This is a genomic window from Williamsoniiplasma somnilux (assembly GCF_002804005.1).
In the GTDB taxonomy this organism is placed as follows: Bacteria; Bacillota_I; Bacilli_A; order Mycoplasmatales; family Mycoplasmataceae; genus Williamsoniiplasma; species Williamsoniiplasma somnilux.
In genome coordinates this window covers 749,729-807,399 of record NZ_CP024965.1, presented here as the reverse complement: position 1 = coordinate 807,399, position 57,671 = coordinate 749,729, and the positions used below count along the sequence as shown (strand labels likewise).

Genomic DNA, 57,671 nt, shown 5'->3' with positions numbered 1-57,671 from the left:
TCGCTGATATCTATAGAATTATTTTCAATATATTCATGCTTTAAAACTAACGAGCCAGCATAACCATTATTTCCATCAGCACTAAACATTATTAATTGTTCGAAGTTATTTCAAGTTTTTTCTTCATTAATAACTTCAGTTAATTTAATTTTTTCGTCAGGAAATTTTTTGTCAATTTCCTTTTGTAAATCAACGATATTCAAAGAAACACTTTTTCCTTCAGTTTCTTTAATAATTTTTACAATCTCATTTTTTATGTTAATTATTGGTTTGATAATTTTCTTTTCATTTTTTCACTCAAATTCAAAAGACACAGTTCCTATAAAATTTTTTGTATAATCCGAAGAATTGTTTAATCCACTGAAAGTAATATTTTGTAAACCATGTAATTCAGATACTTCTTTTTCATTAACTTTTAAATTATTGACTAGATTTTTTTTGTCAACAATTTTAACTTTTAATGAATTTGATCAACCTAATGACTTAATCAAATCATTTAGTTCTGACTCCTTAAGCGGTTTTGTTTTATCGTTTGATTCTGTAATAGTTTTTAATATTTTGTAAACTTCAGTTTTTTGATCGTCAATTCTAATTGGACTAGTATCTATAATAACTATCTTTTTTGAACATGAAACAACAGTAAGACCGGCACTTATACCCACACCCAGACCACCTGTTCAAGTCAATATTTTCAATGCTCTTTTCATTGTCTTCTTTCCTTTCTCTTAGTGATTAAAATATTTTAATCCTAAGAGATAATATATAAATAACACTTATATAAGTAAAATCAAACGTTTTGTTAATTTTTTTTAAAAAAATCATAAAAAGTTACTAAATATTCAAATATAAACAAATTATGAATATTTTTATTGATAAATTTCAATAATAAATGATATTAAATTAAACCAAATATTAACCCTAATTTATGTTATTTCAAAAGATATAGCCACAGCTATTATTAAAATTTAGCAATTATTTAAATAGCGCTCCTGCAAATACATTTTTTGACTAAAAACAAAAAAATTGCTGTTTTTAGTTCTTAAGAATAAATAAAAAGCCAAACAAATTATTGTTTGGCTCTAAGTTTATAAAAAATTTTTTATGCTTGTAAAAAGCATATTTTCTGTTGTTCATGCAAATTTTTTATATTCCTATGTAGGCTACAATTATTTGACTATAACCTATAAAAGAGTTTATTCCAATAACATGCCAATATTGAACTAAACCAGGAGTACCATTGCGCGTGTCGTTATCTTTAAGTAGCGCAAATGTTGTTCCAAACACCAACCCTTGACTTTTATATCTTTCCTCGATATGTTTGGCTACATTAAAAATGTCCAAAACATCCCCAACATATTTAAACCTCTCATATTTAGTGATCATTTTAGATATATCTTTTGACATTTGATAAGTAACCCTTATTTTACCTGTGTATTCACCCAAACCGGTTATTAAAGCTGAATCATTTGTAATTTCAGAAACTTCATATTGAAAATTTTTAGATTTAGGATTTTTCGCTAAAATTCCATCTCTAATTTGTTCTTCATCAGCTTTTATTAATGTTCCTAAATTTGTTAAAAGTATATAACCTTGAATATTTAGTTTAGAAGTGGTAAATGTTAATTCAATTTCTCCAACAAAATTTCCAACACCTTTGATTTTGACTGTTTTATCATTAATATCCAATATTTCGAAACTGGCAGCAGCAGCATTGGGATTTAATTCAATAATTTTATTCTTTATTGTTGAAGGCGAATTATCTTCGATTTCGCCCAAATCCAATTCAGTTATATAATTTGAAATATCTTTAAAAATAGATCACTTATGTTCAAAACTTATCTTTTCTTTGAATTTTTTGTTTGTATTTTCAGCACTTCATAAACCTATAAACTCTAAAGTTTGCAACCCTGTTGTTGCTGTTTCATCAACACCTAAATTATCAATTACATTAACATCAATTTCACCAGAACCATAAATATTATCTAACATTTGTTGAAGATTTTTTTCTGATGCCTTTTGAGTTTTGTCTAACGTATCTTTTATAGATTTGATAGTGTTGTAAACTTCGGTTTTATCATCGCTAATATCAACAGTTGTGTCAACATTATAACTGTGTATTAAAACAATTGATCCAAAATAAGATTTATCCTTATCGGCCTCAAAAAGAAACACTTGTTGTTCATTGCTTATTGTGCGAGTGTTATTATTTTTAATTTCCTTAACTGTAATATTTTGGTTTTTTAATTCAACTTCTTGCTCAATTTCAGCCTTTAAAGCTTCTTGAGTTCAAGCATTGTTATTTTTATTCAAAATACTTTGTAATAAATCCTTTTTCTCCGAAATCATTTTGGGGTTATTTCAATACCTAGATATTTGAAATGTTCCTGAGTATTTCTTGTCTATATTTACATCACTGTGTAAACCTGTAAATTTAATTGTTTGGTTTCCTGAATTTTCTTGACTGCTATCTTCAATCTCGACTTTTATTTCATTTATTCCATACAAATTATTAATTAATGTTTGCAATTTGTTTTGGTCAACTTTTTGAGTTTTACTAATTCCATCCACCAAAGTGTTGATAGAATTTTTAATATTGTTTTTTTCATCACTAATATCAATAGAATTCTTTTCAACATATTTATGTCTTAGCGAAATTGACCCAACATATAATTTTTCTCCATCAGCGCTAAACATTAAAACTTGTTCAAAACTATTTCAACCATTAGTTTCAACCGCTAACTCTTGAGCAACGATATTTTGATTTTTTAAATTTTCATCACTTTCAATTTTTTCCTTCAATTCTTCAAGATTTCACTTGGAATTCCCATTACTTTTTAAAATTGTTTCTAATTTAGTTCTAATGTTTTCAATTGGTTCAGAAACTTTGTTATTTGTTTTTCATTCGTGATTAAAACTTATGTTACCTTTAAATTTATTAGAATTGTCTTCTTTTTTGACCGCGCTAAATTTAATAGTTTGTGAGCCATCAATTACTTCTTCGCTTTTTAATCCATTCTTAATTACTTCAATTTCTAATTCATTTGAACCATAAATTTCTTCTACCGTTTTTTTAATTTCTTCTTTAGTGGTTGGTTTTTCAGAATCAAGTGATTCTACAATTAAATTTAAAGTTTTATAAATTTCAGAATCTTTGTTCTCAATATCAATAGTCGAATCCACATTGTAATTATGTTTCAAAACAATTGTTCCAATATAATTTTTCGAACCATCAGCTTTAAATGTAAAAGTTTGATCATTAGTTACAAAAGAACGCTCAAAAACAGGCAACACAATTTCTTCTACTTCGATATTTTGTTCTTTGAATTTCTCTGTTTTATTTAATTCAATTTTTAATTCGCTAACTTCCCATTTTTTATCTTTTCTTGATTCCAAAATCTCTTTAATATCGTTTCGAACTTCTTTTAATGATTTAGGATCATTTCAATTATGTGAAATCTGTAATTCACCTGAATATTTTTTGTTTAGGTATTCACTACTATGCATCCCTTTAAAATGTACTATTTGACTACCCATATTTTTTGTCATATCGTCTTTGATTTCAACAATAATTTCTTCTTTGCCATATAGATTATCAATTAATGATTGCAAATCTGTTTGATTAATAGGTTTCTTACTATTTTGAGTTTTTACAAGTGTTTCTAAAGCATTTTTTATTTCAACGCTTGTTTGAATATCTATGCTTTTGTCTTCTTTATATTTGTGCTTAACAACTAATGAACCACTATATTCATTTTCCTCAGAAACACTTACTAAAATTATTTGCTCAAAATTATTTCAAGAATTATTTTCTAATCCTATTTCTTTCACTTCAATATTTTCTTCAAGTAAAGTATTTATCTTTTTGATTTCTTCTTGAAGTTTGTTCATATCTCACTTGTTATCTTTATTTGATTTTAAAATATTCTCAATTTTTGCTCTTTCAGTTTCAAGGAGTATTGTTTCTTTTTTTTCTCAATCGTGAGACAAAATAATTTGTCCTGAATATTTTTTCTCTAAATTTGATTCTGAGTGTAAGCCCTTGAATAAAACATTTTGTTTACCTTTAATTTTTGTTTCGTTATTCATGATGCTAACTTGAATTTCTTCTTTACCATATAAGTTATCTACCAAATCTTGTAGTTTGGTTTCATCAATGGGTTGGTTTTTATCATAATTGTTTATAATTGAAGTTAAACCTTCTTTTATTGTTTCGTTTTTTCCGATATTAATCTCTTCATTTTCTTTGAAATCGTGCTTTATTGAAACGGCTCCAAAGTAATCGCTGTTACCTTTAGTGCTTATCATTAAAATTTGTTGAAAATGATTTCAAATCCCTAATTCAATAGCCACAGTTTCAACTTTAATGTTCTGATTTTTAAATTTTGAATCATTATTTATCATTTTTTCTAATTTTTCAATGTCTCACTTCTTGTCTTTGTGTGTTTCAATAATTTTAGAAATATCATTTTTTACATCTTCGAGGTCTTTCGAAGGCCCATGATTTATATTTCATTCATGATCAAAAGCAACAACCCCACTAAAGTTTCCGTTTTTATTTGAATTATTTCTTAATCCAGTAAAAATTACTTTTTGTTTTCCTTTATCATCAGTTCTTGTTTCGTTAATTGCTACATCAATTTGATTTTCTCCATAAACATCGACAATTAAAGCATCAATTTTTTCTTTGTAAATTTTTTCATTTTCATAACTTTTTACAAAATTTTTTAAAATCTTGTAAACTTGCGAGTTAGGATTGGTAATATCTTTGCTCATCTTTTCTAATAATGCTTTGTTATAATTGTTTACAACTAAAAAAGCACCAAAACTTAATCCTAAAGCTCCAATCAAAAATAATGCTACTAAAAGTTTTTTCATATTATCTATTCCTTTTTAATACCTTTTCAATATTTATTATAAATTAAAATTACACTTATAGTGTTAAAAAGCAACGTATAAGTGTAATATATTTATATCTATGCTCGTTTTTACCGCTATTCACGTTCATGTTAAAAAGTAAAATATAACAGTCAAAAAAGTGCCAATTGTAGTATAATCATAAATACATTGAGTTTAGTTTAGCTTGTTAAGAACTTCTGCTAATCTCGAATCTATTTTTAATCTTAATATTTGGAGGTAGCTGTGGCGAATTTGGATTACTTCTTAAAGAAAAATTGAAATACTAATAAACTTCTTGACGGAAATGAATCAAATCTTTACTTTAGTAAAATACCGAGTTTTTCTGCTTATAAATTTAATTTTAATTTTAAAAATAGAATAAATAATGATCACTTTTTATATGACTATTCATTAGCCTTCAAAATTAATAGTGATTCAAAGACTATTAAAGAAATTCAAATGCTTGAAATTTTATCATTGTTGGAATTGGATGGCAATTTAGAAGAAAAAAATGTTTTAGTAAATATAAAAAGAATAAAAGAAATATATGATGGGCGAAAACCTAGCGGTAAAGATGAAAAAAAGATTTGAAATTTAATTGAAGTACTCAATTTAATTAAAGTTGAAGGTTTCAACATTAATGAAAATAATTTCGAATTAATAATTCATATAATTTTTAGAAACCTTGGTTTTGATTTAGATAGTAAAAATAGTTATTATCGCAATGAAAAAGATAAATCTATTTTTAAAGGTTTGGTTGAAACATCTTTGATAGATAAAGAATTAAATTATTTATTTGAAAATATTCAAACTTTATCAAAAAATGATATTCAGGGATTCACAAGTGCGTATTTATTGTTGGTGAACTTTATTTTTATAAGTCCTTACAAAGAATTTAATATTTTAATTGCCTTTTTACTTTCAAAATGATTTTTAGTAAAAATGGAATTGGAATATGAACACTTAACACCGATCAATCACTTAGGAATTAATTGAAAAAATTTTGTAACTTTATTGAACAAATCATTAACAAGTGATTTTAATCTCGATGAGTTATTTGTATTTTTGGATAGTTCATTAAAATCTAAAGTTAATTATTTATATCGTTTTGATCTTTTAAATAATTTATTTTTAGAAAATAAAAAAATTCCTAAAAGTATATTTCCCAACATTATTTGCAAAGCATTTATCGTTAATGTTTTAAGTTATAAAAACAACAGCTGAAAAATTGAAAAAATTAAATCAAGTTTTAATTATAAAAATCAAGTTATATTTACAGACTTGCAATTAGAAAGCTATTTAAATTTTTTGGTTGAATCCAAAATATTAAAAACTATTAGTAAAAACAACATTAAAAATTATGCTTTTGCCGATAGTGATTTCGAAAAAATCAGAAGATTATTAAAAGATTAAGGAGAAAAAATGAGTTATAAAGTAAAAAAAATTAACCGCGGTGTTGAACGTCGAGATTACACTAAAGTTTCTGGTAATTTACCATTACCTAACTTAGTGGAAATGCAAACAAGAACATTTGATTGATTTTGTCAAAAAGGGATTCAAGAAGTTTTTGATGAAGTTTTCCCAATCGTTTCTAATGATGGCACAGCTGTTTTAACAATGGAAAATTGAGGGTTTAAAGAACCAAGGATTGATGTTGCAAGAGCAAGAGAAGAATCAAAAATTTTTGAAGCACCAATCTATGCTGATTTAAAATTATCGGTTGCAAACAGAGAAGAAATTTCAAAAGAATTATTTAACATTGTTTCAAAAGATGAAAAAAAATTAGTAACAGAATGATTAAAAGAAAAAACCGAAAATAAAGCAGTAACTTTTAAATCATCACAAGATCAATCATACTTTTTTGAAGTAAAAACTAAAGGTTCAGAGATTCCTGACACTATCCAAGTTGATATTGTTGAAAAAACTGAAGATGCAGTTATTGTTAATGCCGCAATCTATAAACAAGGTCAATCATTTTTGGGAGAATTCCCAGTTATGACACCATCTGGAACTTTTATAATTAACGGTTCACAAAAAGTTATTGTTTCACAATTGGTTCGTTCACCTGGTGCTTATTTTAAAAAAGATTTTAACCGTAAAAACGGAGAAAATATTTTTTCAGCTGACATAATTCCATCTCGTGGAACTTGATTAGAATTTGAAACAGAAGCAAAAAAAATTGTTGATACAAAATTAATCAATGCTTTATATGTAAAAATTGATAAATCAAGAAAAACAACAGCAACATCTTTGTTAACTGGTTTAGGATTGGAAAAAAATTCAATTTTAGACTTATTTGATAATCCTAAATTATTAAAAAACACATACGAACAAGACAGTTTGTCGGGTGATTTAACAACAGATTGAGAAAATGCTATTACAGACATTTACAAAAAAATTCGTCAAGGTGAAACAGCAACAGCTGATGGAGCTTCAAAATTTATTTACGGAACATTATTTGATAAACGTAAATATGATTTAACTAAAGCTGGTCGTTTTAAATTACAACAAAAACTTTCAATTAAAAATCGTTTAATCGGAAGAACATTAGCAGAAGATATTGTTAATAAAAAAGGAGTAATTTTAGTTCCGGCAAATACATTAGTAACAAAAACAAATATTAACGAAATAGCTGAAGCATTAAGCGGAAATGTTATGACTGTAAAATTGAATTTCAATGAGCAAATCGAAGGTTCAAAAGAAGTTCAAAAACTAAAAGTTTACAAGGAATTAAACGGTAAAGGTGAAATTATTACTTTAATTGGTATTTCGCCAAATTCAAAAGAAGAATTTGTAACAGTACCTGATATTGTTTCAACGATTTCTTACACAATTTCATTAATTGATAATATTGGTGAAGTTGATGATATTGATCATTTAGGTAATCGTAGAGTTCGTACAGTTGGTGAATTACTACAAAATCAATTTAGAATCGGAATGATGCGTATTGAAAAAAATGTTAAAGAAAGATTGGCAACTTCAAACTTGTACAAACTTAAACCTTCAACAATCATCAATAACAAACCACTAACAGCTATTATTGGTGAATTCTTTAACTTGTCACAATTATCACAATTCATGGATCAAATTAACCCACTTTCTGAATTAACTAATAAACGTCGTTTAACAGCTCTTGGCCCTGGTGGTTTATCACGTGATAGAGCCGGATTAGAAGTTCGTGACGTTCACCCATCACATTATGGAAGAATTTGTCCAATTGAAACTCCTGAAGGTCCAAATATTGGGTTGATTAACAACTTATCAACTTATGCAAAAATTAATGAATATGGATTTATTACAACTCCATACAGAAAAGTTGTTAACGGAATTATTCAAAACGAAGAAGTTCATTATTTAACAGCCGATGAAGAGAAAAACTTTATGATTTCTCAAGCATCAGTTAACCAAGATGCAACAGGTAAAATTACTGATAAAACTGTTATTGCACGTTATCGTGGAGATGACATTGTAACTGATATTTTAGATATCGATTACATTGACGTTTCGCCAAAACAAATTGTTTCAGTTGCAACATCTGCAATTCCATTCTTGGAAAACGATGATGCCAACCGTGCTTTGATGGGGGCAAACATGCAACGTCAAGCCGTGCCTTTAATTAATCCTGAATCCCCAATTGTTGGAACAGGAATTGAATTTGAAGCCGCACGTGATTCGGGAGCTGCAGTTGTTGCAACCGAATCGGGAATCGTTAAATATGTAGATTCAAGACTTATTACTATTGAAGCAAAATCAGGAATAAAAACTTACTCTTTATCAACTTTTGAAAGATCAAACAATGGAACTGCTTTAATTCATTTCCCAATTGTTAAAGCTGGAGATAAAGTTGATAAAGGACAAATTATTGCTGATGGTCCATCAATGGAAAAAGGAGAATTAGCAATCGGTCAAAACGTTGTGGTTGCCTTTACAACTTATAACGGATACAACTTTGAAGATGCTGTTATTATGTCAGAACGTGTAGTAATGGAAGACAGATTCACTTCTGTTCACATTGATGAATATGTAATTGAACGTCGTTCAACTAAACAAGGTAATGAAGATGTAACTCGTGAATTACCAAATGTTAGTGAAGCTGCTAAGAAATATTTAGATAGTGACGGAATTGTTGCTATTGGAACTGAAGTTAAAGTTGGCGACATTTTGGTTGGAAAAGTAACGCCAAAAGGTCAAGCTCAATTATCGCCAGAAGATAAATTGTTACACGCAATTTTTGGTGAAAAATCAAGAAATGTTAAAGACAACTCATTAAGAGTACCAAACGGTGGTGACGGAATTGTTCAAGCAATTAAACGTTTCTCAGCTGCTGATGGTTTTGATTTACCTGCTGATGTTTTAGAAATTATTAAAGTTTATATTGTCCAAAAACGTAAAATCCAAGAAGGGGATAAAATGTCTGGACGTCATGGTAATAAAGGGGTTATTTCTCGTATTTTGCCAATTGAAGACATGCCACATTTAGAAGATGGAACTCCTGTTGATATTATGTTGAATCCACAAGGGATTCCTTCACGTATGAACATTGGTCAAATTCTAGAATTACATTTAGGAATGGCTGCTAAAAAATTAGGAATCAAAGTTGCGACTCCAGTTTTTGAAGGAGTTAATGCTAAAGAATTAGATGAAATCATGAAAGAAGCAGGAATGACTAACTTCGGTAAAGTTAAATTAATCGATGGTCAAACTGGTGAAGCTATGGACAAACCAATCGCTGTTGGGGTTATGTATATGCTAAAACTTTCTCACATGGTTGATGATAAATTACATGCTCGTAACGTTGGTCCATACTCATTGATTACACAACAACCACTTGGAGGAAAAGCTCAAAGTGGGGGTCAAAGATTTGGAGAAATGGAAGTTTGAGCACTTGAAGCTTATGGAGCTGCTCATACACTTCGTGAGATCTTGACTATCAAGTCAGATGATATTAAAGGTCGTGCTAAAACTTATGAAGCAATTGTTAGATCAAAAGCAATTCCTGAACCAGGAATTCCAGAATCATTTAACGTTTTAACAAAAGAAATTATGGGTCTTGGTTTTGATATGTTCATGGAAGATAATCGTGGTCGTAAGTTTGCTATTAATGCTTATGATGATGATCAAATTGATGAAGAATATGCAAATTATGATTCAATGGATTCTCTAGCTGGAGGTAATGAATTATCAACAACAGGATTTAGTGAAGTATCAGAAAGAGAAATCGCAATCGATTTCAACGAAGAATAGGAAAAGGAGAACTAAGATATGGAAAACAGAAATAAAAAATCTATCAAAATTGAATTAGCTTCCCCAGAAACTATTCGTTCATGATCGCATGGAGAAGTAACTAAACCAGAAACAATTAACTACAAAACATTAAAAGCCGAAAAAGAAGGTCTATTTGACGAAAGAATTTTTGGACCAACCAAAAACTATGAATGTGCTTGTGGAAAATATAAAAAAGCAAACCCAATGAACAAAGGAAAAGTTTGTGAAAAATGTGGGGTTGAATTAACTGAATCAATCGTTAGACGTGAGAGAATGGGACATATTGAATTAGAAGAACCTGTTACTCATATTTGAATGTTAAAAGTTGCTCCTTCAAGAATTGCAGCAATTTTAAATTTAAAAACTAAAGAATTAGAAGAAGTTGTTTACTTCGTTTCTCACATTGTTTTAGAAACAGGAGATGCAAAAATTTTAAAAAGCGGTGAAGTTTTAAATTTAGGATCAACTAAAGCTTCAAAAACTCGTGAAAAATTAGCAACTTTAATTAAAGGTGTGCAAGAAAAAGTTGAAGCGGAACCAGAATCAAGAGATTACCGAAAAGCTACAAGATTATTAGCAGAATTAGAAAACACAGCAATTCCTTTTTCAATCGATGAAGCTTGTGCATTAATTGCTAAACATACTGGTGCTAAATTTGGAATTGGTGCTGAAGCAGTTGAATACTTATTAAAAGAAATTAAAATTGAAGAAACAATTGTTGAATTAAAAAATGAGCTACGTGAAAAACGTGGTTCTGTTGATGCAACAAAAATTATGAAACGTTTAGAAGTTTTAGATTCATTAAAAAAATCTGGAGCAAGACCTGAATGAATGATATTGAGAGTGTTACCGGTTATACCTCCAGATATTCGTCCAATTATTCAATTAGATGGTGGGCGTTTCACAACTTCAGAAATTAATGATTTATATAGAAGAATTATTATTAGAAATGAAAGATTAAAAAAAGTTAAAGAAATGGATGCGCCTTCAGTTATTGTTAACAACGAAAAACGTATGTTACAAGAAGCTGTGGATGCTTTATTAGACAACGAACGTAAACCTCGTCCTGTGATGGGAAAAGACAAACGTCCATTAAAGTCTTTAACTTCAACATTAAAAGGAAAACAAGGACGTTTTCGTCAAAATTTATTAGGTAAACGTGTTGATTATTCAGGACGTTCAGTAATTGCTGTTGGTCCAACATTAAAAATGTATCAAGTGGGACTACCTCGTGATATGGCAATTACTTTATTTAAACCATTTGTAATTCAATGATTACAAGAACATGAATTTGCCGAAAACGTTAAAGTGGCTGAAAAAATGTTACAACAAAACGATCCAAAAATTTGAGAAGCTTTAGAACAAGTTATCAAAGATCGTCCAGTGCTTTTAAACCGTGCTCCTACTTTACACCGTTTAGGAATTCAAGCCTTTGAACCTAAATTAGTAAAAGGTAAAGCAATTCGTTTACACCCATTGGTAACAACTGCATTTAATGCCGATTTCGATGGAGACCAAATGGCTGTCCATGTACCAATTACTAAAGAAGCAATCGGAGAAGCTCGTGCTTTAATGCTGGGTTCAAACGCAATTTTAGGACCAAAAGATGGAAAAGCCATTGTTACTCCAACTCAAGATATGATTCTTGGTAACTATTATGTTACTTTAGAAGAAAAAGGTGTTGAGGGAGAAGGAATGATGTTTGCAAACATGGCAGATGCCTTGACTGCTTATGAACAAAAAATTGTTAACCTAAACGCTTTAATAGGAATTGCAATTTCTGCTTTACCAACAGAAAAATTTATTGAAGAAGATCAAGATAAATATTTAGTAACTACAGTTGGTAAAATTTTGTTTAATAATATTTTTACTCAAAAATTTCCATGAATTAACACAGGAAATATCTATGGTGCAGAAGTAGCAATTAAAGATTACATTTTACCTTTCTCAAAAGATATTAATGAGTTTATTAAAGCTTATAAAATTACTCAACCAATTAAGAAAAAAGAATTATCAACTATTATTGAAAGATACTTCGCTGAATACAAAGCACGTTTAACAGCCGAAATGTTGGATAACATGAAAGATTTGGGATACAAATTTTCAACTAAATCAGGGACAACAATTTCTGCTGGTGACGTTGTTGCCTACACTAAAAAATATGAAGAATTCAAAGATGCTGACAAAAAAGTTCAAGAAATTTCTGAATTCTATAATATGGGAATGTTAACAGCAAATGAGAAAAAACGTCGTGTAATTGATGTTTGATCCGCTGTTAAAGATAACATTCAAAAAGAACTTGAAACAATCTTGCGTACTGACATTAAAAACCCAGTATTTGTAATGGCTGATTCAGGTGCTCGTGGAAATGTTTCAAACTTTACCCAACTTGTAGGGATGCGTGGATTGATGAATGATACCAAAGGGGATATTAAAGAAATTCCGATTAAGTCATCATTCCGTGAAGGATTATCAGTTTCTGAGTTCTTCATCTCAACGCACGGTGCTAGAAAAGGAATGGCTGATATTGCCTTAAAAACAGCTGATTCAGGTTACTTAACTCGTCGTTTAGTTGACGTTTCGCAAGAAATTGTTATTACTGGTGAAGACTGTCAACCAATTGGGGGATATTCAGTTTCTGCAATTGTAGAAACAAAACATGATAATGTAATTGTGCCGTTAAAAGACCGATTAATAAACCGTTTTGCTTTTGAAAATATTGAAGATGTTAAAGGTAATATCATTGTTACCAAAGATCAATTGATTACCAAAGCGTTAGCTGAAAAAATTGTTGCAGCCGATATTAAAAAAGTAAATATTAGATCAGTATTAACTTGTGATAATGCTAAAGGTATTTGTCAAAAATGTTACGGAGTTAACTTGGCAACTGGTGAAGTTGTTAAAGTTGGAGAGCCAGTTGGAGTAATTGCTGCGCAATCAATTGGAGAACCAGGAACACAACTTACTATGCGTAACTTCCATACTGGAGGGGTTGCCGGGGATGCTGATATTACCCAAGGATTACCGCGTATTAAAGAATTGTTAGACGTAACTACTCCTAAAGGGTCAGTTGCTATCATTTCTGAAATTGAAGGAGAAGTTACTGAAGTTTCAACAGTTGATGGAGTTTCTACAATTGTTGTAACAAGTGATGGAGATTCAAGAAAATACAGAACCCAATTTCATGCTGTTTTAAGAGTGGAAAAAGGGGAATTGGTAAAACCTGGTCAAAAATTAACCGAAGGAGCAATTGACTTGCGTCAATTGCTAGAAGTTGCTAATATTGAGGATGTACAAAATTACATTTTAAAAGAAGTGCAAAAAGTTTACCGTTTACAAGGAATAGAAATTTCTGATAAATACATTGAAATTATTGTTAAACAAATGTTGAACAAAGTTCGTATTGTTGACGGGATGGATTCAGACTTATTACCAGGAGAAATTATTACATCCCAAGCTTATAAAACTGAAGTTGCTAAAGCAATGGGTGCTGGTCAACAGCCGCCATTAGCTGCTCCAATTATTTTTGGAATTAAAAAAGCTCCATTAGAATCAGATTCGTGATTATCATCTGCATCATTCCAAGATACTGCTAGAGTGTTATCAAAAGCAATTATTCGTGGAAAAGTAGATAAATTAGAAGGATTAAAAGAAAACATTATGCTAGGAAACTTAATTCCTGCCGGAACTGGTTTAACAGGTGCTGAAGAAGTAATGAGAATTGGTGAAGAATACCATAAAAATGAATATTAGAAAGCATTAAAATAAATTTATATTTTAATTATTTATAACGTCGGTATAAACTGACGTTTTTTAATTTAATTTTTTTAGTTTTAAAAAATTATAAGACTTAATTTATTTTACTTGCAATTGTAAATCTGATTATAATTCGTTAATTTCCAAATACTTTATTATTGTTACAATAAAGTCACAAAGTATCAATTTGAGATTTTTTACAATATAATATTATTGAAATATAATTTAAAAAATAATTACAATAGAAGGGTTTTGTTCATATGAAAAATTTTCACATTTTAAAACTAAACTTTATCGATTTAATTATTAATTTTTTTGTTCCTATAATTCGGTGGAACTAATTTACCAAAAAAATTATTTTTTATCAATGATAATTATTTCTTTAAGATATTCCGGATAATATATTTACTTTAATGTTTTTTAGATGAAGGAGTAATTATATGAAAAAATTGTTAAGCATTTTAGCAACGTTATCTTTAATCGCTAGTGCGGGAGCAACTGTTTTGGCGTGTAGTACAGATAATTTAACTCAAGACATCAATGTATTAAAAAATGAATTAGAACAAATTTTGAAACAAAAGTTATATATTAACTGAGAACTTGAAGAATTGCAAGAAAAAATTGATAATGAATTTGGAAACGGAGAAATCACAGTCCAGATTATTAAAGAAAACACATATTCTTGAAGCTATCAAGAAATGAAAGATGTTTTTCGTTTTATTGGAAATGGAAATTCTGAAAATGAATATAATTATGGTGGTTCAATTGATTTAACCCATATTTGAAAACAAAAAGTTGATAATAGTAAACCAATTACTGACGAAGAAATTACAGCACAACTTCAAAATATTTTAGATTCCCAAACAAATGAAGATTGAACAATATCAGATTTACAACTAGCAATTGACAACGATCCGTCAATCAATGATCCCGGAGGAATTGAAGTTATTGAAGTTGAGTCTAATTTGCGATCATCTGAACAAATTACTAGCACAAAACAATGAAAATTTCATGGGCTTGGTGATATTAATAATGACCATAAATACCAAGGTGATTTGGTACTTACTCATAACTGAAGCAATACCCAAGATACCACTAAACCAATTACTGGCGAAGAAATTACAGCACAACTTCAAAGTATTTTAGATTATCAAAAAAATAAAGATTGAGTTATATCAGATTTACAACAAGCAGTTGACAACAATCCTTCAATCAATGATCCCGGAGGAATTGAAGTTACTGAAGTTGTATCTAATTTGCGATCATCTGAACAAATTACTGGTACAAAACAATGAAACTTTCATGGGCTTGGTGATATTAATAATGACCATAAATACCAAGGTGATTTGGTACTTACTCATAAATGAAGCAATAAACAAGACACCACTAAAAATTTAAATGAAAATGCGGATGTTAGAGCAACATTATTAAGAATTTTAAATGCTAAATCAGAAGAAAATAACTGAAGTTGAACTGAAGAGGAATTACAAAAGGCAATTAATAATTCTATAGAAATAGAACACCCAAGTGGAATAACTATAAAAAATTTAGTAACAACTGAAGAAAACAAAACTCAACAAATTACTTTTGCAGCTAATGGATCAATAGAAAATAATGAACACTATAATGGAGAAGTGACATTAAATCATATTTATGTAAGTAATCAAACAACTGTGAAATATGTTAACTCTAAAGGAGAACTAAAAATTCAAGAATGAAGCGGTAAGGGAGAATTGAATTTTTCGAATATTGATGCTAAGGAAATTTTAAAATTTGGTTACAATGATAAGGGAGAAACATTAATTTACTTCAAGGGCGATAAAGTTCCTGATAAATTGCCAAAAGACATAACTGTAATTAAAAATTTATTTAGAGATAATAAAAATGATAATATTACAGGTTTTGAAAATTGAAACACTTCAAATGTAACGAATATGGCTTATATGTTTTCAGGAGCAACAAATTTCAACAGCGATTTATCAACTTGAGACACTTCAAATGTAATTGATATGAACTATATGTTTTCGGAAGCAAGAAATTTCAACGGGAATTTATCAACTTGAAACACTTCAAATGTAACGAATATGGCTTATATGTTTTCAGGAGCAACAAATTTCAACAGCGATTTATCAACTTGAGACACTTCAAATGTAACCGATATGAATTCAATGTTTTCAAAAGCAACAAATTTCAACAGCAACATCTCTGCTTGAAAAACAAAAAATGTAACTAATATGTATTATATGTTTTCAGAAGCAAGAAATTTCAAAAATGATTTATCAAAGTGAGACACTTCAAATGTCGCCAATATTGCTTATATGTTTTCAGGAGCAACAAATTTCAACAGCGATTTATCAACTTGAAACACTTCAAATGTCACTAATATGGCTTATATGTTTTCAAGAGCAACAAATTTCAACAGCGATTTATCAACTTGAGACACCTCAAAAGTAACTAATATGGCCTATATGTTTTCAAGAGCAACAACTTTCAATGGAAACATATCAACTTGAGACACCTCAAAAGTAACTAATATGATCTATATGTTTTCTGATGCAAAAGATTTTGATAGCAACATTTCCGCTTGAAACACTTCAAATGTCACCAATATGACTTCAATGTTTGAAAATGCGCAAGCTTTTAACCAAGATTTAAATGGTTGAGACACTTCAAATGTCATCAATATGACTTCAATGTTTTCAGGAGCAACAAATTTTAATGGCAACATTTCCGCTTGAAACACAGCAAATGTAACTGATATGACGTATATGTTTAGTAGTGCAAACAAATTTAATCAAGACATTTCCGCTTGAGACACCTCAAATGTAACATCAATGTATGGAATGTTTATTAATGCATTTTTATTTAATCAAGACATTTCTGCATGAAATGTTTCAAAAGTTGCATATTATATTCATTTTGACACTAATACAAATCCAAAATGAACTGATGAATTAAAACCCAAATTTAATAAATAAAAAAGTAAATAAAAACTTTTTTGTTGTAACTCTAAATTAATTAAAAAAATAAATTCTGCATTATTAAGTTAAAGTGCAGAATTTTTAATTTTTTAAATAAAATTTAAAAATTATTTTCTAAACCTTCAATTCCGTTTTGTAAAAAATAAGCGTTTTTATATCCTTGATGGCGATAAGTTCGAGCTACAAGACCAGAACGATTTCCTGCATTGCAAAAGAAAATTAATTTACTATCTTTATCAGGAAACAATTTATCCATATTCTTAATGATATCTGGGTAAGGGCAATTAATTGCTTCTTGAATTTTAGTTAAAAAAGAAAGTTCATAAACTGTTCTAACATCAACTGCAATTCATCCATTTTTTATCATTTTTTTAAAATCTTTGTTGCTAACAAAATCTTTCATAAAGTTACCTCAATTTTATTTTATCAATTCAAAGTTTAATAATTTAAAATTATAAATAATTGGTAGAATTAAAAAGAATAAGGGGGTAACTTTATGAAAGAAAAAATTTATATTGCAAATGATCATACAGCCGTTGAAATGAAACAAGTTATAATTAATTTTTTAAAAGAAAAAGGTTACAAAATAATTGACTTAGGAACTGACGAAGGCAATGCTTGCAGCTACAGTGAAAAGGGAATTGAACTTGGCGAAGCCGTTGCTAAAGATGAGGGTTCATTAGGTATTGCTTTATGTGGTACAGGAATTGGAATTTCTATTGCCGCTAACAAAGTTAAGGGAATTAGAGCTGCTTTAATTTATGAAATTCAAACAGCAGAATTAGCAAGACAACATAATAATGCCAATATTTTAGCTACTGGTGCAAGATTAATTGCCAACGATAAAGCAACAAAATTAGTTGATGCATTTTTAAAAACATCATTTGAAGGTGGCAGACACGAAGAAAGGATTAAGAAAATTAATGAGTACACTAAATAAAATAATTCAAGATTCTTTAAACAAAGAATTAAAAAGACAACAAAATCATATTGAATTAATTGCTTCAGAAAACTATGTTAGTGAAGCTGTTCTAATTGCAAACGGTTCAGTTTTTACAAATAAATATGCAGAAGGTTATCCAGGTAAAAGATACTATGGAGGTTGTGAAAACATTGATACTGTTGAACAATTAGGAATTGACATTGCTAAGAAGATTTTTAAAGCAGATCATGCTAATATTCAACCTCATTCAGGATCACAAGCTAACGAAATTGCTTACAAGGCTTTATTGAATCCGGGAGATAAAATCGTAGCAATGAGTTTAGATGCAGGGGGGCACTTAACTCACGGTTTTCATTTAAATTTTTCAGGTGGATTGTATGATTTTAGACATTATTCTGTTAATCGTAAAACAGAAATGTTAGATTTTGAAGAAATAAAAACTATAGTTTTAGAACACAAACCTAAATTAATAGTTGCTGGAGCAAGTGCTTATTCACGTACTATTGATTTTAAAAAATTTAGAGAAATCGCCGACTTAGTAGGTGCTTATTTAATGGTTGACATGGCTCATATAGCAGGCTTAGTAGCTGCCGGACAGCACTCTAATCCAATGGAATATGCTGATATTGTAACTACAACCACACACAAAACTTTAAGGGGTGCTCGTGGCGGCTTAATTTTATGTAAAGCTGAATTTGCTAAAAAAGTTGATTCTGCATGTTTCCCCGGAACACAAGGTGGGCCACTCGAAAATCAAATTGCTGGAAAAACTCAAGCTTTATTAGAGGCTGACACCCCAGAGTTTAAAGAATATGCAAAACAAATTGTTTTAAATTCAAAAGCTTTAGCAAATTCTTTACTTGTTAATGGAGTGCGTTTAATTGCCGGAGGAACTGATAACCATTTAATTAATTTTGAAGTTAAACAAACTTTTGGAATTACTGGAAAAGATGCAGAAAAATTATTACAAAGTATCGGAATTATAACTAATAAAGAATTATTACCTTTTGATACTGAATCACCATTTAAAACTTCGGGAATCAGAGTTGGAACTCCTGCGATGACCACTCGCGGTTTTAAAGAAAATGAATTCAAAGAAATCGGAAATATTATTGCATCAGTTTTAAAAGATCGAAGCGAAAGTAACCTTAAAAATAATCACCAAAAAGTTGTTTCGTTATGTGAAAGATTTCCAATTTATCAAAATATTAAATATTAAGGAAACTCTTTATGTCAGCAAATAATTTAGATATTTATGATCCGATTGAACAATACAAGAATAAATTTAAAGATGAGTTTACAAATTCTGCAACAAAATATTTTGATGAACTTGTTGAAAAATCAAAAGTAGATGTTAGTGCGAATAAACAAATATCTCAAAAAATTACTAAATTAGAAGAGAAATTAGAACAAGAAAATAAATTAATTAAGAAAAAGAAAAATATTAAAATTTTTTTAATTGTCTTGTTAGTTATTTTTTTGGTAGGTATTATTTTAACCTTGTGATATGTTATTTTGAGTTGAAGTCATATTTCTAACACTATAAAAATTCCTGTAATCATTGGAACAATTTTAGTTAGTTTTTTAGAAATTTTTCTTTTATTTTGAATATTCAAAAAAATTAACCCAAAATTAAAAGAATTAAAAATAGCCGTTGAAAAAACGCACAACAAACAAGAAGAACAAATCGAAATTGCTTATCAACAATTAGAAAATTTAAATAATTCTTTTAATTTGAATATTCCTCAAGTTCTTCTTCAAAAATTGTTGCCGATTTTTTCATTAGATTCTTATCTTACAAAAAATAAACAACAAGAATTAAATGTAAAAAATTTATCAAAATTTGAATCGGTTGTTTTTGCTCAAACTGGTGATATTTATGGAAATCCATTTTTGATTTATGAAAAGAAAATCCATGAAATGAGTGAAAAAATTTACACAGGATCATTAACTGTTAGTTGGACAGAAACAGAACGAGATAGTAACGGAAAAACAAGAATGGTTACTAAATATGAGACATTAACTGCATCAGTAATAAAACCATTTCCTAATTATTACAACGATTCTGCTCTAATTTATAAAACCCCAGCAGCTCCAAAATTATCTTTTTCAAGAAGTCCTCAAAATATTGGCGGTCTTAGTGAAAGACAAATTGAAAAGGAAATTTCTAAGTTAGAGAAAAAAAATATAAAAGCAGTTAATAAAAATGAAACTTTTAACATGATATCTTCAAATCCAAAGTTTGAAGTAGCTTTTGGTTCTACAGACAGAAATAATGAAAAAGATTTTAGATTAATTTTTGATAAAACATCTCAAAATCAAATGATTAAACTTTTATCAGACACAGAAGTGGGATTTGGTGACAATTTTCATATGGAAAAAAAGGGTGAAATTGTTAAACTTGTATTTGACAATTTTAATAATGACATCCTAGATGATGATCCATATGTTTATATAACTTATGATATAGAAGAAATGCGCAAAACTTTTATAAATCATTTAAATGAATATTTTCATCATTTTTATTTTCTATTTGCTCCAATCCTTTCAATTAATTTATTTAGAGAATTAAAATCAAATGATTATATTTATGGAAAAATAAAAAATACTGATGAATTATCAAGTTGACAAGTTGAAGAAATTTTAAATAAATTTAACCCAGATCTTTTGAATCATCCTGATTCTATTACTGAAAATATTTTAAAAAGTGAGCTTGTAAATTCTGAAAAAGATTTTGAAATTCATAAAGTTACATCAATAGGTTTTGAAGGAATTAATCAAATTGATTACATTCCAAGAACAGCAAGAAATGGTTCTGTACATATGGTGCCTGTTCCATGAGTCGAGTATTTACCTGTTGAAAAAACATCAAATGTTTATTTGAAAAAATCTGAAAAAATTCAACGTGCTAAACTTTTAGAAAATGGAAAATTAAATGATAACTGAAATGAATTCTTAGAAAAGCAAAATACTGATATTTTTGATTCTATTTTGAAACAAAACATTTTAAGTTTTGTTGAGATTAATCCATTACAAGATGAAGATGAAGCATTTTTAAGAAAAAAAATATAAAATAAAGCAAAAGAGGAGTATTTATATGGCAAATCTACTAGATGAACAAAGCGGTCCAATTAATAACGAAGGACAAGACATAAATGTCATCAATAAAAAAATTAAAATGGAAATTGGAACCGGTTCAAAAGTTTTTGAAATTGTTTTGTGATGTTTATTAATCATCCCGGGTGTAATTTTTTTAATTAAAAAAATTTCGGCAAGAAACTATTTTAATAAATTAGAGCAATCTATTCAAGGTGCTGCAAGTGAAATCGATAACGTGATCGAACAACGTGTTGTTATTTTGCAAAATACATCTTCACTATTAAAAAAATCAATCAACTTAGATAAAGAAGTTATGTTAAAAGTTTCTCAATACAGAAGTGGACAAAACCCAGATGCTGATATTGAAAGAAACGAAATTAATCAAATTTTAGATAAAGCATACTCAAAAATTAATATTTCTGTTGAAAATTATCCAGATTTAAAATCACAAAACACTGTTCGTGATGCAATGCAAAAAAACGATTATTTACAACGCGAAATAACTGCAGCAAGATCAAATTACAATGATTTTGTTACTACTTGAAATCGTCAAATTCAAATTTGACCTACAAACAAAATTGTTGCATCTAAAATGGAGTTAACAACAAGAATTCCTTTCATTGCATCACAAGAAACTAAAATTGAGTCTAAAAAAGACTTCTTTGCAAATTAAGCAACCTATAGTTGCTTTTTTTCTGAGCTAATTTATTATTAAAAAGGGAGAAGAATAATTTATGGCATTTACAGAATTTAAACATCCATTAATATTGGATAAATTAACAAGAATGAGAAGGATAGAAACATCTTCAAAGGATTTCAGAGAGAATCTTAATGAAATTGCATCACTAATGGTTTATGAAGTTTTTAGAGATGTTCCGGTTGCACCAATTAAAATTAAGACACCAGTAACTGACACAATTGGTTATACAATTGAATCTCCTGTAGTTCTTGTCCCAATCTTAAGAGCTGGATTGGGAATGGTTGATGGTATTCAATCAATTATTCCAACAGCAAGAATTGCTCATGTGGGGTTATATAGAGATGAAGTTACTAAACAACCAGTTCAATATTTTGCAAAGAAAACATCAGATATTGAACAATCTTTTATTCTTGTTGTAGATCCAATGTTAGCAACAGGTGGATCAGCGATTAAAGCGATTGATATAGTAAAAGAATGAGGGGCAAAAACTATTAAATTTATTTGTTTAGTTGCTTGTCCTGAAGGTGTTGACGCTCTAAGTAAAGCCCACCCTGATGTCGATATTTTTGCAGCGAGTTTAGATGAAAAATTGGATGCTGATTCATATATCGTTCCAGGCCTTGGAGATGCCGGGGATAGAATTTTTGGAACAAAATAATTATTAAAAAAGTCATTTTCCAAATTTTGAGAAGTGACTTTTTTAAATAGTTTATCTCTTTTATGGCACAAATCTTATGTTTCAAATTTTAGTAATACAAATATTAATTTGATTAACTCATTTTTTTGTGATGCAAGGTTTATAAATTGTAAAATAGGGTTTTTATGTTAAAAATAAATAATTTGCATTACTCAATAACTGGTCCAGAATACTCTTTTTTAACAAGAAAAAAAGTTGTGTTCGATATTTTGTAAAGGAACTAGAAATTAAAGATAAAGAAGTAATTGGTATTTATGGTCAAAACGGAAGTGGCAAATCAACTTTTATTGATTTAATAACTGGAGCTAAAGCATTTCAAAAAGGGCAAATAGAAATTAATGCTAATGAACCACTTTTTTCTGTTGTTTTTCAAGATTCTTTTTTTGATGAAAAAACTGTCATCAATCAGTTAATATTTTTAAATAAAGCCAATAGTTTTGCTTGTGATATCAACAAGGTACTTAATGATTACGAGTTAGAAAATGTGGCTATGTTAAAATTCAAAGAATTAAGTTTTGGTCAAAAACAAAGATTAAGATTTGCAGTCGCCTTGATTAAACCTTTTTCCATTTTAATTTTAGATGAAGTTTTGACAGGAATAGATAAACGTTTTAAAACAATTATCAAAAAAATATTGAAGAAATTATCAATCTAGGTAAAACAGTCATTATGATCACACACGATGAAGAAGAAATGGCAAAATTTTGTAGTAGAGTTATTTATTTTCAAAAAGGGAAAATAATTGATGATTTTAAATTAGATGGTGATTATACAAAACGTAAACAAATTATTAAAAATAAAATTAAAAACTTTGATTTTAAAAAAGGTGATACTTATGAATAAAACTTTGTTAATTGCTCAAAGAACTTTATTAAGTTTCTTTGACAGTATTTCCAAAACATTTTTAACGATATTAATTTATTATTAACAATTTCAATATCTCTTGCGTTATTAATTAATCGGCGAAAATAAGAACGTTGCTAGTGCAACTACAAATATTGCTTTTTCAGTTAGATTGATTTTAGTGTGTGGTGTCGCATGGTATTTAAATAGAACAATTAATGTAAATATTAAAAACGGGTATGTAAAAAATTTATTTGCAAATAGTTTTTTTAAACAAAATTATTTCTTTGGAATTAATTTAGCTTTGTATAGTTTGATATTGTTGCAATCTGTAATTTCTTTGATTCTTTTATGTATTGCATATCAGGATGCTGGTTGACCACAAGATCCGCAAACAACTTTGGTACTATTTTTCATTTTTTATTTATTCTTAGGACCAACATTAGTTTATTTTGCTTGTTCATGAGTTTCTTACCAATCTTTTAAATCGGGTAAAATCCATCCCTTAGCAAATTGCTTAATAATTATTTGCGCTTTATTAATGTTTTTATATTTTATTTTGATTCTTACTGCTCAAGACAATCCAAAATTATATAATCTAAATTATTTTTATATGATTATCCTGTTCTTTAACAATATCTTATCAATTCCTCAGGATGTTGAAAAATATAAAATTGAATATTGATGAATTTACATAATGAATATTTTTTATATTGTTATTATGCTTGGTTGAAATTTTTATAATAAAAATAATAGTAAAAGAATTATTAATAGTAATCCAGACAACCGTTTTTTTAACTAAAATAAAATATTATTTAATTTCTTAATTTAAACAAAACTAAAAACTAAAATTTATAATCAGTATTTCAGTAAAAAAATAAGAGTTTTGTTAAAAGAACGGAAAAAACCACCAAATGGTGGTTTTTTTATAGAAAACTATTATTATAAATTTCTTTAAAAACTATATATTCAAATATGCTTTTAGGTAAAATTATATTAATGGAATTATAAGAAATTCAAAGGAGTCTTTTTGATAAAGTGAATAGGTTAAAAAAACTGAATAAGGCTGAATTGATGGTTTATGCTTTATTGGTTATAACTAATTTAATATCTTTAATAGTTTTGTTGGTCTTGGTTGGCACCAAAACTATTCAATGAAATTGAATTACTGGTTATTTGTTAGGTGCAACAGCGGCAATGTTGGCAATCTTTGTAATGAAGAAAGCTGTTGCCCAGTTAATGAAAACAGAAAACCATTATTTATATTACTTTATGTATGTTGTGCGCGTTGGTATTTATATGATTCCATTACTATTAGCGTTCTTATTTAAAGGAACACCATTTTATATTATGGGAGTTTTAATTGGCCTTGTGCCGGTTATTTTATTTCCGTTTTTTAATGGAATTTTATTAAAACAAAATTCCCTTTATTTAGATAAATAAAATGCTTAATAGTTTAAAGAAAAGGAGGGAGAAAGTTAATGGGTGAGTTATTCGAAGGATGAAATAAAATGTCCCAACAATTTACGTCAATAATTTTGACAACAATTGTTATTTGTACAATTGCGATCACTTACAACGTGAAAATTCGCGGTCATAAAGAAGGCGAACGTATAAGTGGTTTTTTAGTACTAATCGAAATGTTAGTTTCTTCTGTAGAGAATCTAGTGGTTTCGATCATGGGAACAAAATACAGAAAATTAACTCCTTATGCTTTGTATATAATTTTATACATTATTGTTTCATCGCTAATTAGTTTACTTGGTGTAGAATCAGCGACAACTTCATACACAGTAACTCTATCAATGGGGCTTGTGACCTTTTTTGGGATTTATTATTTTGGTTTTAAATATCAAAAAATGGCATACTTCAAAAAGTACATTAATCCAATTGAAATCTTTACACAATTTACTCCTTTAGTTTCAATATCATTCCGTTTATTTGGTAACTTACTAGGTGGTTCAATTATTTTAGGACTTCTATATTCGTTATCAATCGGAATTCAAGCAGGTTTTTCAGGAAATGTTTCAATTCTTGAAGGTCATACTTGATTGAATGTGGATATTTATAATTCAGAAGACAGCTGAGATATAACTTGAAAACAGCAGTATATTTATTTCTGATCAGGATTTAATATTTTCACAACACTTGTTGCACCAATGTTTCATATGTACTTCGATTTATTTGAAGGAAGCATTCAAGCCGTGGTCTTTACAATGCTGACGTTATCTTATTGATCAGAGGCCATGGGTGAAGAAGAATCAGAAGGTCAAATGCATGTGAGACCAGAAGTTGTAGTAGCAAGTTCTGGACAAATTGAAATGAAGCGCATTAAAAAAACAAAAAAACAAAAACAAGTAGTTTTATAAAAAAGGAGAACTTAAATATGTTATTTACAGAATTAATGGCAAACGTTTATGGTAATTTATTTGCAGCCCTTGCAACAATCTTGCCAAACTTTTTAGCAGAAACAGCAGCAACAACTTCAACTGGAGATGGATTAAAATTCTTAGGAGCCGGAGTTGCGGGAATTGGAGTATTCGGAGCAGGAATCGGACAAGGTGCAGTTGGACAAGGTGCATGTATGGCAATCGGAAGAAACCCAGAAATGGCATCAAAAATTACTTCAACAATGATTATTGCAGCAGGGATTGCTGAATCAGGAGCTATCTATGCTTTAGTTATCGCAATTCTTTTGGTATTCGTTGCATAATAAAGGTTTTGTTTATTATTAAATATTAGAAGAAAGAAGGTAATAATATGACATTTGGTATTCCGTTTTTAGCAACTCCTGGTGTTCCAGAAGTTGTTGGACAATTATTTCCAAATTTACCAAATTTTATTGCACACGTCTTAGCAACTATTGTTATTATCATTGTCTTATCCAAATTGGTTTATAAACCATTTAGAAGTTCTATTGATAATCGTAGAGCTAAAATTAATGAATTATTAGATGATGCTGTTGAAAAACAAACATTAGCTAATAAAGATCGACGAGAAGCAGAAATGGTGTTGAGGGACGCTAAAACTGAATCTTTATTAATAATTAAAAATGCTCGTGTTGATGCTGATGTTCAAAAAACGCAAATTCTTGAAACAGCAAATAACGAAGCATCAAATTTACAAAATCACGCGAAGAACTCAATTTTAAGAGAACGAGCAAAAGCTCAAGAAGAAATTCGTGAATCTATTATTAATGTTGCTTTTGCAGCTGCTTCAAAAGTTTTAGAAACAGAAGTTTCTAAAACAAAAAATCAAGAGTTAATTGACCAATTTATTGAAGATTTAGATAAAAATAAAAAGGCTAAATAGTTAAATGATTTTAAAAGAATCAGTTATCGATAATTGAGGTAATGCTCTAAAAAATATTGCAGTTGAACAAAAACAAGTTGATCGATATATTGCTCAAGCGACAGTTTTGATTGATTTATTAAAAAATAGAAATGATTTTGTACAAATTCTTTCCGTAAGAACAAAAGATTTTCGTAATCAACAATTAAAAATTGTTGATGAAACTTTTGCTAAAAACGGAGTTAATGAATATTTAGTTAACGCCATGAAAATGTTGGTTGAAACAGGTTCATTCCCTTATGCGCGTGCAATTTTTAAAAGTATGCGTAAAAAATTAATGGCATTACAAGATCTTGTTTATGGTGTAGTTTGATCTACAACTAAAATTAGTGATAAACAGATTTTGACAATGGAAATTAAAGTATCAAAAAAATTAAAAAAGCAAGTTAAGCTTGTTAATAAAATTGATGAAAAATTAATTGGTGGTGTCCAAATAATTGTTGCTAATAATATTTTTGATGGAACAATCAAAGGTAGATTAGATCAACTGCGTTATGAAGCACTAGCCAAAAAATAAAATTAGAGAGGTTTGGTAATATGGCTTTAAATATTAAAGAAATCTCTGAAGTAATTGAAAAACAAATTAAAAACTATGGAAAAAAAGTTGTTCAAGCAGAACAAGGAACGGTAGCCACGGTTGGAGATGGTGTTGCTTTAATTTACGGATTAGATAAAGCTATGATGGGTGAACTGATAATTTTTCCACAAAATGTTTATGGAATGGTTCTTAATCTTGAAGAAGGTGCGATTGGAGCTGTTATCGTCGGTGATGACACTTTAATTAAAGAAGGAGACATTGTTAAACGTTCAGGAAAAATTGTTGAAACACCTGTTGGTAATGAAATGTTAGGTCGTGTGGTTAGTGCTTTGGGAAATCCCATTGATGACCATGGACCAATCAAAACTAAAAAACACAAACCAGTTGAAAAAATTGCAACAGGAGTTATGGCTCGTAAATCTGTTGATCAACCCTTGGAAACAGGGATCTTGACAATTGACTCAGCAATTCCAATTGGTAAAGGTCAACGTGAATTAATTATTGGAGATCGTCAAACAGGTAAAACTGCAATTGCTATTGATGCAATAATTAATCAAAAAGGTAAAAAAGTAAAATGTGTTTACGTTTCAATTGGACAAAAAGATTCAACAATTGCTCAAGTTGTTGAAAAATTAAAAAAACATGGAGCAATGGATTACACAGTTATTGTTAATGCCGGAGCTTCACAATCAGCACCTTTGCAATATTTAGCACCTTATACAGGGGTTACAATTGCAGAAGAATGAATGGAAAATGGAGAAGATGTTTTAATAGTTTATGATGATCTTTCAAAACATGCTGTAGCATATCGTGAAATGTCACTTCTATTAAAAAGACCACCAGGGCGTGAAGCGTATCCTGGAGATGTTTTCTACTTGCATTCACGTTTATTAGAACGTGCAGCTAGAGTTAATGAAAAATTTGGTGGTGGTTCAATTACTGCGTTACCAATTATTGAAACTCAAGCAGGAGATATTTCGGCTTATATACCTACTAATGTTATTTCAATTACTGATGGACAAATTTTCTTATCATCAGATTTATTTAACTCAGGAGTAAGACCGGCTGTTAATATTGGTCCATCAGTTTCTCGTGTTGGTTCAACTGCTCAAATTAAAGCAGTAAAACAAATGAGTGGAACTTTAAAATTAGAGTTAGCTCAATACTATGAATTGGAATCATTTGCAAAATTTGGTTCTGATTTAGATGAAACTACTAAAGCTACTTTAGAACATGGGGCAAGAATTATTGCTTTACTAAAACAAAGACAATATTCACCAATTAATCAAATTAATCAATCACTATTATTGCTAGCGATTAAATCGCATGCTATTAAATGATTGCCAATTGAATCTATGGAAAGTTTTAAAAATGAAGTAATGACTCATTTTGAAAAAAATGCAACAGCTAAATTGATAAAAATCAAAGTTGAAAAAGCAATAGCATATGACGAAAAAGAAGTTGCTGAAGCAACCAAAGAAATTGAAAAAATTGTTATTAAAATGACTAAAAATATTCATGACTACAAAGCTACAAATTACGGGAAACAAGAAGATTTCAATAAGTTAGGTAAATAATTAAATGCCAAATTTAAGTGGATTAAAAGCGGAAATTCAATCAGTTAAAGACATTGGTAAAATCACCAATGCTATGCAATTGGTTGCTTCTGCAAAATTACGCCGTATTGGTAAAAAGGTAGTTGAAACACATGAATACGTATCAGAAGTATATGGTGTCTTCAACGAAATTATTAAACAAACTGAGGACTCTATTTTTCTCCTAAAACCAGGTAAAGAAATTAAAAAAACTTTATGAGTTGTTGTTAATTCTAATCTTGGCCTTTGTGGTGGATACAATAATAATGTCAATAAATTAGTGATGGCAGGGATTAAAGAAAATGATGAAATTTTTGCAATTGGAAACAAAGCTGTTTCTTTTTATAAAGCAAGAAAAATTGCAATTAGATCACAAATTACCAATTTAGATATTAATTTTTCAAATGAACAAGCTCGTGAAATTGGTCAAGATATCATGTCTTATTACACTAGTAAAGAATTTGATGAAATTAAATTGGTTTACACCAAATTTATTAATAACGTAACATTTGAACCAACAGAGTTAACTTTATTTCCCATCAAAAAAGATGCTGAAGAAGCTAAAAAAGGTCCAAAACAAGAAATTCAATTTGAACCATCTCCAACAGTTATTTTAGAAGCTACAGTTAATTTATATTTAAATACTGTTTTATTTGGAACAATCGTAGAATCGCAAGTTTCTGAACAAGCTTCAAGAAGAACAGCGATGGAAAACGCAACTAATAATGGTGAAGAATTATCTAAATCTTTATCATTGAAATATAATCGCGAACGTCAAGGGGCAATTACACAAGAAATTTCTGAAATTGTTTCTGGGGCCAACGCACAACAAGATAATTAATAACAAAGGAGGAAACAAAATGCCAAAAACAAATGGTAAAATTGTTCAAGTTTTAGGTCCGGTTGTCGATGTCAGATTTAACGATGATGACATTCCAATGATTTATGATGCTTTAGTGGTTGATAATCACGGTGTTAAACTGATTTTAGAAGTTGAACAACATATTGGTGATGAGATGGTCCGTGCTATTGCCATGGGACCAACTGATGGTTTAACTCGTGGATTAGAAGTTATTAATACTAAAGCTCCAATTCAAGCCCCTGTGGGTAAAGATGTATTGGGAAGAATGTTTAATGTAACTGGTGATCCAATTGATGAAAAACCAGAATTTAAAGGTAAAAGAATGCCAATTCACCGTGATGCACCAGCATACGATGAATTGGTAACAAATGCCGAAATTCTTGAAACAGGAATAAAAGTAATTGATTTAATGATTCCTTTTGCTAAAGGAGGAAAAATTGGATTGTTCGGAGGAGCCGGAGTTGGTAAAACCGTTTTAATTCAAGAGTTAATTAACAATATTGCTAAAGCACATAATGGGGTTTCAGTTTTTGCCGGGGTTGGAGAACGTACTCGCGAGGGTAACGATCTCTACCATGAATTTATTGAAGCCGGAGTTTTAGATAAAACTTCACTAGTATTTGGACAAATGAATGAACCTCCAGGAGCACGTATGCGTGTTGCCCTAACAGGTTTAACAATTGCTGAAAACTTTAGAGATGAAAATAATATGGATGTTCTATTATTTATTGATAACATCTTTAGATTTACACAAGCAGGTTCGGAAGTGTCTGCCTTACTAGGGCGCATGCCTTCAGCAGTAGGGTACCAACCAACCCTTTCGACAGAAATGGGAGCATTACAAGAACGTATTACTTCAACTAAAAAGGGATCAATTACTTCAGTTCAAGCAGTTTATGTACCAGCTGATGACCTAACTGATCCTGCACCTGCTACTACATTTGCTCACTTAGACGGACGTATTGTTTTAGATCGTTCAATTGCATCATTAGGAATTTATCCAGCAATTGACCCATTAGCTTCTTCATCACGTATGTTAGATCCTGAAATTGTTGGTGATGAACATTATAACGTAGCATTACAAGTTCAAGGAACATTACAAAAGTATAAAGATTTACAATCAATTATTGCAATTTTAGGAATGGATGAATTATCTGAAGAAGATAAATTAATTGTTTCACGTGCTCGTAAAATTCGTAACTTTTTATCACAAGCATTCTTTGTTGGTGAAAAATTTACTGGTCGTCCAGGTAAATTTGTTAAAGTATCTGAAACTATCAAATCTTTTAGAGCAATTCTAGATGGAGAATGTGATGATATTCCAGAATTAATGTTTATGTATGTTGGAACAATTGATGAAGTTAAAGAAAAATTTAATAAAGAAAAAAGTGGTAAATAAGGAGGAAAACAATTATGAGTATTAAACTAAAAATTGTTACTCCTGATGGAACTTTCATTAACGATAAAGAAGTTGACATCGTTAACGTGCAAACAATTGATGGTGATATTGGTATTATGGGTAATATGATTCCATTAGTATCTTCATTAAAAATTGGAATTTTAAGTTTTCGTGAAAAGGGTAATTTAACTCGCGTTCATGTAAACTTAGGAATAGTTAAGGTTGATGGAATTCAATGTAAAGTAATTACTGAAAGCCTTTATCTTGTTGATGAAGCAGGGAATGAATTACCCACTCCACAAAAATTATTTTAAAAAAAGATGTGTAAGCATCTTTTTTTATATTTAAACAAAAATTATAATGTTCATAACTTTATATCTTACTAATATAAGTGTTTTTTGTATAATATGATTATAAGGATTTAATAATGGTTAAACTAATTTTTAAAGAAGCTATATTTAATCTTAAGAGAAAAAGTTTTTTCTATTTTTCCTTTTTCTTTTTTTTAATTATTGTCATGGGAATTATTATTTCTTTGCTGTCTTTTGGTTTGAATTTATCTAATCAATTAAAACCTGCTTTAAATACAAAAAAAGCTGACACTGTGCTACAACTTTATAATTATGATTCAAGTGAAGAAAGTTTGGTGGTACTTTCAGATCTGGGAATCGAAAACATTAATGAACTAATTGAGCAAAAATCAAAAGAACAGAAGGTAATTAGATTTAATAATAAAGAGAAAGAACGTGATTTTAAAATTAGTTTAGCTTATCGATCGGGATATATTTTTGATACCAATGTATCACCTTTAAATGAAATTTTTATTGCTGCTGATGATTACAATTTTTCATATAGTGCATTACCTCAAATAATTAAAGAAGAGTTAGCTTTTTTTGACAATAATATTTATTATTGATTTATTTTTAATAAATTCATAAATATAAGAAATGTGGTTTTTGATTATCCTTTTGAATTATTGGGTAATCTTTTAAATGAAAATAATGAAGTTATTGATGATGTATCAATATACCTTGGACAAATGGATAATAATTTTTACAGAGTTAATAACGACTCTAAGTTCACAGTTACTTCAGGAATTCAAAATTCTCAATCCGGAATTTATTTGACAGAAAAAACATTAGCTAACTTAAATCTTAAAATTGGTGATTATCTAACAATTTCATACCAAGATTCTGATGATCCAGAAAATTCCTATATTAAAGAGAAAATTGTCGGAACGGCATTCGATTATAAAACAATTTCTAGAACAAACAATAGTATTTTTTTAACACAAGAATCTTGAAATAAAACCAAAAAGATTATCCAAGGTGATTTTGGAAATTTTTATAATGATATTAAATTTTCATTTAAAAACAGTCCAAATATAGAAAATTTAAACTTCAAAATTAACGAAAGCTTATTTTCTTTGCATAATGGTGTGGTTTTGAAAAAATTGCCAATTACCAATTCTTCAGATTCAATTGACATCGCTGTGCTAATTGGCCAAACTTTACCATTGCTTTTGATCATGATTGCTTTTTTCATTGTGATACTCTTATGTTTTGTTAATTGAATGGTGACTTCGCAATCTTCAAAATTAAATATTAAAAACTTGGTGACTTTAAAAAATGAAGGAACTAAAAATTGAATGCTATCGTTGCTCAATACTTTTGAAATTTTTATCCCTTTACTCTTGTCAACTATAGTGGGTACTTTTGTTGGTTTATTTTTTCAAAAAATAATAAGCGAAATAGTCTTTCAAAAAATGTCTTTTCATTGAGAATTTTGACACACAACTTGAATAACTTGGATAATAATTATTATTACATACTTAATCATTTTAGGAAGCTTTGCAATATTGAATTTGTATATCATTAAAACAGTTATGAAATCTTATAAAATTGAAATTGCAACTACATCAGCAAAAATAAATTCCAAAATCTTATATAAAACTAATCCTAAATTTAAAATCAGAGCACACTTAGCGCTTTCTAATTTTGGAAAAAATGTTTCTATGTTTTTATTAACGGGTGTTGCTATCACTACCTTCATTCTTTCAACAAGTTTAACGGTTTCACTAAGAAAAATGAGTTATGATGTCATAGATGTTTATACACCGTATAATTCCATTTCGTATCATGCTCATAAAAACAGACCATTTAATAATGATAGAAGAACGACAGCTTTAACAATTTTAGAAGATGAAAAAAACTTTGATAAACTAAGTGCTGAAGATATTTCCACAGACGATTTTTCTGAAGAAATTATTAAATTACTAGATTTTATAAATAAACACTATACTACCGATTTATCTCTTGACAGAAAAGGTGGTTATTTAACAATTGACTATCTTGATACTTTTGCAAAAAAATTTAGAACCGAACTTGAGCAATATGCACCTGAGTTTTTAGCTTTATTAGATTCAGAAAAAGAATTAAAAAAGAGTTTTCCTGGTTATGAAGGTTCAAATTTATTTCTTGGCAAATTTTTTGCAAACTCCAATAAAACAATAACAGGTTTAAAAAGAACTTTTTACGATGTAAATAGACCGGAACAAAGTTACTCCATTACTGGTATTGACACCAATAAATGAGCTAAACACATTTTGCCTATAGAAAACCCAAATGATGACGGAATTATTAATATATCTGTTTCTGAACGCGGTTTTATTGATGGTAAATATGAAATGAATCAAATTTTAGATCTTAAAGATCCAATCTTTGTTACAAAAAATGAAGAAAATCAAACTTGAGTTCCAATTAAATTTAAAATTAGTAAAGTTATTAAAGGTGATCACTCATTATGGTTTATGTATGTTGATCAAAAATTAGTAGAAAGACATATTATCAATTTTATTCATAATATTGATTCAAATTCTGAGATTTCAAATATTAGCAAAGAATATATTAAAAATTTTGATATTAAAAATTTAACTCAAAACAGAAATTTTGTTATTGATAAAGAATTTGCTCCATTCTTTTTAAGCAACTTAGTTTTAGCTTATGAGCCTGGCAAAACACCAATAGAAGTAATTAGCAAAATACAAAATATTTTTGCAGGCATCAGAGGTTTTTCAACGGAATTAATGGCAAAAGAAATCTATGCTCGTTCAAAATTAATTAGAGACATCCTTCAATTTGTTTCAATTATTGTTTTATTGATTGATGTATTAACAATAATCTTGTTATCATCTATGGTAGTTTATCAAAATAAAAAAACCCTAACAGTCATGAAAACTATGGGTTATAAAAAATTTGAACTAACATCTTATATTGCTATTGGTTATATATTATCCTGTGTTTTGGGAATTGTTTTGGCCATTATAATGAATAAAGTTGCTTTCGACTTTATTTTAAAAAATTTCAATGATGCCTTAGGAGGTTTAGAATTCATTTATGGTATTGAATACTGAAGTTCTTTAGTGACAATAACAATTTCTTATATTTTTATAATCATCACAACAGTTTATTCATACATAGGAATGATTAAACAAACTGCAAATCCTGATTAATTATTAGATTCTTCGCCATATTTTTGATCAAATGCATGCAATTTATTTTTGCAATCTTCACAACTAAAAATTTGAAAAATATATTTATTATTTATTTCCTGTCATTTAATATCATTATAACTAAATTTGATTTTTGTTAATTTTTCATATTTATTAACAATTTTGGATTTAGTTATTTTTTCATGTCGTTCTACATATTTATAAAAATCTAAAATTTCTTCATGAATTGCTGAAATATATTGCACAGCGTCAACATTAACATTTCCTGAATGATCAGTATATCAATTGTAATTTTTATTAAAACAATAAATTTTTTTAATTTTATTAAATCTCATAAAATTTTCAATAATGAAAATTTTAGTACCCATCAAATTTAATAATTCCTCAAATAATTCCGATGGTTTTTTAGACATTTGATTTTCTAAAGTTGAATTAATTTGATAGTCTATTTTGATTAGCCGATCAACAACAATTTGTCCACCTTTAATTATTTTTTCTCTTTGATTTTCATTTTTATTTTTTCTTATTTCTTTTCTATTAATTCGATATAAAACAATTGTTAAAGTGACACTGGTTAAAGAAAAGAAAACAGAAGTGCAAATCGTTGCAATTCTTAATGATGTTGTTAAATCCATAGCATTTTACCTGGCCCTTATATAATAATCATACTAATATTAATTTTAAAAATGTCAAACAAGATATAAGAAGCTATTATTTTTATTTTAAAAATGCTATTTTTTTAAAATTTTTTTAAAATTTAATGTATTATTTATTTTAGAAAATAAGTGGAGATAAAAATTCATGATTTTGAAATTTTATAAAAAGATACAATTTCAAACCCAAAAACAGTCATTTGACATTATTTTTTATACCCACTTATTTTTAATTTTCAGAAACAACCAATTAATTTAATTGGTTGTTTTTTTATATTTAGGAGGTTTATGGAAATTAAAGAAACAGAAACAGAATTTAAAACAAAACCCCCAAGAATGTTATTGCAACCAAGAGAAAAGCCTAAAAGCATTTATCAATGAATAGCTTTATCTTTTCAACATGTGTTCGCAATGTTTGGGGCAAATGTTTTAGTACCAATTGTAATTAATCAAATGGCAGAAACAGAAGTTATTAATATGTCGATGGCACTTTTTTGTTCGGGAATTGGAACACTTGTTTATATTGCTTTAACATCAGCTAAAGTTCCGATTTATTTAGGTAGCAGTTTTGCTTATATGACTGTAATCGGAATGGGTTATGGTGATTGAGGTAATGCAACATTTATTGCTATCTTTTTGGTTGGGTGTGTTTATATATTGACAGGATTATTAATTCACTTTACATCAAACAAATGATTGGTAAAAATTTTTTCTCCAATAGTTGTTGGTCCGATAATCATGATAATTGGATTAAGTGCAATTCCAAGCGCACTAAAAAATATTTGAATCTTACCTCAAGATCCTGCACCAGGATACCCTCAATGACTAGCAATTTTAGTTGCAGTTTTAGTAATTTTAGTTGCAGTTATTTTAATGCTTAAAGCTAAATCATTTATTCGTGTCTTGCCAATTTTATCAGCATTAGTGTTTGGTTATGTTTTGTGTGTAATTATTCAGTTAGCAGATTCCAATATTCAATTAATGGACTTTAACAAAATTACAAACGTAAATAAATGAGAATGACATCCTAACTTTAAAAACATCTTTGATGTTAATAAAGAAAATGTTGCTCCAGCAGTTGTTGCTATTGTTCCAATTGCATTAGTGACAATGGTTGAACATTACGGAGACCATGTAAATTTAGGAAATATGACCAACAAAAACTTTATCAAAGATCCAGGAATTGGTAGAACTTTATTTGCTGACGGTGTTTCGATTTCGCTATCTGGATTAATTGGTGGTCCTGCTAACACTACATATGCTGAAAATACTAGTGTTGTTGGAATTACCAAAGTAGCCAGTGTTTGAGTAACAGGTCTTGCTGCATGTTTTGCGGTTATGATGAGTTTTATTGCTCCAGTAAATCAATTAATTTCGATGATCCCAAATCCTGTTCTTGGAGGAATCAGTTTAATGTTGTTTGGAATTATTGCTACTAACGGAGTTAGAATTATGCTTGATGCAAAAGTTAATTTAGAAAATGGAAAAAATTTAATTATTATTGGAATAACTTTAGGTCTTGGTTTAGGAATTAGTTTATATACTGCTTCAACTAATACTCAAATAAAAATTAACGATTTCGAATTAACCGGTTTATTTATTGCAACCGTTGTTGGCGGAGGATTAAATTTAATTTTACCTGATCAGCATAATCTAGGTTTGTTTAAAATTAAAAAACGTAACAAAAGACAATCGAATTAATTGATTGTTTTTTGTTGAGTAACTCGAGAATCATTTTTTGGTTTTTGAGTTTTTTTAGTTATCTTAATTTCTGGTTTTTTATTCTGCTTGTTTTTAAATTCTTCAATTTTTTTAGTTACATTGCCAGTAAAAGCTCACATGCGATGTTTTTTAAGAAAGTTTAAATAACCATAATAATTTACTTTTAATGGCCTGAAATCAATTCTTCCTAATTGCAGATTGCATTGAATTTTTGTGATTTTTTTGTTCATAAAAATTTGCTCTTGGCAAGCTATTAATTTTTCTTTTAAATTCTGCGGAATTTCGTCTAAATTTTTAAATATATTTTCAATGGTTTCATATTTTTGTAATAAATCCATTGCTTGTTTATAATGCAAACATTTTACACCTTTAATATTATCCGAAGCATCACCTAATAAACTTTTTACATCAGGAACTTGAGAAGGTTTACATCCTAATTTTTCAGAAACTTCATGTGCTTCAATAAAAACAGGTTTTTCTTTCTTATTTGTAGTTGTTATAATTTTGACGTTTTCGTTAACTAATTGAAAAGTATCTTTATCATTGCTTAAAATATGGATATTATAGCCAAGTTTAGTGGCAATTTTTGTAATGGTACCCATTACATCATCACCTTCATATCCTGGCATTTCGTATCAAGGAATATTTGCAGAAGTTAAGAATTCTCTAATAATTTGAAACTGAGGAATTAATTCAGCTGGAGTTTCTTTTCTTTTAGCTTTATACTCTGGATAAATATCTCTACGTCAACAACCTTGGTCAACGTCAAAGGTAACTATAATAGTGTGATAGAGATTTGAATTAATAACTTCATTAATTTTTGCTATGAAAGTATAAATTGCATTAATGTATGTTCCATCACGGTTTACAGCAACAGTTTTACGTTTTAAAGTTCCGTAAAACCCTTTGTGCAATAAATGATAACCATCGATAATTAGTATCGTCTGTTTTTCACTTTTTGTATTCATTTTTTTAATCCTTACTTTATTATCATAACATTAATAAAATAGCAACCAAATGTTTGAGTATCTTTTCTTTCAATAAAACTTCTAATATTTTTAATTATTGACATTTTATTTTATAATTAGTTCAAAGAAAAAAGATATAGACGAGGGAATAATTAATGGCAACAGATAAAAAAATTATTAAGCAATATGGTAAAGTTGCTGACCAAATTATGAATTTAGAATCAGAAATGTCTAAACTTAAAGATGAGGATTTTAAATTAAAAACTGAAGAATTTAAGGACCGCTTAGCCAAAGGCGAAACACTTGAAAATTTATTAGTTGAAGCATATGCTGTTGCAAGAGAGGCTTCAAGAAGAGTTCTGGGTTTAAACGCTTATCGTGTTCAATTAATTGGAAGTATAATTTTGCATTATGGTGATATCGCAGAAATGAAAACAGGAGAGGGTAAAACTTTAGCTGGATTGTTTCCGGCATATTTAAACTCTTTAACTGGCAAAGGTGTTCATATTGTTACTGTTAACGAATATTTATCAAAACGTGATAGTGAAATTAATGGACAAGTTTATGATCTTTTAGGTATTACGGTTGGATTAAATGTTTCACGTTCACCAAAAAATGACAAAAGGATTGCCTATGCACAAGATGTTACTTATACAACCAATGCTGAATTAGGTTTTGATTATTTAAGAGATAATATGGTTCAAGATAAATCTCATAAAGTTCAACGTGGGTTAAATTTTGCAATTATCGATGAAGCTGACTCTGTATTAATTGATGAAGCTAGAACACCTTTAATTATTTCAGGTGGTTCATCAAATAAAAAAAATATGTATATATTAGCGGATTCTTTTGCTAAAAAAGTTGATGAGAAAACTGAAATTCAAATTGATTTAGAATCAAAACAAGTTTTCCTAAACGATTTAGGAATGGCTAAAGCTCATGAATTTTTTTCGGTTCATAATTTATTTGCTGTTGAAAACACTGAGTTATTTCATTTGATTATGAATGCTTTGAAAGCTAACTATACTTTTAAAGAAGGTGTTGAATATGCTGTTAAAGATAACGAAATCCAATTAATTGATCAATTTACTGGTCGTATTATGATTGGACGCTCATATTCAGATGGGTTACAACAAGCAATTCAAGCGAAAGAAAATGTTGAGATTGAAGAAGAAACTACTGCACTGGCAACAATTACTTATCAAAATTTTTACCGTCTTTATGCAAAACTTTCTGGAATGACAGGTACAGCAAAAACTGAAGAAGAAGAATTTTTAAAAATTTACAATACTCGTGTTATTAGCACCCCTACTAATAGACCGATAATTAGAAAAGATGAAGAAGACTTTACTTTTGCAACCAAGAATGCCACTTTGAAAAAATTGATTGCTGACATTAAAGAAATTAATGAAATTGGTAATCCTATTTTAATCGGGACTACGTCAGTTGAATCTTCTGAGCAAATTTCAAGATATTTAACTAATGCAGGTTTAAAGTATGAAATGATTAATGCTAAAAATCATGATCGTGAAGCTGAAATTGTTGCTAATGCAGGAATAAAAGGTGCAATCACACTAGCTACCAACATGGCTGGTCGTGGTACTGATATTAAATTAACAGATGAAGTCAAAAAACTTGGTGGATTAGTTGTGTTTGGTGTGGAAAGAAATGAAGCACGAAGAATTGACAATCAATTACGTGGTCGTTCTGGTCGTCAAGGTGACCCTGGCCGTTCAAGATTTTATATTTCGATGGAAGATGACATGATGGTTAGATTCACATCTCCAAAAATGCGTCAAAACTTTTTGCGTTTAGGTGACGACCACATTAAATCTAAAATGTTTACTCGTTCTGTAACTAATGCCCAAAAAAAATTAGAAGGCATGAACTTTGATCAACGTAAAGACGTTTTGGATTATGATAATATTCTTGCCCAACAACGTGAAGCTATGTATGCACAACGCGATGAAGTGTTATATTCTGAAGATTTAAAAAATGCGCTTTCAAAATTTCAATACACAGTAGCTTATGAATTAATTTTAGAAAATTCTAAAATTGTTTTAGGAGAAAAAACAATTGATGGTGAAGCATTGTTAAAAGCAATTGATGGAATTTTGGTGAAACATAATCAATTCAAACCAAAAGATTTTGAAGGTAAAGAAAGATACGAGTTAGCAAAAGAATTAGCCAATGCTATGATGGACTTTTATAAAATTCGAATTTTAGACATTCCTGAAGATGTGGTGATTTCAATGGAAAGAGCAACGATTTTAGAAGCTTTTGATAAATATTGGACTAAACATATAGACATAGCTTCAAAACTTCGTTCTGGAATTTATTTACAGCAATATGCACAAAACAATCCACTAGCAGAATATGTTGAACAAGCAACCAAACTTTATAATAAAATGAAAATTAATATTTCTATGGATATTTGTGATCGTTTATCAAAAGTTGTTATTAAAACTGTTGATGCTGAAGAAAAACCAAAACAAATCGAAATTACCGACAAAGATATTGATGAAATTTTAATAGCAACTGGGATTGAAAAATCACAATTGAATGCCAAAGAAATTAACACAAGAATTAACGAATTAATTGTTGAAGCAAAAGACAATATTCAGTTAGTTAATAGATTAAATATTCAACGAGACATTTTATTGGGCTTGGTTATTGAAATTCAAAAAAGAATTGGTGAAGTTAATAATAGAAAAATTGAAATGAATCCTGAAGACTTGAAAAATATAGCAAAAAAATTTGATATTTTCAACATTGACGAAATGACTATCGAGCAAATAAATGCAGGTTACACAAAGTTAATGAACGAAGTTCCAACACACGAAGAGTCATTAAAAATGGAAATTGAAATTGGACGTCAAATTTTAACTAGTTTACATCAAGAATTATCAATCTTAAAAAATATCAAGAAATCCGATCAAGAATATATAATTAATGATGAAGATAACAAAGAAATTAAGAAACGCATTCGTCGCAAAAAAGACGGAGACGGAGCTGAAGTTGCTGAATCTTCTGAAGCAGTCAAAAGCAGATCAAAAATAGGTTAATAAAGTAGCTAGAAAAATTTTTCTAGCTTTTTGTATATTAATCAAGTTAGGGGTAAGAATATGAAATTAAAAACCTTCAAAAAATTTGAGTTAGTTTCTAAATTTAAACCTTCAGGGGATCAACCTGAAGCAATTAGGCAATTATCGCAAGGTCTCAAAGAGGGAAAAAGAGATCAAGTTTTATTAGGTGCCACTGGAACCGGGAAAACTTTTACTATGGCCAACATTATTGTAGAACATCAAAAGCAAACTTTGGTATTAGTTCACAATAAAACCTTAGCCATGCAACTTTATTACGAATTAAAGGAATTTTTTCCCAATAATAGAGTTGAATATTTTGTATCAAATTTTGATTTCTTTCAGCCGGAAGCTTACCTGCCAAGCAAAGATTTATACATTGATAAAGATGCTAAGCAAAATATTGAATTAGATATGATGAGATTAAGCGCAATGAATGCTTTAACGACAAGAACCGATACTATTGTAGTTGCTTCTGTTGCTGCAATTTACGCATCGCAAAATCCTGTTGATTATGCTGAATCATTTTTTGAATTCACAGTTGGACAAATTCTTTCTAAGAGAGAACTTTTGCAATTTTTGGTTAAAACTGGTTACATTCGTAACGATATTGAAAATGCTCCAGGAACTTTTAGTGTTAAAGGTGATGTTATTAAAATTGTTCCTGGATGAACAGCTAATATGATGTTTCGTGTTTCCATGTTTGGCAATGAAATTGAAATGATTGATGTTTTGGACACACTAACGGGAGGGATAATTGAAAAAACATCTAAAGTTACAGTTTTTCCAGCACAAGCTTATGTAACTCCTGAAGATAAATTAAAAATTGCTTGTGCAAATATTCGTCAAGAAATGAACGAAAGAATTAAATGATTTCAAGAACAAGGTTTGTTGTTAGAGGCTCAACGCCTAGAACAAAGAACCAAATACGATTTAGAATCATTGGAAGAATTTGGTTTTTGTTCTGGAGTTGAAAACTATTCAGCACAATTAGAAAATCGTAAACCAGGACAAAGACCTTATACACTTTTAGATTATTTTGAAAAAGATTTTTTAATGATTATCGATGAATCACACATGATGATTCCTCAAATTAGGGGAATGTTTAATACCGACAGGTCAAGAAAACAAACACTTGTGCAATATGGTTTTAGATTACCAAGCGCAATGGACAATAGACCTTTAAATTTTGAAGAATTTAGAAGTTTGCAAAATCAAGTAATTTATACTTCAGCAACTCCTGGTGAATATGAATCTGAATTAATTGATAACAAATTTGTTCAGCAAGTAATTAGACCAACCGGTTTGTTAGATCCGATAATAGAAATTAAATCTAAACAAAATCAGATTGAAGATATTATTGACCAAATTAATTTACGCAAAATTAAAAACGAAAAAGTTTTTGTAACAACTTTAACAATTAAAATGAGTGAAGATTTAACTTCTTATTTACAAGAACGCGGAATTAAAGTAGCTTATCTTCATTCAGAATTAAAAACATTTGAAAGAAGCGAGATTTTAAATGATTTAAGAAAAGGTGTTTATGATTGCGTAGTTGGTGTTAACCTATTGCGTGAAGGATTAGATATCCCAGAAGTAAGCCTAGTATGTATTTTAGATGCTGATAAACAAGGTTTTTTAAGAAACACGCGTTCATTGATTCAAACAACAGGACGAGCAGCAAGAAACGCCAATGGATTAGTAATTTTTTATGCTGATACTATTTCAAATGCAATGCAAGAGACCATTGATGAAACATCTCGAAGACGTAAAATTCAAGAAGAATATAATGAAAAACACGGAATTATTCCTCAAACTATTTTAAAAGATATTAGCGAAACTTTATTAACTGAAAATGCTAGAAAAAATATTAGTGAATTAAAAAAAGTTCGTGGACAAAAACAACGCAAAGAAGCGACTCAAAAAGTTATTGATGAATTGAGAAAAGATATGCTTGCAGCAGCTAAAAATTTAGATTTTGAAACAGCAGCAACATTAAGAGATACAATCATTGAATTAGAAGGGCAAAAATATAGTTAGAGGTGCAAAATGGCAAAAGATAAAATAATAATTAAGGGCGCTAGAGAAAACAATTTAAAAAATGTTAACTTAGAAATTCCAAAAGAAAAATTAATTGTTTTCACGGGTTTATCGGGTTCTGGTAAATCTTCTTTAGCATTCAATACAATTTATGCCGAAGGAAGACGTCGATACATCGAATCTCTTTCTGCATATGCTCGACAATTTTTAGGGGGTAATGAAAAACCTGATGTCGATTCAATCGAAGGTTTATCACCTTCAATTTCAATTGATCAAAAAACCACCTCTCATAACCCAAGATCTACAGTTGGAACTGTTACAGAAATTTATGATTACTTAAGATTGCTTTACGCTAGAGTTGGAACTCCTTTTTGTATTAATGGGCATGGGATTATTAATGCTTCTTCAATTAAAGAAATTGTTCTCAATATTGCTAATGATACAGATGAAGAAGAACAAATATACATATTAGCTCCAATCGCTAGACAGCAAAAAGGAACTTACAAGGATAAATTAGAAAAATTGCAAACTGAAGGATTTATTCGTGTAAAAATTAATGGAGAAATACTTTTATTAAATGAAGAAATTGAGTTAGATAAAAATAAAAAGCATGATATTGATATCGTTGTTGATCGTTTGATTTACAAAAATAACGATGAAATCAGATCGAGAATTTATTCTGCTATCGAAGTGGGTTTAAAATATTCAAGCGGTTTAATTAAAACTTTTTATCCGCAATCTAAAAAAGAAGAAAAGTTGTTTTCAACTAATTATTCTTGTAGTGTTTGTGGTTTCACAATTCCTGAAATGGAACCTAGATTGCTATCATTTAATGCTCCTTTAGGAGCTTGTGGTGATTGTTCTGGACTTGGTGTTAAGTTAGAAGCTGATCCAGAATTAATTATCCCTGATAAAAATATGTCAATAAACCAAGGAGGAATTGTTTATTTCAAAAATCTAGTTGGTTCAGATAATTTAGAATGACAAAAATTAAGAACATTATGTGATTACTATTATATTGACTTAGATTTAGCAATAAAAGATTTAACTCCAAAACAAATTAAAGCTATCCTTTGAGGTTCAGACGAACCAATCGAGTTAAAGTTAATTTCTGCTAATGGTCGTAAGTATGAATCTTATGATTATTTGGAAGGAATTGCCACTCTTTTAAATCGTAGATATTTTGAAACAAGCAGCGAAGAAGCTCGTAAATATTATGCTAAATTCATGGCTTCAAATACTTGCGCAAGTTGTAAAGGGGCAAGATTAAATCCTACAGCTTTGTCAATAAAAATTAACAATGCTTCAATTTTTGATTTTACACAAATGTCAATTGCTGAAGAATTAGATTTTTTACTAAATGTAACATTAACTTCAGCCCAAGAAAAAATTGCAAACTTAGTTTTAAAAGAAATTATTTCACGTGTAAGTTTCTTAAATGAAGTAGGTTTAAATTATTTAAACTTATCTCGTAATGCAACAACATTATCTGGAGGAGAAGCACAAAGAATTAGACTAGCCAAACAAATTGGATCCCAACTTTCGGGAATCTTATATGTTCTAGATGAACCAAGTATTGGTTTACACCAAAGAGATAATGATAAATTAATTGGTACTTTGAAACATTTAAGAGATTTAGGTAACACTTTAATCGTTGTTGAACATGATGAGGATACAATGAAAGAATCGGATTGAATAGTTGATGTTGGCCCTGGAGCTGGTGAACATGGAGGAAAAATTGTTTTTTCAGGAACATACGAACAAATAATTAAAGATAAAAATTCCATTACAGGCCGTTATTTAAGTGGTCTTGAAAAAATTGATGTACCAAAAAAACGTCGTGGTGGTAACGGTAAAAAACTAGAAATAGTTGGCGCTACTGAAAACAACTTAAAAAATATAAATGTAACGGTTCCTTTAGGAAAATTTGTCACAATTACAGGAGTTTCAGGATCTGGAAAATCAACATTACTAGAAGATATTATTTATAAGGGTATTCATAAATCTCTTTCAAAAGAACAAGTAATTGCTGGTAAGTATAAAGAAATTAAGGGTTTGGAAAATATTGACAAAGTTATTTATATTTCCCAAGAACCAATTGGTAAAACCCCACGTTCAAATCCAGCTACTTATACAGGGGTTTTTGATGATATTCGTGATCTTTACGCTGAATCACCAGAAGCAAAAATCAGAGGTTACAAAAAAGGTAGATTTTCATTTAATGTTATTGGTGGAAGATGTGAACATTGTCAAGGTGACGGAATTATTACCATTTCAATGCAATTTATGCCAAGTGTTGAAGTTCTTTGTGAGATTTGTGAAGGGCGCCGTTATAACGATGAAACTTTGCAAGTTAAATTCAAAGGTAAGAATATTTCTGATGTTTTAAATATGACTATTGAAGAAGCTTCTCATTTCTTTGAAAATATTCCACAAATCAAAACTAAACTTGATGCCATTTTAGAAGTTGGACTTGGATATATTAGATTAGGTCAATCAGCGACAACTTTATCTGGAGGAGAAGCACAACGTGTTAAATTATCGACATACTTGTTGAAAAAAGCGACTGGTAAAACATTGTTTTTATTGGATGAACCAACAACCGGATTGCATATTGATGATGTTAAGCGATTAATTATGGTTTTAAATCGTTTGGTTGACTTAGGCAATTCAGTAATCACAATTGAACACAATTTAGATTTTATTAAAGTTTCAGATTACATCATTGATTTGGGTCCCGAAGGAGGATCTGGCGGAGGAAAAGTGGTTGTTGCAGGAACACCTGAACAAATAGCTTTAAACGAAATTTCTTATACAGCCAAATATTTGCGAGAGTATTTAAAATAATGATTAAAGTTTCGCAAGACATAATTCCTGTTAACAAAAGATTTGCTCAAGAATACAATCTCGGAAAGGTTTTAAACATTTTAGGAAATCCTGAAAAATTAGTTCCAACAATTAACATTGTTGGAACTAATGGTAAAGGTTCAACGAGTTTTTACTTGTCAAAAGTTCTACTAAAAAAATATTCAAAAGTAGGATTATTTATTTCACCTGCTTTTTTGCATCACAACGAAAGAATTCAAATTAATAACATACCTATCAGTGACGATGATTTAATGAAATATTTAGAACTTGCTAAAAAATATGTTGATGAATATCATTTAACTTTTTTTGAAATTTGGACACTAATTATGATTTTGTATTTTGCAGATCAAAAAGTAGACATAGCAGTTATTGAAGCTGGTATTGGTGGTGTCAAAGACTCTACGAATTTTATGAGTAACCAAATAGCAACTCTATTAACTTCTGTATCAATCGATCATACTGAAGTACTTGGTGAAACTATTGAAGAAATTTTATTTCAAAAAGTGAACATTGTTAAAAATAATAAACCTTTATTTATTAGCAAAGATAACGAAAAATATTTTTCACAAATAAAAAATATGTTACCAAACAACCAAATAATTATTGGATCAAGTGTTTTTGATCGTGTTAGTTATCAAGAAAATAATAAAGGTTTAGTAAAGGTGTTTTTGACTTTTTTAGAAATTGAAGATGAAACAATATTTAAATTAAATCCACCATTAGGTCGTTTTACAATTTTGAATCAAGACCCGTTTTTAATAATTGATGGGGCACACAATTCAGACGGTATTAAAAACTTAATTAAAACTGTCAAATATTATAATGAAGATTTTATAGTTTTGTTTGCTTCGAGTTTTCATAAAGATTTTCAAACTAATTTAAAAATGCTTAATGAAAATTTTAAAGAAGTTTATATTACAAGTTTTGAGCATCTTAAGGCATGAAACATTGAAGAAATTAATTATCCAAATAAAATTATTAATTGAAAAAACTTTTTACAAAATAACAAAACAAAAAATATTTTAATTTGCGGAAGTTTATACTTTGTTCCTGAAGTATTTGAGTGATATAACTTAAATATGTAGAAAGGAGTATAAGTGTTTTACTGAATAACTAATGGATCAGCCATTTTTGTCATTCTTTTATTATTTATCGGTAGTTTAGCTATTGAAAAATTTAGTTTTAAAAGGTTTACAACAAAGAACATCGCATTAATTGGCCTATTATGTGCCGTTGCTGTAGTTCTAACAAACGTAGTTGGTTATAGTAGAATATTTGGTTTTCAAATTATGATTGGAAATTTCGTAATCTTCTTAACAGGAATGGCCTTTGGGCCACTTGTTGGAGTGGTGATCGGAGTAGTTGCTGATGGTGTCGGTGCTTTGATAAATTTATCAGGGACTTTTCATGCCGGATTTATGCTTGAAAAAGTATTATTTGGTGTGCTTGGTTCGTTTGTCTTTTTTTCAAAGTCGAATAAATGATGAATTTTAAAAGTCATTTTATTTATGTCGCTCGCAATAATTATCGGATTATTTGCTATAAACCCCATTTCATTATGGTCAAGTGGATTTGTTGATGGATATATCTACACAACCTTTATTAAACATTTAATAATGTTTCCAATAGAGTTAGTTGTTTATGGTTTGTTAACAATTTCTTGTTTTAGAGTATTATGAATATTCTTAAAAAAAATGCCCAACCGTGAAAAAAGTGCTTGAGTTGCACGCAATGGTGATATTCGCTTTTTAATGAAAAAGCATGAATCAGAATTAACAAAAATCGAAAATAAAAAAATTAAATAATTTTCGATACACAAAAACCCGTTGATTTACTCTCAACGGGTTTTGTTTTGGTAGAATTAAACAAAGGAGAATAACGATGAAAAAATTATTTCTTAAACACTTAACTGAAAAGTTTCCATTTCAAGTTTTAGCAGGAAAAGATAAAATTGATTCTACTCAAATTTTGGTTTATGGGCTAAATCGTGCTGGATTAGAATTAACCGGTTATTTTGTAGAAACTGGCGATAAATCCAAACGAGCAGTTTTAATGTCTTCAAAAGAATATAAATATATTTCTCAATTTAATGAACAACAAAGAGCTGAAAAATATAAGAAATTAATTAATTCTGGTATTCCAACAATTATTTTTACCCAAAAATTTGAAGACAAATTATTGATTGATGTCGCTAGGGAATTAGATTTTCCGTTGTTATCAATCAATACCCCTTCAACTTCAGAATTTACCCAAAGAATTTTAGATTATTTTGATTTATTTTTTGCACCACAAATAGAAGTGCATGGATCACTTGTTAATATTTATGGGAAAGGAATTTTGATTACTGGGGAATCAGGAATTGGTAAATCTGAAGTAACAATTGATTTAATTAAAAAAAATCATTTATTTGTTGGTGATGATCGCATAATTTTAATAAATAAATCAAATAACATTTACGGGAAATCACATCCCATTCTTAGAAATCTAATTGAAGTTAGAGGAATTGGAATTATGGATATTTCTAAGACTAATGGTAATCAAGTTTTAATCGATGAAACTAAAATTGATTTAATTATTGAATTATTTAAATTTGGTGAAAACGGTGTTGATGATGCCGATCGATTGGGAAGAGAATATTTAACAAAATCAGTTTTAGGAATTGATGTTCCTTATATTAGAATTCCGGTTTCATCGGGAAGAAATATTGCTAATCTTATTGAATCGGCTGTTGCACAATTAAAAATAAAACAATCAACAGATAACGAAGATGTTATTGCTTTAATGAACAAACGCTTAAATGAAGAAGTTTAAAATAATTAATTCATAAAATAAAAAAAGGAGGATCTATGCTGCTTAGTACAATCGGAGAATGAATAGTAGCAAATGGTGATCCTGCTGCTGATAGATCATTTGGTGGTGTTGTTCCGGCATATCCTGTTTTTATGTTTGTAGGAATTATTATTGTTATCTTTTTTTCAATTATTAAAATGAAGATAAAAAAAATTCCTTTGCGCGAATTTGAATTAGCAATTATAACAGTTGTACCAATTGGAGTGATTGGTGGATCAATTTTTGGGAAAATTTTTATACCCGGAATTGAATGGTACACGGTGTTCTTCTTTTGACAACCAGGAATGTCTTTATTTGGGGCATTAATATTAGGGACCGTAGCAGGTTTTGTTATTTTTTATGTTCGCTCCAAAAAAACCTTAATTTCAGTATGAGTTTATGCTGATTGCATCATTCCCAATATTTTAATTGGACAAGCCATCGGAAGATGAGGAAACATGTTCAATCATGAAATTCTAGGTAGTGTTGTTTCTTATGATTCACTTTGATGATTAGTAGATTCAATCAAAAACAAACTTTTTTATTTTCCTAATTTAGCAGGCTTTGAGTTAGAAACTAAAGGTGAATGATGGACAAACATAAGCGAATGAAGCAATTGAAAGGCAACTAGTGGCCCATTTCAAGGATTAAGTCTAGAAAATGTTTTGAATTGAAAAATGGGTAGCGAGTGATTAGTTAATGATCTTGGCGATAAATTGGATCCAAATATTTACAATTATGGGACTATTCAGTTCCGTAACCCTTTATTTTTATATGAATCTTTAATGAATATTGGGCTATGATTAATAATAACTTTTGTAATTAATAATTTAGGTCGATGATTTTCTCCGACTAAACCCTGAGATTTAGAACCTAAAGCCTACCCAGGATGGTACAACAAAAAATACAAAAGTTTAAAAGAACAAGAAATTGTTGGTATTAATACTCAACTTCCAATAAAATATAAAAAGGTTCAAATTAAAACTAAAGCTGGTGAAAATATTGAACTTAAACTAGGATTTTATCAAGCATGAAATAAGGCTTTTTATTGATATCAACCAGATGAACAAAAAATTCATGAATTTGAAATGGCATTAAACGAAAAAGAAATTATGCAAACTCAGCAACTAAGTCGTTTAACGAAGATTAAAAAAGAACATAAGCAAAAGATAGTTAAATCAAAAGCTGATTTTCGTAATAAACTTAGCAGAGCAAAAAATAGTAACGATAAACAACAATTATTAAAATCTAAAAAACAAAATTTCGATTTAATTTATCAAAATCATCAAGAAAAGTTAAATGAAATTTACGCATTAATCGGTAACTGAACAAGAATATTTAAAGGTAATCCAGAATTTTCAAAAGGATTAGAAAAATTAAATAATCCCAACAAATATTTTGTTATTAGATGTGGAGTCACTACAGGATTTTATGTTTTTGGATATATGTTAATTCGTGTTATTCTTGAAACTCAACGTAGACCAGAAGAGTTATTTATTCAAAATAGTTTTGTAGCTGATTTTATTGTGTTGACAATCTTATTGCTTTTAGGAATAGTAATTATCATTTTTGCCCAATTCATAGCACCATATAAATACAGAGAGGTAAATTGACTATATGAAAAATCATATTAATAATATTTGAGATGTTTTAATAATCGGTGGTGGTCCTGCGGGAATGACAGCAGCGATCTATGCTGCTCGTGCTGGTTTGAAAACAGTTATTCTTGAAAAAGAAGCACCCGGGGGTAAAATGATTAAAACTGATTTGATCGAAAACTATCCTGGTTTTATTGAACCAATTTTGGGCCCTGATCTTTCAATAAAATTTTATGAGCAAGCAACAACTTTAGGAACAGAATTTATTTTTGATGAAGCAACTCATGTTAAAAAATTAGAAGATCGCAATTTTGAAATTCACTTAGCATCAGGAAATATTCAAATAGCAAAAGCAGTAATTATAGCAACAGGTACAAAAGAAAATTTATTAGGAATTCCTGGTGAAGAAAAACTATACGGAAAAGGTGTTTCTTATTGTGCTGTTTGTGATGGAGCTTTTCATAAAGGTAAAGCAGTTGCTATCGTTGGTGGCGGTTATTCAGCAATTACTGAAGGAACATATTTAACTAAATTTGTTAAAAAATTATATGTAATCGTACGTAAAAATTATTTTAGAGCAGATAAATGAAATGTTGATCACTTAAAAGAAACCCCTGGTGTTGAATACATTATGGAAACTGTTGTAGACAAAATTAACGGTGATGATAAAGTTGAATCAATTACAATTAGAAATTTAAAAACAGGAGAAATTAAAGATTTAGAAGTTACTGCCATTTTCCCATACATTGGAGCAAAACCAATTACTCAATTTGTTTCTAACTTTGATATCACAGATGAAAATGGTTATATTATTGCTGATCCCAAAATGGAAACAAAAACCCCTGGTTTATTTGTGGCAGGAGATGTTAGGGATGTGCCATTGCGTCAAATCGCGATTGCCGCTGGTGATGGAGCAATGGCTGGACAAATGGTTGTTGAATACTTACAAAATTTAAGATAATTCAAAATAAGTAATTTCTTAGAAAGGAGAAATAAAATGAATATTGATTGAACACAAAATAATAATTTCGTTGGTGTAATGGCTAACGGTGTTAAGGATAACTACGGATTCATTCACGTTTATGCTTTAACAATGACTTTAGGAATGATTGCTGCAGTTTTATTTTCCTTATACAAATTTTGAAAACGTGGAATGCCATTAAATTCATTATTGATGTCTGTTATTTTTATTATTCCGATTAGTTTAATGGGTGCTAGTTTTTTTGGTAAATTAAATGCAGACGGCCCTGGTGTAAATGCGGGAGGAGCTAACTTTTGAGGTTTATTCGCTTTTTGAAATGCCGGAATGGCAATTCATGGAGGAGTTTATGCTGGATTAATAACAGGAGTTATATTCTTTTCGTTTGCTGGGAGAAAAAATAAAATTTCAATGTTTTCATTTATTGATGCCATTGTTCCTAATATTTTATTAGGACAAGCAATTGGGCGTTGAGGAAACTTCTTCAATCATGAAGTAATGGGTGCTCCAATTCATAAATATGGAAGTTTAACTTCTTGAACCACTGGGTCTGAAGGTTTGGTTGATTACAACACAATTGCAGAACATATCGATAAACCTTTAAATTGGTTGCACTTACCAGATTGAATGTTGCAAAACACTATGGCAATTTATAAAGGAAGTGGAGAAAAAATAGGAGGAATTGATTTGAGTTACGGAGATATTGTTCAATTGTCTCCAATCTTCTTTTACGAATCAATGGCTTTAATGGGTGCTTGAATAATAATTACTTTTATAATTCCAAATATCGGTAAGTGAATTGGTAAAAAACCATGAAATAACTCAAAAGAATTTGCTATTTCATGAGATTACACATTTAAACATTTCTTCATGCCCTGAACTAAAGACGAAAGTAAAAACACTTGAACACAAGCTTGAGAAAAAGGTTTTGTTAAAAATGTTGATGCTAAAGCTAAAAAGAAATATCTTGAAGATATCGCAAACATTCAAAAATTACCAACAAACAAATTTGTCAAAAGATGAAAATCAGGTAAAGCTTTAATTAAAGCTAACAATCCAAACGGTTATGTAGTAACAAAATCAGGGATGGAAGGTTTTGCTTATTTCTTCTGTTGAAACATTGTGAGATACTTCTTAGAATTATCAAGACCAGATGACCATTTATTTATCATGTTTGATAAACCATTATCATTGGGATTAATAATGGGTAGTGTGATTTTTGGTTTAATTGGAATGATTATTACTCAAATTGGTGTTCCTGAATTAACGAGAAAAACAGGATACATGTATGAAAAGGATTATTTTAAAATTTCTGATTCATCTCAAACTCATAAAATAATCGATAATCCAAAAGCGTCAAAAAACATCAAAAACGAAATTATTAATAAAAAAGAACAAAAAGCAAAAGAAAAATTAACTAAATTAGAAAAGTAAAAAGAGGTGAGATTATGTCGTTTGCGTTAAAAGTAAAAGAAGAAATAATCTCACACTCTTTTTCAAAGCAACAAAAACAACAACTTTTAGCTGGTTTTATTAAATATAATGCCGATTTAGTCTACACAAACGGTACTGAGAAATTAAAATTAAGTACAGTTTCTAACCGTGTAGCAAGAACAATCTTTTCTTTTTGCAAAGAGTTATTTAATGGACAAATTGAAATTTCTATTGTAAGATCTCAGATTTTGAAAAAAAATCAAACCTTCCAATTAACATTAATTGGAAATGTTGGTAATTTTTTAAATCAACTCCACATATATGTGTCAAAAAGTGGTAAACTAATCTTAGCAAGTGAAGAAGCTCAACATGATTCTGAATTGATGAGAGCTTATATTGCTGGTATTTTTATAGCTGTTGGTTCTGTTAATTCACCAACAACCACAAACTATCATCTAGAAGTTCAATTTAAAGAATTGGATTCAGCAAATTACTTTTTGAAAATTACTAAAAATTTTAGTTTTGATTTTAAAGTTTTAAAGAGAAACTCACAAAGATATGTTTGTTATATAAAAAAGTCAGCAATGGTATCTGATTTCCTTAAGTTAATTGATGCCTCACAAGCGGTTTTGGATTTTGAAAATAAACGCATTTCTAGAGATATGTTTAACAATATCAACAGAATAGCAAATATTGATATCTCTAACCAAACCAAAACATCAGCGGCCGCTGATAAACAACTTGAACAAATTCAAAAAATCAAAAAAAGTAAATCAATGCACTTATTATCCAATAAAGCACAAGCGCTATGTGACTTAAGGATTAAAAATCCTGAATCTAGTTTTTCAGAATTAGAAACGTTGATGAATAAAAATGGTTTTAGAATAACAAAATCTGGAGTTAGCAATTTATTTAAGACAATTGCTAAATTTAGTGAAGAAGTATAACATCGAGGGGGTAAACTATGTCAATGCAAGAAAAATCAGAAATAATTTCAAGGCTTTCAAAAAATATGAAAGAATATAGATCAAAACAAAAAATAACTCAAGAAGAATTATCTTTCAGAAGCGGTTTACACCGTAATTATATTTCTGATACCGAAAGAGGTACTAGAAATATTTCTTTAGAAGCGTTAGAAAAAATTGCTAAAGGTTTAGAAGTTGAAGTTGAAGATTTATTTAAAAGACAATAATGTTTAAAAAGAACCTTGTGGTTCTTTTTATTTGATAAAATAAATAATAAGTTATACAAAATGGAGGGATTTTATGACAATAAATTTATTAGCAGCAGCAACAAATAACGGTTTAATTTTAGCTTTTGAAATTATCGCTTTTGTAGTTTCAATTGCCATGATTGCTGTTGGTTTAATTCAAAACAAAAAATCCCAAACTGGTCTTAGTGCCTTAAATGGTGGTAATGAAGAATTGTTTTCTAACTCTAAGGAAAGAGGAATTGAAAGAATTTTATCAATTTGCATGTTAAGTTTTGGAGCAGTCTTATTTATTGCGACAATAATAATTTGTATTTTAACTAACACTATTCTCTAATAGTGTTTTTGTTTTAAACAATGGTTAGAGCTGAGGGAGCAAAATTATGAAAAATGAAATTATCAAATATTTACAAAACAATAAAAATCAATTGACAATGAAAATCATTCAAGATAAATTTGGTTGATCTAAAGAAACTGAAAAAATTATCAATCAATTAATTGTTGATCAAATTATTGCAATTAATAAAAATCAAATAAATATTTTTTTGTTAGATAATATGAATTTTCACATTGGAAGAATTAAAACAAATCCAAAAGGTTTTGGATTTGTTAATGATTTTAAAGATCTTGAAAAAGATGATTACTTCGTTCCTCCAGTGGCTCTAAATGGTTCAATATATGGAGATACTATAATTTACACAATCGAAAAAGAAAAAGATGAACGTTTGCACGCTACTGTAATTGATATTGTTAAACGCGAAAAAGAGTTTGTTGTTGGAGAAATTGTCCAGAGTAAAGATGGCCGTTTTTTAGATTTTATTCCTACTGATTTAGCATTTAGTAATGCAAGAGTTGTTATGGTTAATAAAACCGATTTTGAACTCAAGCCTAATTTATTATTTAAAGCTAAAATTTTAGAGGCAAAAGATCGTAAATTGTTTGTTCGTTTAAAAAAATATGTTGGTGATGCAACTAAAGCAGCTGATCGAATTCTTTCAATCGCTGAAGAATTTAATATTAAAACTGAATTTTCTAAAAGAACAATTGAAAACGCTAACGAAGTTAATATTCCGGTTCTAAATCAGGAAAGCGAAATTAAACGTCGATCTAAAAATTCATTAATAAACTTACACTTGGTAACTATTGATGGGGCCGATTCTAAAGATTTAGATGATTCAATTTATGTAGAAAGAACAAATAAAGGTTATAAATTAATTGTGGCAATTGCCGATGTTTCATATTATGTAAAATCTAAAAGCCCTTTAGATAATGAAGCCTTAATGAGAGGTAACTCAACTTATCTTGCTAATAAAGTTATTCCTATGCTGCCTAAAATTTTAAGTAATGATTTATGTTCGTTAAATCCTAACACTGAAAAATTTGCAATGGCTTGTGAAATGATTTTTGATAATCAAGGAAAAATGTTAAGTAAAAAAGTTTACGAAACAATTATGATTTCAAAAGCAAGATTAACTTATGATGAAGTTAATAATTATTTTCATAAAAAAGAATGATCTAAAGACCCGCTAATAGCTAAAATGTTGAATATTGCCTTAGAGTTAAACAACTTAATTGATGTCATTCACAATCAAAGAGGAACAATAAATATTGAGACTCGTGAACCAAAGGTTATTATGGATCAAGATTCTAATGTTTTAGAAATTAATGCTAGAACTACAGATATTTCAGAAAAATTAATCGAAAATTTTATGGTTAGTGCAAATGAAGCTGTAGCTGAATTGATTTTTGAAAAAGAATTGCCATTTATTTATAGAAATCATGGTCGTCCATTGGAAGAAGATTTAATAGCTTGGTATGGAACAATCAAATCATTTGGAATTGATCCCAAATTAACTGACAAAGAAATGCTAGAACCTAAAAATTTAAATAAAACTTTAATGCAAATTAATAAACAAATTTTAGATCCTGTAGAAAAAGAATTATTAAATATTTCTTTATTAAGACATATGGACAAAGCTAAATACGGTTTAGTCAATATTGGTCATTTTGGTTTAGGTTCGGAATGTTATACACACTTTACTTCACCAATTAGACGTTATTCAGACTTAATGGTTCACCGTTATTTAAAAGAATACCTTCTAGAAAATAAAACAGACGAATTAACTTTAGAAAAAAATCATAAATTTATTGAAACTGCTTCTCCGATTATTAATGATACAGAAGTTCAAAGCGTTGATTGCGAACGCGAAGTTGTTAAAGTTTGTATGGTTGAGTTTTTAAAAGATAAAATTGGTAATGTTTATGAGGGGATGATTTCTGTTGCTTTAAAATTTGGATTTTTTGTACAACTAGAAAATATGGTTGAAGGTTTAGTTCATATCTCCACATTGGGTGATGGTTTGACTTATGATGAAAAAAATTACACTTTAATTAGACCCGATAATACATTTTATAGAATGGGTCAAAAGGTTAAAATTAAAGTTGTTAATGCTGATATTAAAACTAGAAAAATTGATTTTGAATTAGTTAAATAAACCAAAAGGAGAGTGTTGATTATGGGAGAGTTTATCATTGCTCAAAATAAGAAAGCATTTTTTAATTATGAAATTTTAGAAAAGATTGAAGCAGGAATTGTTTTGTCGGGACCTGAAATAAAATCAATTAGAGAAAAAGAAGTTTCAATAATAGAATCTTTTATTTTAATTAGAAAAGGTGAAGCTTTTATCTTGAATATGAATATTAAAAAATATGAGTATGCTAATAATATTCAAAATTTAGAGCCAACAAGAACAAGAAAACTTTTATTGCATAAAAAAGAAATTAAAAATCTTTTAAAGAGAATTAAATTGGAAAGACTTACAATTGTGCCTTTAAAACTTTATTTAAAAGACAACTATGCTAAATTAGAAATTGGTTTAGCAAAAGGTAAAAAAATTTATGATAAAAGAGAAATGATTAAGAAAAGAGATTTAGAAAGAAAAATTTCAAAAAATAAATATTAAGGAGTTTTATGAGTTGATGATTAACCACCATAATAATTTTAGGGCTATTAATCGGTCTAGGTTTAGGTGTATGAGGATTTATGAATGGTTTTGATTTACGTAAAAAAGATTACAAAAAAATTCGTCAAGAAAAGATAAAAAACAACAACCAAACAGTTGTAGAAATCCAAAAACAAGATTTTATTTTATTTGATCAAATCAAATCCTTGCCTAAGAAAAAATTTAATGGGATTTATTCTTTGTATGTTGGACCAGAAATCAACGAAAATGATTTTTTTATTCCAGTTTATTTAGTTAAGAGCTTTAATGTAATTGAAGATATTGTCAATGATTCCCAAAACTTAATTGATAACAAAAGAGATTCTGTCTATGCAGAAATTATTGAATACCTTGAACATCAAAATAAAAATTTTGATGATCTGCGCTGGTCATTACTAGAAGCAAATATTGATTCAAGTGAAATTAATGATAGATTTGATTTTTGATTGAAAAATTCAAAAGCTAAAGAACGCGGATTTAATAAATAAAAAAATGTAGTTTTTTTAGAGTGAACCCCAAAAAGTAAGTATTAATAAAAAATTTACTTTTATCTTACATTACGAGATTTAAGTCTCGTAATTTTTTATTGTTATATCATTTGTTTCATTTTATTACACTCAATTTGTATTCGTTTTCAGATAAATAATTATTGTTATGAATTGTCCCTTTTTTCAAAAGTGCATGAAAACTTTCAATCATTACATTATCTGCGCAAGTATATGCAGCACCAATTGATATAATAAGATTGTCTGCATCACATCGATTTTTTCAAGCGTTTGATGTGTACAGAGATCCGTGATCTGAATGGATAATAATTCCATTCAGATCTTTTTATCTTTTTAATTTGTT

At 28.9% G+C, this 57,671-nt stretch carries 44 protein-coding genes (2 of these 44 running past the window's edge); 38 read left to right on the top strand and 6 right to left on the bottom strand.

Features of this window, described 5'->3' with window-relative positions; all coding sequences use genetic code 4:
• Both ESOMN_RS03555 and ESOMN_RS03550 read right to left on the bottom strand, forming a co-directional pair.
• On the bottom strand, positions 1-707 hold the start of the coding sequence (locus ESOMN_RS03555) for a hypothetical protein (protein ID WP_024863577.1). It extends 3,067 nt beyond the left edge of the window; 707 of the gene's 3,774 nt are visible here — the first part of the coding sequence; it begins with the start codon at positions 705-707; its stop codon lies off the left edge, out of view.
• A 436-nt stretch (positions 708-1,143) separates the two neighbouring features.
• Positions 1,144-4,875 (bottom strand): hypothetical protein, encoded by a 3,732-nt coding sequence (locus ESOMN_RS03550; protein WP_024863576.1) that lies wholly within the window; start codon positions 4,873-4,875, stop codon positions 1,144-1,146.
• 264 nt (positions 4,876-5,139) lie between these two features.
• Between ESOMN_RS03550 and ESOMN_RS03545 the strand changes: the two genes are divergently transcribed.
• The 4 genes from ESOMN_RS03545 to ESOMN_RS03535 all read left to right on the top strand — a co-directional run bounded on the left by ESOMN_RS03545 (position 5,140) and on the right by ESOMN_RS03535 (position 16,895).
• On the top strand, positions 5,140-6,309 hold the full coding sequence (locus ESOMN_RS03545; RefSeq protein ID WP_024863575.1) for a hypothetical protein: 1,170 nt from the start codon (positions 5,140-5,142) through the stop codon (positions 6,307-6,309).
• A gap of 9 nt (positions 6,310-6,318) precedes the next feature.
• Positions 6,319-10,140, top strand: a complete 3,822-nt coding sequence (gene rpoB / locus ESOMN_RS03880) for a DNA-directed RNA polymerase subunit beta (protein WP_024863574.1) — start codon at positions 6,319-6,321, stop codon at positions 10,138-10,140.
• Positions 10,141-10,158: 18 nt separating this feature from the next.
• A complete protein-coding gene (gene rpoC / locus ESOMN_RS03875; protein WP_024863573.1) occupies positions 10,159-13,914 on the top strand; it encodes a DNA-directed RNA polymerase subunit beta' in 3,756 nt (1,251 codons plus the stop codon).
• A 443-nt stretch (positions 13,915-14,357) separates the two neighbouring features.
• A complete protein-coding gene (locus tag ESOMN_RS03535) occupies positions 14,358-16,895 on the top strand; it encodes a BspA family leucine-rich repeat surface protein (protein WP_198511462.1) in 2,538 nt (845 codons plus the stop codon).
• Positions 16,896-16,998: 103 nt separating this feature from the next.
• Here ESOMN_RS03535 and ESOMN_RS03530 read toward each other — a convergent pair whose 3' ends face one another.
• Entirely contained in the window at positions 16,999-17,301 is a 303-nt protein-coding gene (locus tag ESOMN_RS03530) for a rhodanese-like domain-containing protein (RefSeq protein ID WP_024863571.1), read from the bottom strand.
• A 93-nt stretch (positions 17,302-17,394) separates the two neighbouring features.
• Between ESOMN_RS03530 and rpiB the strand changes: the two genes are divergently transcribed.
• From rpiB to ESOMN_RS03445, 18 genes are all read left to right on the top strand, one after another.
• A complete protein-coding gene (rpiB, locus tag ESOMN_RS03525) occupies positions 17,395-17,838 on the top strand; it encodes a ribose 5-phosphate isomerase B (protein WP_024863570.1) in 444 nt (147 codons plus the stop codon).
• On the top strand, positions 17,822-19,060 hold the full coding sequence (locus ESOMN_RS03520; protein WP_198511461.1) for a serine hydroxymethyltransferase: 1,239 nt from the start codon (positions 17,822-17,824) through the stop codon (positions 19,058-19,060). The genes rpiB and ESOMN_RS03520 overlap by 17 nt, the downstream gene beginning before the upstream one ends.
• Positions 19,061-19,071: 11 nt before the next feature.
• Complete coding sequence (locus tag ESOMN_RS03515; protein ID WP_024863568.1) at positions 19,072-20,913, top strand: MAG1210 family protein; 1,842 nt, start codon at positions 19,072-19,074, stop codon at positions 20,911-20,913.
• A 25-nt stretch (positions 20,914-20,938) separates the two neighbouring features.
• Positions 20,939-21,613: a LemA family protein gene (locus tag ESOMN_RS03510; protein ID WP_024863567.1), complete on the top strand. Its 675-nt coding sequence runs from the start codon at positions 20,939-20,941 to the stop codon at positions 21,611-21,613.
• Between the two features lie 61 nt (positions 21,614-21,674).
• Positions 21,675-22,298 (top strand): uracil phosphoribosyltransferase, encoded by a 624-nt coding sequence (gene upp / locus ESOMN_RS03505; protein WP_024863566.1) that lies wholly within the window; start codon positions 21,675-21,677, stop codon positions 22,296-22,298.
• Positions 22,299-22,485: 187 nt separating this feature from the next.
• Positions 22,486-22,992 carry an ATP-binding cassette domain-containing protein gene (locus ESOMN_RS03500; RefSeq protein ID WP_084027477.1) on the top strand — a complete coding sequence of 169 codons (507 nt, stop codon included), beginning with the start codon at positions 22,486-22,488 and terminating at the stop codon, positions 22,990-22,992.
• Between the two features lie 14 nt (positions 22,993-23,006).
• Positions 23,007-23,180, top strand: a complete 174-nt coding sequence (locus ESOMN_RS03835; RefSeq protein WP_156920193.1) for a hypothetical protein — start codon at positions 23,007-23,009, stop codon at positions 23,178-23,180.
• 181 nt (positions 23,181-23,361) lie between these two features.
• A complete protein-coding gene (locus tag ESOMN_RS03495; protein ID WP_024863564.1) occupies positions 23,362-23,982 on the top strand; it encodes a hypothetical protein in 621 nt (206 codons plus the stop codon).
• A gap of 236 nt (positions 23,983-24,218) precedes the next feature.
• Positions 24,219-24,623 carry an MG406 family protein gene (locus ESOMN_RS03490; protein ID WP_156920192.1) on the top strand — a complete coding sequence of 135 codons (405 nt, stop codon included), beginning with the start codon at positions 24,219-24,221 and terminating at the stop codon, positions 24,621-24,623.
• A 38-nt stretch (positions 24,624-24,661) separates the two neighbouring features.
• Positions 24,662-25,549 (top strand): F0F1 ATP synthase subunit A, encoded by an 888-nt coding sequence (locus tag ESOMN_RS03485; protein WP_024863562.1) that lies wholly within the window; start codon positions 24,662-24,664, stop codon positions 25,547-25,549.
• Positions 25,550-25,566: 17 nt separating this feature from the next.
• Positions 25,567-25,893, top strand: coding sequence for an ATP synthase subunit c family protein (locus tag ESOMN_RS03480; protein ID WP_024863561.1), 327 nt, complete (start codon positions 25,567-25,569; stop codon positions 25,891-25,893).
• Positions 25,894-25,940: 47 nt separating this feature from the next.
• Positions 25,941-26,492 carry a F0F1 ATP synthase subunit B gene (atpF, locus tag ESOMN_RS03475; protein ID WP_024863560.1) on the top strand — a complete coding sequence of 184 codons (552 nt, stop codon included), beginning with the start codon at positions 25,941-25,943 and terminating at the stop codon, positions 26,490-26,492.
• Between the two features lie 4 nt (positions 26,493-26,496).
• Positions 26,497-27,048 carry a F0F1 ATP synthase subunit delta gene (locus tag ESOMN_RS03470; RefSeq protein ID WP_024863559.1) on the top strand — a complete coding sequence of 184 codons (552 nt, stop codon included), beginning with the start codon at positions 26,497-26,499 and terminating at the stop codon, positions 27,046-27,048.
• A 20-nt stretch (positions 27,049-27,068) separates the two neighbouring features.
• A complete protein-coding gene (gene atpA / locus ESOMN_RS03465; RefSeq protein ID WP_024863558.1) occupies positions 27,069-28,646 on the top strand; it encodes a F0F1 ATP synthase subunit alpha in 1,578 nt (525 codons plus the stop codon).
• 4 nt (positions 28,647-28,650) lie between these two features.
• Positions 28,651-29,505, top strand: a complete 855-nt coding sequence (gene atpG, locus ESOMN_RS03460) for an ATP synthase F1 subunit gamma (protein ID WP_024863557.1) — start codon at positions 28,651-28,653, stop codon at positions 29,503-29,505.
• A 19-nt stretch (positions 29,506-29,524) separates the two neighbouring features.
• Positions 29,525-30,925 carry a F0F1 ATP synthase subunit beta gene (gene atpD / locus ESOMN_RS03455; RefSeq protein WP_024863556.1) on the top strand — a complete coding sequence of 467 codons (1,401 nt, stop codon included), beginning with the start codon at positions 29,525-29,527 and terminating at the stop codon, positions 30,923-30,925.
• A 14-nt stretch (positions 30,926-30,939) separates the two neighbouring features.
• Positions 30,940-31,239 carry a F0F1 ATP synthase subunit delta/epsilon gene (locus tag ESOMN_RS03450; protein ID WP_024863555.1) on the top strand — a complete coding sequence of 100 codons (300 nt, stop codon included), beginning with the start codon at positions 30,940-30,942 and terminating at the stop codon, positions 31,237-31,239.
• A gap of 113 nt (positions 31,240-31,352) precedes the next feature.
• Positions 31,353-34,436 carry an FtsX-like permease family protein gene (locus ESOMN_RS03445; protein ID WP_024863554.1) on the top strand — a complete coding sequence of 1,028 codons (3,084 nt, stop codon included), beginning with the start codon at positions 31,353-31,355 and terminating at the stop codon, positions 34,434-34,436.
• On the opposite strand, the gene ESOMN_RS03440 is transcribed toward ESOMN_RS03445, so the two are convergent.
• Positions 34,433-35,071, bottom strand: a complete 639-nt coding sequence (locus ESOMN_RS03440; RefSeq protein ID WP_024863553.1) for a hypothetical protein — start codon at positions 35,069-35,071, stop codon at positions 34,433-34,435. The genes ESOMN_RS03445 and ESOMN_RS03440 overlap by 4 nt on opposite strands.
• A gap of 306 nt (positions 35,072-35,377) precedes the next feature.
• Between ESOMN_RS03440 and ESOMN_RS03435 the strand changes: the two genes are divergently transcribed.
• Positions 35,378-36,790: a uracil-xanthine permease family protein gene (locus tag ESOMN_RS03435; RefSeq protein WP_024863552.1), complete on the top strand. Its 1,413-nt coding sequence runs from the start codon at positions 35,378-35,380 to the stop codon at positions 36,788-36,790.
• On the opposite strand, the gene ESOMN_RS03430 is transcribed toward ESOMN_RS03435, so the two are convergent.
• Positions 36,787-37,779: a 5'-3' exonuclease gene (locus ESOMN_RS03430; protein ID WP_024863551.1), complete on the bottom strand. Its 993-nt coding sequence runs from the start codon at positions 37,777-37,779 to the stop codon at positions 36,787-36,789. The two genes, ESOMN_RS03435 and ESOMN_RS03430, sit on opposite strands and share 4 nt — an antisense overlap.
• A gap of 155 nt (positions 37,780-37,934) precedes the next feature.
• On the opposite strand from ESOMN_RS03430, the gene secA reads away from it, so the two are divergent.
• The 15 genes from secA to ESOMN_RS03355 all read left to right on the top strand — a co-directional run bounded on the left by secA (position 37,935) and on the right by ESOMN_RS03355 (position 57,310).
• Entirely contained in the window at positions 37,935-40,844 is a 2,910-nt protein-coding gene (secA, locus tag ESOMN_RS03425; RefSeq protein WP_024863550.1) for a preprotein translocase subunit SecA, read from the top strand.
• A gap of 60 nt (positions 40,845-40,904) precedes the next feature.
• A complete protein-coding gene (gene uvrB / locus ESOMN_RS03420) occupies positions 40,905-42,902 on the top strand; it encodes an excinuclease ABC subunit UvrB (protein ID WP_024863549.1) in 1,998 nt (665 codons plus the stop codon).
• 9 nt (positions 42,903-42,911) lie between these two features.
• Complete coding sequence (uvrA, locus tag ESOMN_RS03415) at positions 42,912-45,749, top strand: excinuclease ABC subunit UvrA (RefSeq protein ID WP_024863548.1); 2,838 nt, start codon at positions 42,912-42,914, stop codon at positions 45,747-45,749.
• Positions 45,749-46,855 (top strand): bifunctional folylpolyglutamate synthase/dihydrofolate synthase, encoded by a 1,107-nt coding sequence (locus ESOMN_RS03410; RefSeq protein WP_024863547.1) that lies wholly within the window; start codon positions 45,749-45,751, stop codon positions 46,853-46,855. Before uvrA ends, ESOMN_RS03410 begins: the two co-directional genes overlap by 1 nt.
• A gap of 12 nt (positions 46,856-46,867) precedes the next feature.
• Positions 46,868-47,575 carry a folate family ECF transporter S component gene (locus tag ESOMN_RS03405; protein WP_024863546.1) on the top strand — a complete coding sequence of 236 codons (708 nt, stop codon included), beginning with the start codon at positions 46,868-46,870 and terminating at the stop codon, positions 47,573-47,575.
• Between the two features lie 76 nt (positions 47,576-47,651).
• Positions 47,652-48,581, top strand: coding sequence for an HPr(Ser) kinase/phosphatase (gene hprK, locus ESOMN_RS03400; RefSeq protein ID WP_024863545.1), 930 nt, complete (start codon positions 47,652-47,654; stop codon positions 48,579-48,581).
• 35 nt (positions 48,582-48,616) lie between these two features.
• Positions 48,617-50,233 carry a prolipoprotein diacylglyceryl transferase family protein gene (locus ESOMN_RS03395; RefSeq protein ID WP_051445521.1) on the top strand — a complete coding sequence of 539 codons (1,617 nt, stop codon included), beginning with the start codon at positions 48,617-48,619 and terminating at the stop codon, positions 50,231-50,233.
• Positions 50,217-51,158 (top strand): thioredoxin-disulfide reductase, encoded by a 942-nt coding sequence (gene trxB, locus ESOMN_RS03390; RefSeq protein WP_024863543.1) that lies wholly within the window; start codon positions 50,217-50,219, stop codon positions 51,156-51,158. Before ESOMN_RS03395 ends, trxB begins: the two co-directional genes overlap by 17 nt.
• A 36-nt stretch (positions 51,159-51,194) precedes the next feature.
• Complete coding sequence (locus tag ESOMN_RS03385) at positions 51,195-52,610, top strand: prolipoprotein diacylglyceryl transferase (protein ID WP_024863542.1); 1,416 nt, start codon at positions 51,195-51,197, stop codon at positions 52,608-52,610.
• 14 nt (positions 52,611-52,624) lie between these two features.
• Positions 52,625-53,557 carry a DNA-binding protein WhiA gene (gene whiA, locus ESOMN_RS03380; RefSeq protein ID WP_024863541.1) on the top strand — a complete coding sequence of 311 codons (933 nt, stop codon included), beginning with the start codon at positions 52,625-52,627 and terminating at the stop codon, positions 53,555-53,557.
• 17 nt (positions 53,558-53,574) lie between these two features.
• Positions 53,575-53,802, top strand: a complete 228-nt coding sequence (locus ESOMN_RS03375; protein ID WP_034942390.1) for a helix-turn-helix domain-containing protein — start codon at positions 53,575-53,577, stop codon at positions 53,800-53,802.
• Between the two features lie 73 nt (positions 53,803-53,875).
• A complete protein-coding gene (gene secG / locus ESOMN_RS03370) occupies positions 53,876-54,157 on the top strand; it encodes a preprotein translocase subunit SecG (RefSeq protein ID WP_034942387.1) in 282 nt (93 codons plus the stop codon).
• A gap of 46 nt (positions 54,158-54,203) precedes the next feature.
• Positions 54,204-56,315, top strand: a complete 2,112-nt coding sequence (gene rnr, locus ESOMN_RS03365; protein WP_024863538.1) for a ribonuclease R — start codon at positions 54,204-54,206, stop codon at positions 56,313-56,315.
• 21 nt (positions 56,316-56,336) lie between these two features.
• Positions 56,337-56,783, top strand: a complete 447-nt coding sequence (gene smpB / locus ESOMN_RS03360; protein WP_024863537.1) for an SsrA-binding protein SmpB — start codon at positions 56,337-56,339, stop codon at positions 56,781-56,783.
• 8 nt (positions 56,784-56,791) lie between these two features.
• Complete coding sequence (locus ESOMN_RS03355) at positions 56,792-57,310, top strand: hypothetical protein (RefSeq protein ID WP_156920191.1); 519 nt, start codon at positions 56,792-56,794, stop codon at positions 57,308-57,310.
• Positions 57,311-57,525: 215 nt separating this feature from the next.
• Here the strand turns inward: ESOMN_RS03355 and ESOMN_RS03350 are convergent, their stop codons facing one another.
• Positions 57,526-57,671 carry the final stretch of an IS3 family transposase gene (locus ESOMN_RS03350; protein WP_024863535.1) on the bottom strand. It continues 535 nt past the right edge of the window, so the window shows 146 of its 681 coding nt (coding positions 536-681); the start codon falls outside the window, past its right edge; it ends in the stop codon at positions 57,526-57,528.